General features: G+C 72.5%; 51 protein-coding genes (2 of these 51 running past the window's edge). 23 read left to right on the forward strand and 28 right to left on the reverse strand.

The window, feature by feature from the left end:
• The 4 genes from ACFYXC_RS21185 to ACFYXC_RS21200 all read right to left on the reverse strand — a co-directional run.
• Positions 1-57, reverse strand: partial view of an Rrf2 family transcriptional regulator gene (locus ACFYXC_RS21185; protein ID WP_389553619.1) — the 5' end (the start) only. The gene continues 438 nt to the left of window position 1, outside the view; the window shows 57 of its 495 coding nt (coding positions 1-57); its start codon is at positions 55-57; the stop codon falls past the left edge of the window.
• 113 nt (positions 58-170) lie between these two features.
• On the reverse strand, positions 171-1130 hold the full coding sequence (locus tag ACFYXC_RS21190) for an alpha/beta fold hydrolase (protein WP_388906312.1): 960 nt from the start codon (positions 1128-1130) through the stop codon (positions 171-173).
• Positions 1130-1363, reverse strand: coding sequence for an acyl carrier protein (locus ACFYXC_RS21195; RefSeq protein WP_388906310.1), 234 nt, complete (start codon positions 1361-1363; stop codon positions 1130-1132). The genes ACFYXC_RS21190 and ACFYXC_RS21195 overlap by 1 nt, the downstream gene beginning before the upstream one ends.
• Positions 1364-1400: 37 nt before the next feature.
• Positions 1401-2441 (reverse strand): beta-ketoacyl-ACP synthase III, encoded by a 1041-nt coding sequence (locus tag ACFYXC_RS21200; RefSeq protein ID WP_389553620.1) that lies wholly within the window; start codon positions 2439-2441, stop codon positions 1401-1403.
• Between the two features lie 183 nt (positions 2442-2624).
• Here ACFYXC_RS21200 and ACFYXC_RS21205 point away from each other — a divergent pair, with 183 nt between their 5' ends.
• Positions 2625-3788 (forward strand): hypothetical protein, encoded by a 1164-nt coding sequence (locus ACFYXC_RS21205; protein ID WP_389553621.1) that lies wholly within the window; start codon positions 2625-2627, stop codon positions 3786-3788.
• Between the two features lie 31 nt (positions 3789-3819).
• On the opposite strand, the gene ACFYXC_RS21210 is transcribed toward ACFYXC_RS21205, so the two are convergent.
• On the reverse strand, positions 3820-4602 hold the full coding sequence (locus ACFYXC_RS21210; RefSeq protein ID WP_389553622.1) for a TetR/AcrR family transcriptional regulator: 783 nt from the start codon (positions 4600-4602) through the stop codon (positions 3820-3822).
• Between the two features lie 238 nt (positions 4603-4840).
• Between ACFYXC_RS21210 and ACFYXC_RS21215 the strand changes: the two genes are divergently transcribed.
• The 5 genes from ACFYXC_RS21215 to ACFYXC_RS21235 all read left to right on the forward strand — a co-directional run bounded on the left by ACFYXC_RS21215 (position 4841) and on the right by ACFYXC_RS21235 (position 9831).
• Complete coding sequence (locus ACFYXC_RS21215) at positions 4841-7078, forward strand: MMPL family transporter (protein WP_389553623.1); 2238 nt, start codon at positions 4841-4843, stop codon at positions 7076-7078.
• A gap of 106 nt (positions 7079-7184) precedes the next feature.
• On the forward strand, positions 7185-7604 hold the full coding sequence (locus tag ACFYXC_RS21220; protein WP_388906300.1) for a MarR family winged helix-turn-helix transcriptional regulator: 420 nt from the start codon (positions 7185-7187) through the stop codon (positions 7602-7604).
• A 131-nt stretch (positions 7605-7735) separates the two neighbouring features.
• Entirely contained in the window at positions 7736-8068 is a 333-nt protein-coding gene (locus ACFYXC_RS21225; protein ID WP_388906296.1) for a rhodanese-like domain-containing protein, read from the forward strand.
• Positions 8069-8203: 135 nt separating this feature from the next.
• Positions 8204-8851 carry an HD domain-containing protein gene (locus tag ACFYXC_RS21230; protein WP_388906293.1) on the forward strand — a complete coding sequence of 216 codons (648 nt, stop codon included), beginning with the start codon at positions 8204-8206 and terminating at the stop codon, positions 8849-8851.
• A complete protein-coding gene (locus tag ACFYXC_RS21235) occupies positions 8839-9831 on the forward strand; it encodes a GlxA family transcriptional regulator (RefSeq protein ID WP_389553624.1) in 993 nt (330 codons plus the stop codon). The genes ACFYXC_RS21230 and ACFYXC_RS21235 overlap by 13 nt, the downstream gene beginning before the upstream one ends.
• Before the next feature lie 175 nt (positions 9832-10006).
• Here ACFYXC_RS21235 and ACFYXC_RS21240 read toward each other — a convergent pair whose 3' ends face one another.
• Both ACFYXC_RS21240 and ACFYXC_RS21245 read right to left on the reverse strand, forming a co-directional pair.
• A complete protein-coding gene (locus tag ACFYXC_RS21240; protein WP_389553625.1) occupies positions 10007-11278 on the reverse strand; it encodes an NAD(P)/FAD-dependent oxidoreductase in 1272 nt (423 codons plus the stop codon).
• Between the two features lie 155 nt (positions 11279-11433).
• Complete coding sequence (locus tag ACFYXC_RS21245) at positions 11434-12378, reverse strand: RNA polymerase sigma-70 factor (RefSeq protein ID WP_389553626.1); 945 nt, start codon at positions 12376-12378, stop codon at positions 11434-11436.
• Positions 12379-12497: 119 nt separating this feature from the next.
• On the opposite strand from ACFYXC_RS21245, the gene ACFYXC_RS21250 reads away from it, so the two are divergent.
• The 3 genes from ACFYXC_RS21250 to ACFYXC_RS21260 all read left to right on the forward strand — a co-directional run bounded on the left by ACFYXC_RS21250 (position 12498) and on the right by ACFYXC_RS21260 (position 14539).
• A complete protein-coding gene (locus ACFYXC_RS21250) occupies positions 12498-13091 on the forward strand; it encodes a TetR/AcrR family transcriptional regulator (RefSeq protein WP_388906282.1) in 594 nt (197 codons plus the stop codon).
• Between the two features lie 106 nt (positions 13092-13197).
• Positions 13198-13887, forward strand: a complete 690-nt coding sequence (locus tag ACFYXC_RS21255) for a type 1 glutamine amidotransferase domain-containing protein (protein WP_389553627.1) — start codon at positions 13198-13200, stop codon at positions 13885-13887.
• A 160-nt stretch (positions 13888-14047) separates the two neighbouring features.
• Positions 14048-14539, forward strand: a complete 492-nt coding sequence (locus ACFYXC_RS21260) for a nucleotidyltransferase domain-containing protein (protein ID WP_388906277.1) — start codon at positions 14048-14050, stop codon at positions 14537-14539.
• Between the two features lie 34 nt (positions 14540-14573).
• On the opposite strand, the gene ACFYXC_RS21265 is transcribed toward ACFYXC_RS21260, so the two are convergent.
• The 6 genes from ACFYXC_RS21265 to ACFYXC_RS21290 form a co-directional block, all read right to left on the reverse strand.
• Positions 14574-16190, reverse strand: a complete 1617-nt coding sequence (locus ACFYXC_RS21265; protein ID WP_389553628.1) for a glycoside hydrolase family 13 protein — start codon at positions 16188-16190, stop codon at positions 14574-14576.
• A gap of 181 nt (positions 16191-16371) precedes the next feature.
• Positions 16372-17247, reverse strand: coding sequence for a carbohydrate ABC transporter permease (locus ACFYXC_RS21270; protein WP_389553629.1), 876 nt, complete (start codon positions 17245-17247; stop codon positions 16372-16374).
• Positions 17248-17266: 19 nt separating this feature from the next.
• On the reverse strand, positions 17267-18229 hold the full coding sequence (locus ACFYXC_RS21275; protein WP_389553630.1) for a carbohydrate ABC transporter permease: 963 nt from the start codon (positions 18227-18229) through the stop codon (positions 17267-17269).
• A 74-nt stretch (positions 18230-18303) separates the two neighbouring features.
• On the reverse strand, positions 18304-19719 hold the full coding sequence (locus ACFYXC_RS21280) for an ABC transporter substrate-binding protein (RefSeq protein ID WP_389553631.1): 1416 nt from the start codon (positions 19717-19719) through the stop codon (positions 18304-18306).
• A gap of 233 nt (positions 19720-19952) precedes the next feature.
• Entirely contained in the window at positions 19953-20966 is a 1014-nt protein-coding gene (locus tag ACFYXC_RS21285; protein WP_389553632.1) for a LacI family DNA-binding transcriptional regulator, read from the reverse strand.
• 68 nt (positions 20967-21034) lie between these two features.
• Positions 21035-25339 (reverse strand): discoidin domain-containing protein, encoded by a 4305-nt coding sequence (locus ACFYXC_RS21290; protein WP_389553633.1) that lies wholly within the window; start codon positions 25337-25339, stop codon positions 21035-21037.
• Positions 25340-25847: 508 nt separating this feature from the next.
• On the opposite strand from ACFYXC_RS21290, the gene ACFYXC_RS21295 reads away from it, so the two are divergent.
• From ACFYXC_RS21295 to ACFYXC_RS21315, 5 genes are all read left to right on the forward strand, one after another.
• Positions 25848-29294 carry a CARDB domain-containing protein gene (locus ACFYXC_RS21295; RefSeq protein WP_389553634.1) on the forward strand — a complete coding sequence of 1149 codons (3447 nt, stop codon included), beginning with the start codon at positions 25848-25850 and terminating at the stop codon, positions 29292-29294.
• 155 nt (positions 29295-29449) lie between these two features.
• Positions 29450-31105, forward strand: a complete 1656-nt coding sequence (locus tag ACFYXC_RS21300) for a PP2C family protein-serine/threonine phosphatase (protein ID WP_389553635.1) — start codon at positions 29450-29452, stop codon at positions 31103-31105.
• A complete protein-coding gene (locus ACFYXC_RS21305; RefSeq protein WP_389553636.1) occupies positions 31102-32229 on the forward strand; it encodes a B12-binding domain-containing protein in 1128 nt (375 codons plus the stop codon). Before ACFYXC_RS21300 ends, ACFYXC_RS21305 begins: the two co-directional genes overlap by 4 nt.
• On the forward strand, positions 32226-32657 hold the full coding sequence (locus tag ACFYXC_RS21310) for an STAS domain-containing protein (protein WP_388906251.1): 432 nt from the start codon (positions 32226-32228) through the stop codon (positions 32655-32657). The genes ACFYXC_RS21305 and ACFYXC_RS21310 overlap by 4 nt, the downstream gene beginning before the upstream one ends.
• A 74-nt stretch (positions 32658-32731) precedes the next feature.
• On the forward strand, positions 32732-33244 hold the full coding sequence (locus ACFYXC_RS21315; protein ID WP_389553637.1) for a MarR family winged helix-turn-helix transcriptional regulator: 513 nt from the start codon (positions 32732-32734) through the stop codon (positions 33242-33244).
• Positions 33245-33274: 30 nt separating this feature from the next.
• Here the strand turns inward: ACFYXC_RS21315 and ACFYXC_RS21320 are convergent, their stop codons facing one another.
• Positions 33275-33682: an ATP-binding protein gene (locus ACFYXC_RS21320; protein WP_389553743.1), complete on the reverse strand. Its 408-nt coding sequence runs from the start codon at positions 33680-33682 to the stop codon at positions 33275-33277.
• 222 nt (positions 33683-33904) lie between these two features.
• On the opposite strand from ACFYXC_RS21320, the gene ACFYXC_RS21325 reads away from it, so the two are divergent.
• The 3 genes from ACFYXC_RS21325 (at position 33905) to ACFYXC_RS21335 (ending at position 37379) form a co-directional block, all read left to right on the forward strand.
• Positions 33905-34267, forward strand: a complete 363-nt coding sequence (locus tag ACFYXC_RS21325; RefSeq protein ID WP_388906247.1) for an STAS domain-containing protein — start codon at positions 33905-33907, stop codon at positions 34265-34267.
• A 1070-nt stretch (positions 34268-35337) separates the two neighbouring features.
• The gene (locus tag ACFYXC_RS21330; protein ID WP_389553638.1) at positions 35338-35772 is read left to right on the forward strand and encodes a DUF485 domain-containing protein; all 435 of its coding nucleotides are present in this window, start codon (positions 35338-35340) and stop codon (positions 35770-35772) included.
• On the forward strand, positions 35769-37379 hold the full coding sequence (locus ACFYXC_RS21335; RefSeq protein WP_389553639.1) for a cation acetate symporter: 1611 nt from the start codon (positions 35769-35771) through the stop codon (positions 37377-37379). The genes ACFYXC_RS21330 and ACFYXC_RS21335 overlap by 4 nt, the downstream gene beginning before the upstream one ends.
• 58 nt (positions 37380-37437) lie before the next feature.
• Here ACFYXC_RS21335 and ACFYXC_RS21340 read toward each other — a convergent pair whose 3' ends face one another.
• Complete coding sequence (locus ACFYXC_RS21340) at positions 37438-38838, reverse strand: amidohydrolase family protein (protein ID WP_389553640.1); 1401 nt, start codon at positions 38836-38838, stop codon at positions 37438-37440.
• A 109-nt stretch (positions 38839-38947) separates the two neighbouring features.
• On the opposite strand from ACFYXC_RS21340, the gene ACFYXC_RS21345 reads away from it, so the two are divergent.
• Positions 38948-39727: an IclR family transcriptional regulator gene (locus ACFYXC_RS21345; protein WP_389553641.1), complete on the forward strand. Its 780-nt coding sequence runs from the start codon at positions 38948-38950 to the stop codon at positions 39725-39727.
• A complete protein-coding gene (locus ACFYXC_RS21350) occupies positions 39724-40674 on the forward strand; it encodes an ornithine cyclodeaminase family protein (RefSeq protein WP_389553642.1) in 951 nt (316 codons plus the stop codon). Before ACFYXC_RS21345 ends, ACFYXC_RS21350 begins: the two co-directional genes overlap by 4 nt.
• A 55-nt stretch (positions 40675-40729) precedes the next feature.
• On the opposite strand, the gene ACFYXC_RS21355 is transcribed toward ACFYXC_RS21350, so the two are convergent.
• The gene (locus ACFYXC_RS21355; protein WP_389553643.1) at positions 40730-43624 is read right to left on the reverse strand and encodes a LuxR C-terminal-related transcriptional regulator; all 2895 of its coding nucleotides are present in this window, start codon (positions 43622-43624) and stop codon (positions 40730-40732) included.
• Between the two features lie 296 nt (positions 43625-43920).
• Entirely contained in the window at positions 43921-44883 is a 963-nt protein-coding gene (locus ACFYXC_RS21360; protein WP_389553644.1) for an alpha/beta hydrolase family protein, read from the reverse strand.
• A 279-nt stretch (positions 44884-45162) separates the two neighbouring features.
• On the opposite strand from ACFYXC_RS21360, the gene ACFYXC_RS21365 reads away from it, so the two are divergent.
• Positions 45163-45648 carry a hypothetical protein gene (locus ACFYXC_RS21365; protein ID WP_388906224.1) on the forward strand — a complete coding sequence of 162 codons (486 nt, stop codon included), beginning with the start codon at positions 45163-45165 and terminating at the stop codon, positions 45646-45648.
• Here the strand turns inward: ACFYXC_RS21365 and ACFYXC_RS21370 are convergent.
• The 8 genes from ACFYXC_RS21370 to ACFYXC_RS21405 form a co-directional block, all read right to left on the reverse strand.
• Complete coding sequence (locus tag ACFYXC_RS21370) at positions 45614-46258, reverse strand: dihydrofolate reductase family protein (RefSeq protein WP_388906222.1); 645 nt, start codon at positions 46256-46258, stop codon at positions 45614-45616. The genes ACFYXC_RS21365 and ACFYXC_RS21370 overlap by 35 nt on opposite strands.
• Positions 46255-46731 (reverse strand): SRPBCC domain-containing protein, encoded by a 477-nt coding sequence (locus tag ACFYXC_RS21375; RefSeq protein WP_388906220.1) that lies wholly within the window; start codon positions 46729-46731, stop codon positions 46255-46257. Before ACFYXC_RS21375 ends, ACFYXC_RS21370 begins: the two co-directional genes overlap by 4 nt.
• Positions 46728-47066: an ArsR/SmtB family transcription factor gene (locus tag ACFYXC_RS21380; RefSeq protein ID WP_388906217.1), complete on the reverse strand. Its 339-nt coding sequence runs from the start codon at positions 47064-47066 to the stop codon at positions 46728-46730. Before ACFYXC_RS21380 ends, ACFYXC_RS21375 begins: the two co-directional genes overlap by 4 nt.
• A 142-nt stretch (positions 47067-47208) precedes the next feature.
• Positions 47209-48189 (reverse strand): YihY/virulence factor BrkB family protein, encoded by a 981-nt coding sequence (locus tag ACFYXC_RS21385; protein ID WP_389553645.1) that lies wholly within the window; start codon positions 48187-48189, stop codon positions 47209-47211.
• Entirely contained in the window at positions 48179-48760 is a 582-nt protein-coding gene (locus tag ACFYXC_RS21390) for a hypothetical protein (protein WP_389553646.1), read from the reverse strand. The genes ACFYXC_RS21385 and ACFYXC_RS21390 overlap by 11 nt, the downstream gene beginning before the upstream one ends.
• Positions 48760-49797, reverse strand: a complete 1038-nt coding sequence (locus ACFYXC_RS21395) for a DUF6286 domain-containing Asp23/Gls24 family envelope stress response protein (RefSeq protein ID WP_389553647.1) — start codon at positions 49795-49797, stop codon at positions 48760-48762. The genes ACFYXC_RS21390 and ACFYXC_RS21395 overlap by 1 nt, the downstream gene beginning before the upstream one ends.
• A complete protein-coding gene (locus tag ACFYXC_RS21400; RefSeq protein ID WP_388906459.1) occupies positions 49794-49979 on the reverse strand; it encodes a hypothetical protein in 186 nt (61 codons plus the stop codon). Before ACFYXC_RS21400 ends, ACFYXC_RS21395 begins: the two co-directional genes overlap by 4 nt.
• 127 nt (positions 49980-50106) lie before the next feature.
• Entirely contained in the window at positions 50107-50610 is a 504-nt protein-coding gene (locus ACFYXC_RS21405; RefSeq protein ID WP_388906208.1) for an Asp23/Gls24 family envelope stress response protein, read from the reverse strand.
• Between the two features lie 283 nt (positions 50611-50893).
• On the opposite strand from ACFYXC_RS21405, the gene ACFYXC_RS21410 reads away from it, so the two are divergent.
• Genes ACFYXC_RS21410 through ACFYXC_RS21420 form a run of 3 tightly spaced genes read left to right on the forward strand, consistent with a single transcriptional unit; the run spans position 50894 to position 52544 of the window.
• Entirely contained in the window at positions 50894-51478 is a 585-nt protein-coding gene (locus ACFYXC_RS21410; protein ID WP_389553648.1) for an RNA polymerase sigma factor, read from the forward strand.
• Positions 51475-52188 carry an Asp23/Gls24 family envelope stress response protein gene (locus tag ACFYXC_RS21415; RefSeq protein ID WP_389553649.1) on the forward strand — a complete coding sequence of 238 codons (714 nt, stop codon included), beginning with the start codon at positions 51475-51477 and terminating at the stop codon, positions 52186-52188. The genes ACFYXC_RS21410 and ACFYXC_RS21415 overlap by 4 nt, the downstream gene beginning before the upstream one ends.
• Entirely contained in the window at positions 52185-52544 is a 360-nt protein-coding gene (locus ACFYXC_RS21420) for a hypothetical protein (protein ID WP_389553650.1), read from the forward strand. Before ACFYXC_RS21415 ends, ACFYXC_RS21420 begins: the two co-directional genes overlap by 4 nt.
• Positions 52545-52607: 63 nt before the next feature.
• Here the strand turns inward: ACFYXC_RS21420 and ACFYXC_RS21425 are convergent, their stop codons facing one another.
• From ACFYXC_RS21425 to ACFYXC_RS21435, 3 genes are all read right to left on the reverse strand, one after another.
• Positions 52608-53366: a VOC family protein gene (locus tag ACFYXC_RS21425; RefSeq protein WP_389553651.1), complete on the reverse strand. Its 759-nt coding sequence runs from the start codon at positions 53364-53366 to the stop codon at positions 52608-52610.
• Positions 53367-53522: 156 nt separating this feature from the next.
• Positions 53523-54470 (reverse strand): ABC transporter ATP-binding protein, encoded by a 948-nt coding sequence (locus ACFYXC_RS21430; RefSeq protein ID WP_389553652.1) that lies wholly within the window; start codon positions 54468-54470, stop codon positions 53523-53525.
• Positions 54463-55993, reverse strand: partial view of an FtsX-like permease family protein gene (locus ACFYXC_RS21435; RefSeq protein ID WP_389553653.1) — the 3' portion only. It continues 1382 nt past the right edge of the window; only the last 1531 of its 2913 coding nucleotides appear in the window; its start codon lies beyond the right edge, outside the window; the stop codon is at positions 54463-54465. The genes ACFYXC_RS21430 and ACFYXC_RS21435 overlap by 8 nt, the downstream gene beginning before the upstream one ends.

A 55993-nucleotide genomic window follows, 5' to 3' on the forward strand; every position in this document is an offset into this window, starting at 1 on the left:
GTACGCCAGCCAGGTCAGGATGTGCACGGCCAGACTCATACGGCTGTTGGCGCTCACGCCGCGCGCCCCCTTCCGGGCCCTCCCGCTGCGATGGCGGTGACGTCCCCCGCACCACCGAAGCTCGCAGTGTAACCAGTTCCACGCGGCACGGGCTCTGCCTTTCCGTGGCGTCAGAAGCGTTCCGGCGCGGTCGCGTAGGGGAGGTCGTCGAGCGGGAGGTCGGTGAGGAAACGCAGGACCAGATCGGCGTATTCGGCTTCCCGTTCGAGGTGCACCATGTGGTCGGCGTCCCGGATCAGCAGGAACACCGAACCGGCGACGGCGGCTGCCACGGCCCGGTTCTCGTCCGGCGTGCTGACGTCGTCGTGCTCGCCGGTGAACACCAGCGAGCGCACCGCGTCGATGCGCGCGGACGGGAGCGGATCCGCGGTGCGCAGACGCTGGTGGCAGATGGCGTGGCGGCGGGCCTCGGCCGGAGTGATGCGGGTGAACTGCCGGTGCAGCATCCTCGCCACGGCGGGCGACTGGGCGACCCGGTCCTGGCGGGTGGTGTTCAGCAGTGTGGCGACGGCGCGGTCCGCGATCTGGTACGAACCGGCCTCCGTCAGCGCTCCCCCGGCACCGTCCGCGAGTGCGGCGCGGGCCCTCCACACCTCCTCGCAGTCGGACACCAGGCGCGGGTTCATCCGGTGCGTGGCCCCGGCGAGCACGAGCCGCGCGATCCGCGCCGGGCGGCTCAGGGCCGCGTGGTAGGCGATCGGCGCCCCGTACGACGCCCCCAGCAGGTTGATCCGGTCGAACCCGAGCCGGTCGGCGACGAGCAGGGCGGCGTCGGCGAGGGCGTCGAAGCCCTGTTCGGCGGGCAGGTCGTCGGCCGTTCCGACACCGGGCAGGTCGACGAAGACCAGCGGCATGTGGCCGCTGAGCCTGCGCTCCAGGCGGGGCCAGGCGTACATGTCCTGCAACGCCCCGCCGAGCAGGAGCAGGGGTTCGGTGACCGGCGGCCGGTCCGAGGTGACGACGCGGCAGGTGTAGCGCAGGCCGCGCCACTCCAGGGCGACGAGTTCCTCCCTGCTCTGCTCGGGTGCGGTCCACTCGGGCGGGTCCCACTCGGTGGGGGCGGTCGGCATCACCGGTTCCCGGCGGCCCGGCTCGCGATGAGGTCGGCCAGGGCGTTGACGGTGGGGGCGCGCGAGAGTTCGTCCTCGGTGAGGAAGAGGTTCATGCGGTCCTCCAGTTGCATGGACAGCACGGTCACGGCCATGGAGTCGATGCCGGCGTCGGCCAGCGTGGCGTCGGCGGTGATGGGCTTGGGGGGCAGCCCCGCCTGTGTCGTGAGGATGCCTTTGAGTTCTTCCAGCACGTGCTTCGTTTCCTTACGTTCCTGGGCGGGTGGATCTCTACAGCTCCGCGGTGACGCCCGGCGGCCACACGAGGGTGGTGGCGGCCCAGGCGAGTCCGCTGCCGAAAGCGACAACGAGCACGCGGTGCCCGGGTTTCAGCCGGCCCTCGTCCGCGGCGTGCGCGAGGAGCAGCGGGACGGAGGCCGCCGCGGTGTTGCCGACCTGGGCGATGTTGGACGGCGTGCGCTCGGGCGGGATGCCGAGCGCGTCGGCGACGGAGGCACCGATACGTCCGTTGGCCTGGTGGACGATCAGACGGTCGACCTCGTCCAGCGTCCACCCGGCGGCCTCCACCGCGTCCCGGGCGGCCCGGCTCATGCGGCGGACGGCGTGGCGGAAGACCTCGTTCCCGCGCATGTGGACGAAGAAGTCGCCCGCGGGCGCGGTGTCCCGCCGCTCGCGGGCACGGGCGCCGCCGGCCGGGATGACGATGGCGTCGGCGAGCGAGCCGTCGCTGCCCCAGACGAAGGGTCCGAGGCAGCCGTCCTGTTCCCTGACGCCTGCCTCCAGGACCACGGCTCCCGCGCCGTCGCCGAAGAGGGGCGCTGTGGAGCGGTCGTCGGGGTCGATGATGGCCGACATCGTCTCCGCGCCCACGACCAGGACCTTCCGGGCGCTTCCCGCGCTGATGAGCCCGGCCGCGACGGCCGAGGCGTGCACGAACCCCGCGCATCCGGCGGTGACGTCGAAGGCGACCGCGTCGCGCAGTCCGAGCCGGTGGGCCACGGCGGGCGCGGTGGCCGGGCAGTGGTGGTCCGGGGTGGTCGTGGCCAGGACCAGGGCGTCGACGTCCGTCACGCCCGCGGACCGCATCGCCCGTCGCGCCGCCTCGAGGGCCAGATCGCCCGTGGAGACGTCCGCGGCGGCGCGCCGGCGTTCCTGGATGCCGATCCTCTCCCGGATCCAGGCGTCGCTGCTGTCCAGAGCGGAGCACAGCTCGTCGTTGGTCACGCGACGGGGAGGAAGATGGCACCCCACCCCCGTCACCACGGCGGCCGGCCCCGGCGGTTCACGGAGTGCCGCGCTCGTAACGTTCATTGACCAAGCGTACTTGAGTGACGTCGGAGAGTTATGTGTGTCTCCTGAGCGCTCGGGGGTGCGCGCATTCGCGCTGTCGTGCGGCAGTTCACCCCGCAAGGGCGCTCAAACCATGATGAACGGGTTCATATAGGCTGCGTACGCTGTCCTTTGCAGCCTTGTCCTTCTCCAGGAGAGTCTCCCGTGACCGTAGTGACCTCGCAGCCCGAACCGGCCGTCCCTCCCGTGGACCAGGTGCCCGGACAGGTGCCCGGCCAGGCGACCGCGGAAACCGGGGAGTTCTGGGTCGAGCCCGCGTCGGCCGTCGACAGTACCGCGTCGGTCGACGAGCACGACGAAGAGCGGGCGCCGCAGGAGACGCACGCCGAAGTCGCGCAGGACGCCCGCGACTTCGGGGCGTACGTGCGGGCCGGCGGGTGGGCGTTCGCGCTGAAGGTGGCGCGCAGCGTGCGGCCCGGGGGTGAACTCGCGGGAGAGACGTCGAAGGTCTCGGCGAAGGGCTTCGCCGAGCTGGCCGGGTGCTCGCCCGAGCGCGTCATGCGTTACTACAAGGCGTGGGACAGGGCGGCGGACGACGGTCTCGTCCCGTACTTCGAGGCGCTGGCCCCGGGCCAGGACGTGGAGCTGCCGGACTCCGACCTCTGGCACGCGTACTACGTCTCGCGTTCCAGCGCCACCTCCGACCGCGGCACGGCGATCACCGCGGCGGCCGAGGCCGAGGGCATCCGCCCGACGAAGGCCCTGGAGGTCGCCGAGAACCCGACCGCACTGCGGGCCGCTATCCTCGCCGACCCCGCCACGGCGCAGGCCGCCCGGACGGCGCTCCTCGACCGGCTCCAGGAGGACCCGGCGCTGCAGACGGACCTGGCCCGTGACATCGCCCGTACCGACGAACTGAAGAAGGCGGTCGCCTCCGAGACGCAGGCGGCCGGCCGGATCGGCTACGTCCGGCAGATCGTGGAGAACGGACAGGTCAAGACCCCTGCCGGACAGACCATCGACGCCCCCGCCGAACTGCGTGCCGAGGCCGAGCGTCACCTCTCCCTCATCGACGAGCTGGACGACGGCGAGGACACCAGCGAGTGGGCCTCCGAGGCGTACGAGTCCGTGAAGGACATCGTCGCCCAGACCGTCCAGGCCGACCCCGAACTCCGTCTGCAGGAGCGCCGGACGAAGTTCTACAGCAGTCTGCAGAAGGCGACGAAGGTCTTCGAGGAGCTGACCTTCGACGATGTCGAGGACCTCGACACCATCTACGAGGACGACATGCTGCAGCGCCTGGAGGAGCTGCAGGAAGCCGTCAGCACCTGCATCACCGCCCTGCGCAGGGCGGCCGCGGGCGAGTGAGCCCGGGCGCAGCCAACCGTACGGACCGCGCTCACTCGTCCGGGAAGGATCCCTCGTTCCCCTCCCCCGGTTCGGCGGCGGGGATGCGGCGGCGGAGGTCCTCCACCAGGTTCCGCATCGCCACGCGGAAGACCTCGGCCTGGTGCTCACCGAGGAACGAGGTGTGGCCGAACACCTCCAGGACGACCATGCCGTGCATGTGCCCCCACGCGCTCATGAAGAGTGCCGTCGCGGGAGGCGGCAGCCCGCGCCGGCCGGTGGGCGGCAACTGGTCCAGGTACGCCAGGAACGAGGGCGTGAGGTCGGGGGTCCGGGCCGCTGCGAGTTGCGCCTCGGTGAACTCGCCGAACAGATCGCGCTCGAAGACCGCGGCCATCCTGCGGGTGGCCCGGGTGGTGGGGCCCTCGGCGGGGGCCGCGTAGTACCGCAGGGGCGTTCCGTAAAGGAGCTGGAAGCGCTCGGGGTGGGCGATGGCCCAGCGGCGGTATCCCTCGGTGGCCGCCACCACGCGCTCCGGCGGCGTTCCGTCCGGGGCGGCGTCGGCGGCTGCCCGTACGGCTTCGGCCAGGTCGTCGAACGCCTTGGCGATGAGCGCCGTGACGAGCTCGTCCCGGCTCGGGAAGTAGTGGTAGAGCGCCTGCACGGTCATGCCCAGACTGCGGGCGACCGCGCGCAGGGACAGGGCCGCGGGACCGTCCTCGGCGATCTGGCGCTCGGCGGCGTCCAGGATCTCCCGGGTGGCGGCCGCCCTGCGCCGCCCGCGCAGGGAGAGCGGGGCGGCCGGCTGTTCGTCCGAGTGTTCTTCGACAGGCATACCGCGACCGTACGACGGCAACCCGGTCCGCGCAGCCAGATGTTGAACACTGTCAGGTAAATCTCACACTGCCAAATCTCTTGTTGTCTCACTACCGTCGGCGGGGCGACGACACGCGTGTCATCCCTCGCGTCGGCCCCTGCAGGGACGAAGAACCCGCGGGCCACGTGTGGCCACCCCCCTTTCCACACCGGCCGCCTGACGTCGTTTCCGTATCAGGATCCGAAGGAGATTGTCCGTGTTTGTACGCATAGCCGAACTGGCGATTCGTCGCTCCCGGCTCATACTCGTCGTCACCGTCGTGGCACTGGCTCTCATGGGTGTCGCGGGCGCCGGCGCGTTCGGGAAGTTGCTGGGGGGTGGCTATGACGACCCGGCTTCCCAGTCCAGCCGTGCCGGGAAGGTCATCGACGAGAAGTTCGGCGGGGCGACGAACCTGGTCCTGCTGGTCCGCGCCGCCGAGGGCCCCATCGACGCCCCGGCGGCCGAGCGGAGCGGCCGGGCCCTGGTGGCCGACCTCAAGAAGAACGACAGCCTCGACAACGTGATCTCGTACTGGGACACGGGCAGCCCCGACCTCCGTTCCGAGGACGGACGTCAGGCCATGGTGCTCGCCCACGTGAAGGGGGAGGACACCGAGCGCGACGAGAACGCCACGGACGTCATCGACACCTACGCCGGGACGTACCAGGACACGCTGACGGTCGAGGCCGGTGGCGGCGCCGCCGTGAACAGCGACATGGGGAAGCAGTCGGGCGAGGACCTCCTGCTGGCCGAGGCCATCGCCGTGCCGCTCACCCTGATCCTGCTGCTCGTCGTCTTCGGCAGCCTGGTCTCGGCCCTGCTGCCGCTGGTGATCGGCGTCATCGCCATCATGGGCACGTTCGCCGAGCTCTTCGTCCTGGGCAGTGTCACCGACGTCTCCGTCTTCGCCGTCAACCTGACCACGGCGCTGGGTCTCGGCCTCGGCATCGACTACGCCCTGCTGATGGTCAGCCGGTTCCGGGAGCAGCTCGCGGCCGGTGCGAGTGTGGACGACGCCGTCCGGCGGACGGTGAGCACGGCGGGACGGACGATCGCGTTCTCCGCCGCGACCGTGGCCGCCGCGCTCGGGGCGCTCATGGTGTTCCCGCAGTACTTCCTCCGCTCGTTCGGCTACGCCGGGGTCGGTGTCGTCGCCATCGCGGCCGTCAGCACCCTGTTCGTCATGCCGGCCCTGTTCGTCGTCCTCGGGCACCGCGTCAACAGCGGGCGGCTGCCGTGGGTGAAGGTCCGCCGCTCCGACACGCGCATGCCGCTGTGGGGACGCATCGCCCGCACCGTCATGCGGCGGCCGGCGCTCACCGCACTGCCCGTGCTCGCGGTACTGCTGCTGGCGGCGGGTCCGCTGCTGGGCATCACCTTCGGTACGCCGGACGAACGCGTGCTGCCCGAGGACGCCGGCAGTCGCCAGGTCTCCGCCGCGCTGCGGGACGGCTTCACGGGCAACGACGACGCGGCGCTGCACATCGTCATCGACAAGGCCGTCGAGGAGGAGCCACTGCAGTCGTACGCGGTCGCGCTGTCGGCGCTCGGAGGCGTCGCCCGCGTCGAGGCGAGCACGGGAACCTACGCCGACGGACGCTCCACCCCGCCGGGTCCCGCCAACGCCGCCCTCGGCCGTCCCGGGGCGCAGCAGATCAACGTGGTGCACTCCCTGCCGCCGAAGTCGGACGAGGCGCAGGGCCTGGTCGACGAGGTGCGCGCCCTCACCGCTCCCTCGGGGGCGCAGGCCCTGGTCGGCGGGACCGACGCCGTCCTGGTCGACTCGAAGGAATCCGTCGCCGACCGGCTTCCGCTCGCGGTGGCCCTGGTCGCCCTCACCACCTTCCTGCTGCTCTTCCTGTTCACCGGCAGCGTCGTGCAGCCGCTCCGTGCGCTGGTCCTCAACCTGCTCAGCCTGGGAGCGACCCTCGGCGTCATGACCTGGATCTTCCAGGACGGCAACCTGTCCTCCGTGCTCGGCTTCACCGCGCAGCCCATGGACGTGTCGATGACCGTGCTGATGTTCTGCATCGCCTTCGGTCTCTCGATGGACTACGAGGTCTTCGTCACCAGCCGCATCAAGGAACTCCACGACCAGGGCGAGGACAACGAGTCCGCCGTGACCAACGGTCTCGGGCACACCGGACGCATCGTCAGCGCGGCGGCCTGCCTGCTCGCGGTGAGCTTCTTCGCCTTCGGGACGGCCAAGCTCAGCTTCATGCAGATGTTCGGCCTCGGCAGCGGACTGGCCATCCTCCTCGACGCGGTCGCCGTCCGCGGAGTCCTCGTACCCGCGGCGATGCGCCTGCTCGGCCGCTCGGCCTGGTACGCGCCGCCCTTCCTGCGCAGGTTCCACGGACGCTACGGCCTCAGTGAAGGCGGGCCCGAGGCCGCGACCGCGGCCGGTCCCGCGCCCCGGCCGCTGCACGAGAGGAGCCACTCGGAGGTGTGACCCGGCCGCACGTGTATTCCTGACCCTCGCATTCGGATTGGGCCCCGGTCGACCATGTCGACCGGGGCCCAATCCCATAGGACGTTGTTCGCGTAACCTGCGGCTCATGCCGGAAGAACCCCCCTTCAGCCCCACCGTGACGCTGCTGACGGTCGCCCGGGTGTGGGAGGCGGCCTACGCCGAGGGCCTGAAGCCGCTCGGGCTCACCACCCGCAAGTACGGGCTCCTGGGACACATCCGCGGGACTCCGGGCATCTCGTTCAGCGAGCTCGCCCGGCGCTCCCGCATCACCGTGCAGAGCGCGCACACCGCGGTGGCGGCGTTCGTCGCGGCGGGACTCGTCGACGACGGGACCGCGCACGCCGGGTCCGCGTCGAGCCTGCGGGTCACCGCCGGAGGTGAGTCGCTGCTCGCCCGCGCCGCCGAGGTGGTGGCGCGTCTGGACCGGGAGTTCGCGGCGCAGCACCCCGAGCTCACCGAGGCGCTGCGCGCGCACATGACACGGGCGGCATCGGCGACCGACTGACCTTCAGCTAAACTGAAGGTTATGGACCTCCAGCCGCCGTCCACCGAGGACGACCACCTGCCGGAGCGCGGCATCCTCGTGATGCACCGCGCGCATGACGCTTACCACGTGCGACGGGAGGCGCGGAGCGCATGAGCTTCCGGCACTACCTGCGCCGGCCACCGGCCGTCAGCGCCGCCGAGGCGGTCCGCCTCGTCGCGGAGGGCGCGCTCGTCGTGGACGTCCGGCGGGCGTTCGAGTGGAATCGGGTGCATATCCCGGGCGCCGTGCACATACCGCTCGAAGAGCTGCCCGAACGCTGTGTGGAGCTCCCCGAGGACCGCCTCCTCATCGCCTTCTGCACGGGCGGCCTGAGGTCCGCCGGAGCGGCCAACCTGCTGGTGGAGAACGGTTTCGAGGCGGTCAACATGAGCCGCGGTCTCATCGACTGGCGCTCCGCCGGGGGGCCGCTCACCACCCCGTGAGCCGTCCCGCCCCGGACCGGCGCGTGTCGGTATCTGTGGGTCATACAGCCGGATCGCCATGGCGCGGTCGGGGCGGCCGGGCGGAGGCTTGGGGCACGGCCGCAGCCGCGGCCACCGGACCGGAGGGCGAGCACGATGACGCGAGCAGAGACAGCGACGGCGGGCGTACGCGTCCCGGACACGAAGCTGGCCCGCGAGGCGACGGAACTGGTGCGGGACAGCGCCGACGAGCTGATCTACCACCACTCCCGGCGGGTGTACTTCTTCGGCGTTCTGCGCGGACGGGAGCGCGACCTCGGCTTCGACCCCGAGCTGCTCTACATCGGCGCCATGTTCCACGACCTCGGACTCGGCGAGGCCCACCGGAACAGCGGACGCCGTTTCGAGGTGGACGGCGCCGAGGAGGCGAAGAGGTTCCTCCTGGCACACGACGTGCCGCAGGACAGCGTCCGGCGGGTGTGGACGGCGATCGCGCTGCACACCACGCCGGGTGTGCCGGAGTTCATGGAGCCGGAGGTGGCGCTGGTGACGGCGGGGGTCGAGTACGACGTCCTCGGCATCGGATACCACCAGGTGTCCGAGGAGGATCGTGCCGCGATCGTGGCACTGCATCCGCGGCCCGACTTCAAGCACGGCATCCTGCGTGCCTTCACCGAAGGCGTCCGGTCCAAGCCCGGCACGACGTTCGGCAATGTCAAGGCGGACGTCCTGGCGCACTGTGTGCCGGGATTCCAGCGAGGTGATTTCGTCCGGACGATCCTGGACTCCCCGTGGACCGAGTGACCCGGCGTCCCCGCCATGTCGTGGGGATCGTCGCCTTCGACGGGGTGCAGTTGCTCGACGTGACCGGCCCGGCCGAAGTCTTCGGCACGGCCAACGCCTTCGGCGCGGACTACGACGTCCGCGTCGTCTCCCCCGACGGACAGGACGTCCGTACCTCCGCGGGCGTGCGGATCGGTGTCGACGGCACCCCCGCCGGTCTGCCCCGTCGGCTGGCGACGCTGGTCGTGCCCGGCAGACGCGACTGGCACGAGGCCGTCACGGACGCCGCCCTCACCACGCTGATCGCGGAGCTGGCCGCCCGGTCGGCGCGGGTGACGTCGGTGTGCGCCGGCGCCTTCCTCCTGGCCGAGACGGGTGTCCTCGACGGACGACGGGCCGCGACGCACTGGGAACTCGCGTCGGAGCTGGCCGTCCGGTATCCCGCCGTGCGGGTGGAGCGGGATCCGGTGTTCGTGCGGGACGGCGCCGTCCTCACGTCGGCGGGGGTCACGGCCGGCATCGACCTGGCCCTCGCCATGGTCGAGGACGACAACGGGTCCGACGTCGCCCGGGACGTCGCCCGGCAGCTGGTCGTCTTCATGGCCAGGCCGGGCGGGCAGTCCCAGTTCAGCGCCCGGCTCACTCCCCGCCATGCCCGGCACCCCGTCGTCCGCCGGGTGATGGACCAGGTGCTGGCGGATCCGACGGTCCCCTACAGCCTGGACGCGCTGGCTCGGCAGGCGGGGGTCAGTGCCCGGCACCTCGGGCGGCTGTTCCGCCACGAGGTCGGCCTGACGCCCGGTCAGTACCTGGAGGCGGTACGGCTGGAGGCCGCGCAGGCACTGCTGGAGGGCGGCACCGACACCATGGAGGAGGTCGCCAGGAACGCCGGGTTCGGCTCGTCGGAGTCGCTGCGGCGCATCTTCCGCCAGAGTGTGGGTGTCTCGCCGACGGTCTACCGTGCCAGGTTCCGGAGCACCGGCCGGACCGTCACGCGGTGACCGGCCACGACCTGCCCCGAGGAGCCGTTGGGCGGCGTGGCGCGGTGTGCCGCCGCCCCGCCCGCCCGGACAGCCGACCCCGGGCCGCAGCCGCGGCCTCGGTCCGGAAGGCCGGCCGACCGATCGCGGCACGGACTCGACCGTCGCCGGCCGGACCGCAGGACGCGGACCGCCGTCAGGTCGACGCCTCGGCGGCCGTCCGCGTCGTCCGGGCCGGCTCCCCCACGACCCGGCGGCGACGGACCGGCCGTCCGAGGGTCGGGTGGGCGACGCCCCAGGCCGCGCCCTTGCAGACCAACTCCTTGTAGACGGCGGCGAGTCGGCCGGTCAGGGCCGCGTCGACGGCCCGGTCGTCGGCGGTGACGTACTGGATCAGGCCCTCCTTGCGGCCCAGCGAGACGCACTGGTTGACGTAGCGGATCGGCGCGTCCGGGGCTGTGCCACCCGTCAGGCGTGCCGCGACGGCGTCGGCGGTCCGCCAGGCGGCGGGCGTGCCCGAGGCGCACGACATCCGCAGCGGCTTGTCGCCGTGCCCCAGCGCCATGGCCGCGTCGCCGACGACGTACACGTCCGGGTGCGAGACCGAGCGCATGGTCCTGTCGACCACGACCCGGCCCGTGCCGGTGGTCTCCAGGGCGGTGGCCCGCGCGAGCGGATGGACGGCGAAACCGGTCGTCCAGACGGTGACCGCGGCGGGCACGGCCGGTCCGTCGGCGGTGAGGACGCGGTCGGCCTCGACGCCGGTGACGGCGGTGTGCTCGTGCACGATGATGCCGAGCCTGCCGAAGACCTTCCGCAGGTGGCTCCGGCCCCTGTCCGAGAGCCAGTCGCCGAGCCCGCCGCGGGCGACGAGCGTCACCATGAGGTCCGGGCGGGCCTCGGCGAGTTCCGTCGCGGCCTCCACGCCGGTGAGACCGCCACCGACGACGACCACGGGCCGGCCGGCGTCCAGCCGGGCCAGCCGCTCGCGCAGCCGGAGCGCGCCGGGGCGGCTCGCGATCTCGTGGGCGTGCTCGACGACGCCGGGCACACCCTGATCGTCCCAGCCGCTGCCGAGGGCGTACACGAGGGTGTCGTACGGGAGTTGCTCCGCGGCAGGGCGCGCTTCGGCACCGCCGGTCGCCTTCGCGCCACCGGTTGCCTTGATGCCACCGGCTGCCTTCACGTCACCCTTCACCTCGACGGTGACCGTCCTGCGGTCGACGTCGACGCCGGTGACCGTGGCGAGCCTCAGCTCGACGCCGGTGCCCGCGAACATCTCGTCGAGGGGCCTGGGCCTCAGGTCCTGGCCGACCGCGAGCTGGTGCATCCGGACCCGCTCCACGAAGTCGGGCTCGGCGTTGACCAGGGTGATGGCGACGTCGTCACGGTGCAGCCGCCTGGCGAGGCGGCCGGCCGTGATGGCTCCGGTGTATCCGGCGCCGAGAACGATGATGCGATGCTGCATTTTTCTGGCTCCTGTCTGCGCGGGTCCACCGTGTCGAGCGCGGTGTCGCCCCATGAACCGGGCAGCACGCCGTTTCCTGACAGGAACAGCATGTGAAGCAGCTCACAACGGCCTCGAAGCCATAAAGGGGAGCAGTCAGGGCACCGGCTCCGCGGTCAGAGAGCGCGGAACAGCGGTTCTCCGTGCTCGGTGGCGGCCCACCGCTCGGTCGCGCGCCGGAGCTTGTCGGGGTTCGCCTGACTGCGGAACGCGGCGATGCCTTCCGCCGTGATCTCCAGGCACATGATCCCCACGACCCGGCCCTCGACGACCGCCACGACAGCGGGGTCGCCGTTGGCGGTCGTCACGTGGATCTCGGGCGAGCCGCCGACCAGCGCGCGCTTGGACGGGGCCGGCTTGAACAGGCCCCGCAGGAACTTCGCGACCGCGAGGGCGCCCTCGAACGGCTTGGTGCGGGCCGGGACCTTGCCACCCCCGTCGCCGACCGAGACGGCGTCGGCGGTGAGCAGCCGCACGAGCGGCTCGGTCCTCCCCGTGGTGGCCGCCGACAGGAACTCTTGCACGACCTGCCGGGCGGCGGCCGCGTCGACCGCGGTGCGGGCCCTGCCCTCCGCGAGGTGCTTCTTGGCGCGGTGGAAGATCTGCTGGCTGGCGGCCTCGGTGATGCCGAGGAACCCGGCGACCTCCCGGTGCGGGTAGTCGAAGGCTTCCCGCAGTACGTACACGGCCCGCTCGTGGGGAGACAGCCGCTCCATGAGGGTCAGGACCGCGTACGAGAGCGACTCGCGCTGCTCGGCGGTGCCCGCCGGGCCGAGCATCGAGTCCCCTTCGAGCAGCGGTTCGGGAAGCCACTGGCCCACGTACCTCTCCCGCCGGGCCCGTGCGGAGGTGAGCACGTTGAGACAGAGGTTGGTGAGCACCCTCGTGAGCCAGGCTTCCAGGACCTCGATCCGCTCGGTGTCGGCGGCCTGCCACCGCAGGAAGGTCTCCTGCACGACGTCCTCGGCCTCGCCGGCGGAGCCGAGGAGGCGGTACGCGATGGCCTCCAGCCGGGGCCTGAGGGTCTCGAACCGGTCCACGTCCTGCATGGTCAGCGGCATGGCGGGATCCTAGCGGGGCGGCGCCGGCGGCCTCGGTACGGGGTCGGACGCGACCCGGAGCCGCAGCTGCCCGCGCCGCGACTAGACGACCGGTCTAATCATGCGCTACGGTTACCGACATGCCAGCCACCGCACGCACCGCCGACACCCGTCGGAACATCCTCGACGCCGCCCAGCGGATCATGGCCCACAAGGGCTACTCCGCGGTCGGCATCAACGAGGTGCTCGCGGAGGCAGGCGTCCCGAAGGGCTCCTTCTACCACTACTTCAGCTCGAAGGACGCCTTCGGAGAAGCGCTGCTTCGGCGCTACTTCGACGAGTACGTCGCCGACATGGACCGCGTCTTCGCGCGGCCCGGCCGGTCGGCCGCCGAGCGGCTGACGGCCTACTGGCAGCAGTGGCGGGAGACCCAGAGCCTCGACGACTGCCAGGGCAAGTGCCTGGCCGTCAAGCTCGGCGCCGAGGTCTCGGACCTGTCGGAGCCGATGCGACTGGTCCTCAAGGAGGGCACGGACGCGATCGTCAGCCGTCTGGAGCGGACGATCGCCGACGGCCTCACGGACGGATCGGTCGCACTCGACACCGACCCCCGCAGCACGGCGCAGGTCCTCTACGACATGTGGCTCGGCGCCAGCGTCATGGCGAAGATCCACCGCAGCCCCGCACCGCTCGACACCACCACGGCGATGACCCGCCGCATACTCCACCTGTGAGCACCGGCCCGCGTCACGATGCGCGGCCGGAGGTGCCGGCTTTTCTTCACCCACCCCTAGACGACCGGTCTAATCATCGGTCCACACGGTTCAGGAGCAAGCAGACATGAAGGTTCTTGTCGTTCTCACCTCGCACGACGAACTCGGCGACACCGGCCGCAAGACCGGTTTCTGGCTGGAGGAGCTGGCCGCGCCCTACTACCGCTTCCAGGAGGCGGGCTGGGAGATCACACTCGCCTCCCCCGAGGGCGGCCGCCCGCCGCTGGACCCGAAGAGCAACGAGCCCGATTTCCAGACCGACCTGACCCGCCGGTTCGAGTCCGACGCGGAGGCGACCGCGGCCCTGGCGGACACCGTGCGCCTGGACTCCGTCTCGGCCGACGACTTCGACACGGTCTTCTACCCCGGCGGCCACGGCCCGCTGTGGGACCTGGCCGAGGACCCGCACTCCGCGCGGCTGATCGAGACGACCCTGCGCTCGGGCAAGCCGCTCGCGGTGGTCTGCCACGCCCCCGGCGTCCTGCGCCACGCGGTCAACGAGGACGGCACGCCGCTGGTGCGGGGCAAGAAGGTCACCGGATTCACCAACTCCGAGGAGGAGGGGGTCGCGCTCACCGAGGTCGTCCCCTTCCTCGTCGAGGACGAGCTCAAGCGGCTCGGCGGCATCTACTCCAAGGGCGACGACTGGGCTCCCTACGTCGTCCAGGACGGCCTGCTGATCACCGGTCAGAACCCGGCCTCCTCGGGCCCGGCCGCCGACGCCCTGGTCGAGCTCGTGGGCAAGGCCGGCGCGTAGGCGGGTGCGGGCCGGCGGCGTACGCGGGACCTGGCGGAGGAGCGCATGGTGACGGCCGGCCGCCGGCCCCGCGAGTCGGCCGGCGCCGAGGCGCCTCTCAGGCCACCGCGCACAAATCCGCTCGTCGGGCCCGCTGCCGGGCCGCTACGGTGCTCGCGTGATGAGCGCTGACGACGTACTGGGCGTCCTCGCCGTGCTGCGTGCCGCGGACGCCGACGTCTGGGTGGGCGGCGGCTGGGGCATCGACGCCCTGGTCGGGGAGCAGACGCGCCGCCACCGTGACCTGGACCTGATGCACCGGGCGGACCAGGAGCGGACCGTGGTGGCGGCCCTCTCGGCGGCCGGCTTCACCGAGACCCTCGACGGGCGTCCCGTGCGGTTCGTGGTCACGGACCCGCACGGTCGCGAGATCGATCTGCACCCGCTGGTCTTCGCGGCCGACGGGTCCGCGGTGCAGGCGTCCCCCGACCCGCACCGCCCGTTCGTCTACCCCGCCCCGTGCTTCGTCAGCGGCACGGTCCGCGGCGCGAGCGTCCCGTGTCTGTCGGCGGAGCAGCAGGTGTACTTCCACCAGGGGTACGCGCCGACCGACCGCGACCGGCATGACATGGCCGAGCTCCGACGGGTCTTCGGCGTGGCCACCCACTTCTGAGCCCGGCGCCGCTCCCCGGACCCGGCCCGGGCCCTCATCCCCGCAGCCACACCGCCGTGTCGCGGGGCAGCCCGCCGTCGGTGTCCAGCGGGCCGCTGGCAAGGAGGATCTCCGTGTGGTCCGGCAGGGCGGCCGGGGTGTCGGCCAGGTTCACCACGCAGATCAGCTCCGGGGAGCGGCGGAAGGCGAGGACGCCGTCGTCGGAGGGCAGCCAGTCCAGGGTGCCGTCACCAAGGGCCGGGTCGGCGCGGCGCATCCCCAGCGCGGCGCGGTAGAGGTTCAGCATGGACCGCGGGTCGGCGGCCTGGCGGTCGGCCGCGTACCCCGGCCAGTCCTCGGGCTGCGGCAGCCAGGGTTCGGTGCGTGAGCCGAAACCGGCGTACGGGGCGTCGGCCACCCACGGCAGCGGGACCCGGCAGCCGTCGCGGCCGGGGTCGGTGCCGCCGGAGCGGAAGTGCATCGGGTCCTGGATGCGGTCCGGGGGGATCTCGGCCTCGGGCAGGCCCAGTTCCTCGCCCTGGTAGAGGTAGACGGAGCCGGGCAGGGCCAGGGTGAGCAGGGCGGCGGCGCGGGCCCGGCGGGTACCGAGCCGCAGGTCGGTCGGGGTGCCGAAGGTCTTGGTGGCGAAGTCGAAGCCGGTGTCGCGGCGCCCGTAGCGGGTGACCGTGCGGGTGACGTCGTGGTTGCACAGCACCCAGGTGGCCGGGGCGCCGACCGGGGCGTGTTCGGCGAGGGTGTCGTCGATGGCGGCGCGCAGTCGGTCCGCGTCCCAGGGGCACGACAGGAAGGTGAAGTTGAACGCGGTGTGCAGTTCGTCGGGGCGCAGGTAGCGGGCGAAGCGCTCGGAGTCCGGCAGCCACACCTCGCCGACGAAGACGCCGCCGTACTCGTCGGCGATCCGCCGCCAGGAGCGGTAGATCTCGTGCAGGTCGTCCCGGTCGATGTACGGGTGGGGGTCGCGGCCCTCCACGAAGTCGGGCAGGTCGGGGTCCTTGGCGGGCAGGGCGGCGGAGTCGATGCGTACGCCCGCCACTCCGCGTTCGAACCAGAACCGCAGCACCTCCTCGTGTTCCTCCCGTACGGCGGGGTGGGCCCAGTTGAGGTCCGGCTGCTGCGGGGTGAACAGGTGGAGGTACCACTCGCCGTCCTCGACCCGGGTCCAGGTGCGGCCGGAGAACTGCGACGGCCAGTCGTTGGGCGGGAGTTCGCCGTGTTCGCCGCGGCCGGGACGGAAGTGGAAGAGCTTGCGCTCGGGGCTGCCCGGGCCGGCGGCGAGTGCGGCCCGGAACCAGGGGTGCTGGTCGGAGACGTGGTTGGGCACGATGTCCACGATGGTGCGGATGCCGAGCCCGCGGGCCTCGGCGATCAGCCGCTCGGCCTCGTCGAGGTCACCGAAGGCGGGGTCGATGCTGCGGTAGTCGGCCACGTCGTAGCCGCCGTCGGCCAGCGGGGACAGGTACCAGGGGGTGAACCAGATCGCGTCGACGCCCAGTTCGGCGAGGTGGGGCAATCTCGACCGTACGCCCGCGAGATCCCCGGTGCCGTCGCCGTCGCCGTCGGCGAAACTGCGCGGGTACACCTGGTAGATGGCGGCACCGCGCCACCAGTCGTCGGTGTGGCCGGGGGTCGTACCGGGCTGGGGGACTGCCACGTGTGGGTCCTTTCGGGGCAGGGGTGGTTCTCCGCCGCCGCCCCGGACAGCGAGGCGTCGGGAACGGGGTGGCGGCGGAGGATCGGTGGGGGCACCGCGGGGTGTTCGCCGCGGGTGGGCGGGGACGCGGGTGGGTGCGGTGGTGGTGCCCGGACGGCGCACGGCCCGTGCGGGTGCTCGGTCAGCCCTTGAGGCCGCCGGCCGTCAGTCCGCTCATGATGTTGCGCTGGAAGACGAGGAAGAGGACGAGCGTGGGCAGGGACGCGATGGTCAGCGAGGCGATCAGCACGTTCTCGGGCACGCTGGTGGCGAGCGAGTAGACACCGACGGCGAGGGTCTGCTTCGACGGGTCGGGCAGGACCAGCATCGGCCAGAGGAAGTCCTTCCAGACGCCGACGACGGCGAAGATGGACACCACGCCGAGGATGGGCCGGGAGACCGGCAGCACGATGGACCACAGGACCCGCAGTGGGCCGGCGCCGTCCATCGACGCCGCGTCGAGCAGTTCTTTGGGGATCGAGTCGAAGAACCGCTTGAGCAGGAAGATGTTGAAGGCGTTGGTGACCGACGGGAGCCAGATCGCCCAGGGCGAGTTGAGCAGATTGCGTTCGACGATCGGCACGTCCAGCGCGGTCAGGTACTGCGGTACGACGAGGACGGTCGCCGGGATCATCAGGGTGGCGAGCATCAGTCCGAGGATCGCCTTGCCGAGGACGGGTCGCAGCTTGGACAGCGAGTAGGCGGCGGCCACGTCGAGCACCAGTTGGAAGGCGAGCGCGCCGAAGGCGTAGTACAGGGTGTTGAACAGGAGTCGGGCGAGGTCCATCACCTCCCAGGCGCGTTCGTAGTTCTCCGGGTGGACGGAGCCCGGCACCCAGGTGGGCGGGGTCTGGACGGCTTCCTGGGTGGTCTTGAGCCCGCTGGTCACCATCCAGTACAGCGGGCCGAGGAAGGCCAGCGTGAACAGGGCGACGACGACCGCGAAGCACACCCAGTACAGGACCTTGCCGCGGGGGCGGGCCAGTTGGGCGGGTGAGATGAGCGTGCGAGTGGACATGTGCTTGTCTCCCCCGGTCCTAGTCCTGGTCGGCGCGGCTGAGCTTGGTGTAGACGGCCGAGAAGCCGGCCAGGAGTACGAGCAGGAGCAGGCCGAGCGCCGCGGCGGCGCCGTAGTTGTTGAAGTTGAAGGCGTACTGGTAGATCAGGTACACGACGGTGGTGGTGGAACCCTCGGGTCCGGCGCCGCCGGTGAGCAGGAACGGCTCGATGAAGACCTGCATGGTGGCGATGATCTGCATGAGGAGCATCAGCAGCAGGATGAGCCGGGTCTGCGGGACAGTGACGTGCCACACCTTGCGGAAGAGCCCCGCGCCGTCGAGTTCGGCGGCCTCGTACAGCTCACCCGGCACACCCTGGAGTGCGGCGAGGTAGATGAGGGTCGCGCCGCCCATGTTCATCCAGGTCGAGGCGACGACCACGGAGAGCATCGCGGTGTCCGGGTCCTGGAGCCACTGCTGGGCGGGGACGCCGAGGACGCCGAGTATCTCGTTGAACATGCCGTACCCGGGGTCGTACAGGTACTTGAAGAGCAGGACCGACGCGGTGGGCGGGAGCATCACCGGCAGATAGACCAGGAGCCGCAGATAGCCCTGGCCGTGCCGGAACTCGTTGATGACCAGGGCGGTGAGGAAGGGGACGACGAAGCCGAGGAGCAGGGCCAGGACGGTGAACCACAGGGTGTTGCGCCATGCCTGGCCGAAGGCCGGATCGTTCCAGACGGTGACGAAGTTGTCCCAGCCCACCCAGCTGACGCGGCCGTCCTCGGTCTTCTGGAAGGCGAGGAGGAACTCCCGGACGATCGGATACCAGGAGAAGAAGGCGAAGCACAGCACCGCGCCGATGAGGAAGCCGTGGGCGGTGAGGTTGCGGCGCAGGACCTTGCCGAACCCGCCGCCCCGGAGGCGCGGGGTGCCGGTGCGGGGCCTGCGGGGGCGGCGGTCCCGGACCGCCGGATCCTTGGTGAGGGTGGGGGCCGACATGGTCGCTCCTTGACGTGCTGCGGCGGCGCGCGGGCGGGCCGGGCGGTGGTGGCACCGCCCGGCCCGCCACCCGGTCACTGGGTGGCGAGGACCTGGTTGACCTGGGACTCGGCGGTGGACAGGAGCTTGTCGATGTCGGCGTCCTTGTTGGTGAGGACGCCGGACATGACGTTGTCGAGGACCTTGTAGATCTCCTGGGCCTTCGGCGGTTCGGCCTTGCCGGGGACCGGGTTGTCGGTGAACGCCTTGAAGTTCTCCACCGGCATGGTGGCGAACTCCTTGCGGGCGGCGGCGTCCTTGGCCCTGGAGCCGTTCAGCCACAGGTCGGGCTGCGGGAGCCCCACGGGCAGGCCGTCCGCCTTGTGGCGCTTCCAGTCGTAGTGGCCCTTGCCGACCGTGGTGAACTTGAAGTTCAGCCAGGCGACGGCGGCCTTGACCTTGTCGGCCGAGATGCCCTGCTTGATCATGTAGTTGTTGCCGCCCGCGAGGGTGTTCTCGCCGCCGGGGATGGGGCCCATGCCGAAGTTCTCGTACTTGGCGCCGAGTTGCTGGACCATGTACGTGACGTCGTCGGGCGCGGCGAGGAACATGCCCAGTTTGTCGGTGGCGATCTGCTTCTGGAGGTCGCCCCACTTCAGCAGCTGGGTCTTGCCCATCGACTCGTCCTCCCAGCGCATGGCGTGCAGGTTCTTCACGACCTGCTTGCCGATGTCGCTGTTGAAGGCGGCCTTCTTGCCGCTCGCGTCGACGATGTCGCCGCCGAGGCTGTACATCTGCGCGGTGAAGTGCCAGCCGCCGGTGTTGGCCGCGCTGTACTCGCCGAAGCCGGCGACGCCGCCGCCGAGGCCCGCGATCTTCTTGGCGGCGCGGCGGACCTCGTCCCAGGTCTTCGGCGGGGCGTCCGGGTCGAGGCCGGCCTCCGTGAAGAGCTTGCGGTTGACGAGCAGGCCCATGCGGTAGTTGCTGGTGGGCAGGCCGTAGAGCTTGCCGTCCTGCTTCAGCGAGCCGAGGACCTCCGGGTCGATGTCCTTCAGCAGCGGGACCGTCCTGTCGTTGACGTAGGCCGTGATGTCCTGGGCGCCGTCGTTGTCGAGGACCTGCGGCAGGTCGGTGAAGTAGGTGTAGAACACGTCGGGCTGGGACTTGGCCTTGAGCATGGCGGTGAACCGCGGCGGTTCCAGACACTGGCCCGGTGTGGAGCGCCCTTCGACGCGCACGTTCGGGTACTTCTTGTTGAACTCCCTGACGTCCTCGTTCCACTGCTTGAGCTCGGCCGCCTTCGCCGCGGGGGGCATGCAGTCGATGGTGATGGACACCTTGGTCTTCGGGTCCAGCGGTGCGGCGGGGTCGGCTTTCGCGTTGCTCGAGCCGTTGTCGCCGTCGTCGCCGCTGCTGCTCGTGCCGCAGGCGGCGAGTGCCGTCAGCGTGAGCGCGGAGGCGAGGGTGACCGCGCCGGCGCGGCGGGTGCGGCGGAACCGAGCTCTACTCATGGGTGGTCCCCTTCGGGCATGAACGTGGAAGGCGCCCTCACCGCCGATGCGATGTGGGGCGCCGCACACTCAACCACCGCGAACAGATGACCGCAATATCTCGCGCAGCTTTCGTAAATGTTTGACAGTAGGACGCATACGGGTGATCTCAATGGGATGCCCGCACGCAAGCGAGAGCGCGGTGCGGCCGGGTCGGCCACACCGCGCTCGGGTCGTACGCACCGCTCCCCGGGCTACTCCCGGGGTGCCTGCGTCGTCGAGCCGCGGACCACCAGTTCCGGCTCGAACAGGAGCTCGCCGGGCTGCACCTCGGCGCCCTGGATCTGGGCGCACAGGAGGTCCACGGCGGCCCGCCCCATGGCCTCGACGGGCTGGCGCACGGTGGTCAGCGGGGGTTCCGTGCAGTTCATGAAGGCGGAGTCGTCGAAACCGACGACGGAGACCTGCTCGGGGACGGCGAGGCCACGCCTGCGGGCGGCGCGGATGGCGCCGAGCGCGAGCGGGTCGCTGGCGCAGACGACGCCGGTGACACCGCGTTCCAGCAGGCGGTTCGTCGCCGCCTGGCCGCCCTCCAGGGAGAACATCGACCGTTCCACGTACGCGTCGGGCAGCGAGCCGCCGGCCGCCTCGGCGGCCGCCCGGGCGGCGGCCAGCTTGCGCCGGGAGGGAATGTGGTCGCTGGGGCCGAGGACCACGCCGATGCGCTCGTGCCCCAGCAGCGTGAGGTGGCGCCACGCCTGCTCGACCGCGACGGCGTCGTCGCAGGAGACACAGGGGAAGTCGAGCCCCTCGATGGGGGCGTTGACCAGCACGACCGGGATGCGCCGTTCGGCGAGCTGCCGGTAGTGGTCGTGCGGCGCGTCGGCCTGGGCGAACAGACCGCCGCCGGCGAACACCACGCCGGACACGTGCTGCTGGAGCAGCAGCTCGACGTAGTCCGCCTCGGAGACACCGCCCTTGGTCTGGGTGCACAGCACCGGGGTGAGTCCCTGCTGGGCCAGCGCACCGCCGATGACCTCGGCGAACAGCGGGAAGATCGGGTTCTGCAGCTCGGGCAGGACCAGGCCGACCAGCCGTGCCCGCTCGCCGCGCAGCTGGGTGGGACGCTCGTAGCCGAGGACGTCCAGCGCGGTGAGCACGGACTGCCGGGTGGCGTCCGAGACTCCGGGCTTGCCGTTGAGGACCCGGCTGACCGTGGCCTCGCTGACCCCAACCTTCTTGGCTACCTGAGCAAGTCGTCGCGTCATGAGCGCAAGGCTAGCGCAAGCCATGCAAACGGCTTGCGCCAGCCTTTTCCGCCTCCGTCCGTGGTCCGTCAGGGGTTGATGTCGATCCTGAAGGTGGAGGTGGTGTTGCGTACGTCCACGGCGTTGCCGCCGAACCTCAGGCCGTTGAAGGTGACCTCGCCGACCGCCGGACCCTGGCCCTGTTCCGGCAGCTCGTTGGCCCACAGCCCGAAGCCCGACTTCGCGTCGTAGGCGTCCCCGCTCTTACGGGCGCCCGTGACGGAGATGTCGGTGAAGACGGTGTCCTTGATCGGGTTGACCGGCCGCCCGCCCGCGTCGTACTGGGTCTGGAACATGATCCCGCTGTACGTCGGGTCCACGATGTCCACGTCGGTGACGCGGATGCCCTGGAAGACCTTCGAGGCGGAGAACAGCCAGATGCCGGGGAAGGTCTGGTTGCCCCAGAAGTGGCCGCCGGAGCGGACCACCGAGACGTTCTCGACGGTCGTGGGAGAGGTGCCGAACCCGTTCATCGGATAACCGAAGTCCAGCGAGCTGATGGTGATGCCCGAGTAGACCAGGGTGTCGGCGATGTGGATGTTGCGGAAGGTGTTGTCGTAGCCGCCGTAGACGGCGACGCCCGCGGCCCGCCAGGTGAGGATCGAGGTCAGGTTCTCGTAGAGGTTGTCCTTCATGTCGGCGCCACCCGCGTCGATCGCGGAGAACAGCGCGAAACTGTCGTCGCCGGAGGCCCGGGACTCGTTGTTGACCACGTGGTTGTCCGTCGAGCCGTTGGTCATGTTGATCGCGTCGGCGAACGTGTTGCGGATGCGCGAGTCGCTGATCGTCACGCGGTCGGTGTTGGCGCCCCAGTAGAGGCAGACCATGTGCTCGGTCCAGGTGTTGTCGATGACGATGTCCGACACGTTCGCGAAGTCGAAGACCTTGCCGGGACCGTCGATGCGGGAGGTGTAGTTGCCGAAGTAGGCGAAGTTCCGGAACGAGGACCCCTTCGCGGAGTTCTCGGCGCGGAAGCCGACGTCGGTGTTGTCCTGGTTGGACGGCGCGTGGAACTGCGTGTACCAGGGTCCGGCGCCGACCACCTGCACGGCCTTGCCGTAGACCTGGAACTTGCTCGACGTCTGGTAGTCGCCGGGCGGCAGGTAGACGCCGGTGAGCTTGCCGGTGGTGTCCATGCGGACCCGGTCCAGGGCGTTCTGCACGTCCTGGTGACCGAAGCCGGCCGGGACCGCGTACGCCGCCGGGTCCGGGTTGGCAACCGGTGCGACCTGCTCCAGGCCGACGAAGTCGATCGCGTACCGGGAGGTGTTGGCCGCGTCCTTCTGCAGCCGGATCCTCGCCCCCTCCGGGACGGTCTCGCCGAGCATCAGGTGCGCCTCGTCGTAGATGTGCCGCGGGGCACCGGCCGACGGGGAGTTGCCCGGGCCCGCCTCCGCGCCGTACAGCCAGGCGTACTTCGAGGTGAGCGGCAGCGCCTTGCGGAAGGTGCCGTCGACGTAGACGTTGAGGGTGGCGTCGATGCCTCCGCCGCCCGCGGAGTCCGGGATGGAGAAGCGGGTGACCAGGGTGTTGGTGGCCGCCTTGGTGGTGAACTCCACATACTCGCCCGTGCTGTTGAGGGTGACGGCCTTGCGGCCGGACGCCTCGCCCGCGAGGTCGCCGACGGTCCGGTCGGGCCCGACGGTCGCCGCGCCGCCGCCGGTGGCGGCGTCCTCGGCCTCGTACAGGTCGTCGGGCATGTCTGCGCCGCGTCCGACGAACAGGGACTGGGTGGCGGTGTTGTTCTCCCGCTTGACGGGGAGTTCGTTGGCGTCGGCGGCGACGGTGGTGCGTACCGTGTACGAGCCGTTGGCGGCGGTCCAGGTGCCCAGCGTGACGGCACCGCTGGTGGCCCCCGCGGCGATCGTGCCGTCGTACGAGCCGGTCAGGGTCCGTACGGTGGTGCCCTTGGCGTCGACCAGCGTGACGGTGACACCGTGCGCGCCGCCCGCCGAGGCGGTGGTGCCCTGGTTGCGTACGGCGGCCTTGAAGGTGACGGTGTCGCCGTCCGCCGGGCCGGACGGGGTGGTGGTCAGGACCGGTACGAGGTCGGAGCTGCTGACCGGACGCACGACCAGTGACGTGGGGCTGGTGTAGGTGTTGTTGGTCTCGTTCTGCTCGATGACGGCGCCCGCGTCGTCGGCGACGGCGCTGAGCTGGTAGGTGCCGGCGTCCCGCGCACCGATGGAGGCGCTGACGGTGCGGGTCGCTCCGGCCGCGAGGGTGCCGACGGCCGCCGTGGCGACCTCGGTGCCGCCCAGCCGTAGTGCGAGGGCGCTGGCCGGGGCGGCGGCCTCGCCGCTGTTGCGGACGGTGGCGGTGAGGGTGATGGCGTCCGACTCCACCGGTGAGGCGGGCGTCGCGGTCAGCGCGGTGACCTCCAGGTCCGGGTTGGGCGCGGCGGTGCCGATCACCTGGAACTCGGCGAGCTGTCCGGCCGGAGCGCCCGTGTTGGACGTGAAGCGCAGTTGTACGTCGGCCACGCGCGCGGTGACGGGCACGGTGACGCTGTTGCCGCTCGACGGGCTGAAGGCGTAGTCCTTCGCGGCGACCAGGCTCGTGTGGCCCGAGGCGTCCTGTTCACGGCCCAGGACCTGGATGTTCTGGGTGCGGGCGCCCCAGGCGCTGTCCGGGTCGAGTTTGAGGACGAGCGAGGAGACGTCGGCGTTGGCGCCGAGCTTCACGGTGAGGGTGGCGGGGTGCCCGGAGCCCTCCCAGTAGGTGGCGGTGCTGTTGTCGTTGGCGTTCTCGGCGGCGAAGGTGTGCACGGTCGAGGAGGCCGTGATCGGCTTGCCGACCGCGAGGTTGGAGCCGGGGCCCGACGTGCCGTTGCGGGTCACGGTGTTGCTGTTGCCCGAGACGTTCCCGGCCGCGTCCTTGGCCCGCACGAAATAGGAGACCGTGGCACTCGCGGAGCGGGAGTCGGTGTAGGTGGTGACCGTGCCGCCGACCGTGGTGAGCAGGCTGTTGTTGGCGTACACCTCGTAGCCGGTGACGCCGGTGTTGTCGCTGGAGGCGTTCCACGCGAGGCGGATCTGTCCGGCGGCCGGTTCGGTGAGGGCCAGGTTCGCGGGCGCCGTGGGTGCCTGGGTGTCACCGCTCTGACCGCGGCGGGTGACGGTGTTGCTGTTGCCCGAGACGTTCCCGGCGGCGTCCTTGGCCCGGACGAAGTAGGAGACCGTGGCGCTCGCGGGACGGGTGTCGGTGTACGTGGTGACCGTGCCGCCGACCGTGGTGAGCAGTTCGTTGTCGGCGTACACGTCGTAGCCGCTGACGCCGGTGTTGTCGGTGGACGCCTTCCAGGTGAGCCGGATCTGGCCGGTGGCGGGCTCGGTGTAGGCGAGGTCCGCGGGCGCGCTCGGCGCCACGGTGTCGCCGGTCGCCGGCCCGTAGACCTCCAGCTCGGACAACTGGGCGGCGTTCTGGACGGTGTTGGCGGTGACCAGGACCCGCACGTACCGGGTGGTCGTCGCGTCGAAGGAGATCGTCACCGAGTTGCCGTCGTCCGGCGCGAACGCGTAGGCCCTGGAGGCGGTCAGGTCGGAGAAGTCGGTGCCGTTGGCTCCGCCCTGGATCTTCAGGGTCTGGCTGCGCGCCCCCCAGCCGTCGGGCAGGCGCAGCACCACACGGTCGACCCGCACGGAGGAGCCGAGGTCGGCCTGGATCCACTGCGGCAGGTCGTTGTTGCGGCTCTCCCAGTAGCTGGCCTTGCTGCCGTCGTTGGCGTTGGCCGGCACATAGGTCTCGTGGTGACTGGCGGCGGTCAGGGTGCGGCCGCGGGCCAGGTTCGCCGAGGAGTCACCGGCCTCGCGGACCTCCAGCTCGGAGAGCTGGGCGGCCTGCCAGCCGGTGTTGGCGCTGATCTCGATCCGCACGTGCCGGGTCCGGGTGGCGGGGAAGGTCACCGTCACGGTGTTGGCGCTGCCGGGGCTGAAGGTGTAGGACGCGGAGGACTTCAGGGTGGTGAAGCTCGTGCCGTCCGCGCTGCCCTGGACGGACAGGGTCTGGCTCCGGCTCTCCCAGCCGGCCGGCAGTCTCAGCACCACCTCGTCCACGCGGGCGGTGACGCCGAGGTCCGTCCGGACCCACTGGGGCAGGGTGCTGCCGGCGCTCTGCCAGTACGTTCCCTGGTCGCCGTCGGTGATGTTGCGGGCGGCGTACTCGGCGTGCGAACTGCCGGCGGTGGCGGGCCGCCCGGCGGCGAGGTTGGGGCCGGCGGCGAGGCCGGGTCCGGCCGCCGCCGCGGCGGCGGCCAGCGAGGGCAGACCCAGCAGGAGCAGGGCGGTGGCGAGGACGGCGGCCATCGCGTGCCGTCCCCGGCGTAGCTGTCTCATGTGTCCCCGATCTCCGTCCCGGTCCGGATGCGGACGGCGCCGGGGCGACTGTGTGAGTGGGTGTGCGGCACGCGCGAATGTGCGACAGGGAGGCCATCTTTTGCAGCGATCGATCAGAGAGTTGCAGACAGTCCGGCGTACGTCTATGGCGTGAACACGCCTAAAACCCGGATACCCCGGCTTCTCACGGCAGGCACGTTCCCGTATCTGCCGCTTGCGTGCGAGTTGCCGCGATAACGCAAGTGGGACCGCAAGTGACGCAAGCCGCTTCCACCTCAACCACCGTCGCTACCGGGACCGTTGACAAAGCGGAGACGGGCTAGAAACCTGTGGGCGTAGTTTCCGCAAAGAATCGACTGTGAAGCTCAATTGGCGTGCAACGCCGGTGTGTTCCGCGACGGACACTCCCTCCCCTCTCCGCACTCCCGGGTGCCTGCCCCGGCGTGCCCGGCCGCCCGCCGTGCTCCCGTCCCACGCACTCCCGCTCCCCCACGGAACAGAGGACCCCATGAGATGGAGACCCCTCGGCCGCCGGTCACTGACCGGTGCCGTCATAGCCGCGCTCATGACGACCGGGTTGGTACCGCTCGCCCTCACGTCGAGCGCCCGGGCCGCGACCGCCCCGGCCGACACCGGGCGGGCGAAAGCGGCGGCCGACGTCAACCTCGCGCTCGGACGTCCGGCCACGGCAGGCGGCGCGAACGGCGCGTACACCGCCGGGAACGTCACCGACGGCGCTCAGGCGTCCTACTGGGAGGGGCCCGCCGGTTCCTTCCCGCAGTGGGTCCAGGTCGACCTCGGCGCGACCCGCACCGTCGACCGGGTGGTGCTCAAGCTGCCCGCCGCCTGGGAGAGCCGCAGCCAGACGCTCTCCGTCCAGGGCAGCACCGACGGCAACAGCTTCCGCACGGTCGCCGCCGCCACCGGCCGGGCCTTCGACCCCGCAAGGGCCAACACCGTCCCGGTCGACCTCGCCTCCCCCGCCGAGGCGCGCTACGTCCGGGTGCACATCACCGGGAACACCGGCTGGAACGCCGCCCAGCTCTCCGAGCTGGAGGTGATCGGCGACGACGACGGCACCACGCCGCCCACCGGCACCAACCTGGCCCGCAACAAGCCGGTCGAGGCCACCTCTTCGGTGCACAATTTCGTCGCCGCCAACGCCACCGACGACTCCACCTCCACCTACTGGGAGGCGGCCGGCCACCCTGCCGACCTCACCGTCAAGCTCGGCGCCGACGCGGACATCTCCGCCGTGGTGGTCAAACTCAACCCGGACCAGGTGTGGGGAGCCCGCACCCAGGCCGTCCAGGTGCTCGGCCGGGCGAACTCGGCGAGCGGCTTCACCTCGCTGCGTGACCGCGCCGACTACGCCTTCAGCCCCGCCAAGGACAACAACTCGGTGACCATCCCGGTCACCGGCCGCGTGTCCGACGTACGGCTGAGGTTCTTCTCCAACACCGGGGCACCCGGCGGCCAGGTCGCCGAGTTCCAGGTCGTCGGGACCGCCGCACCCGCGCCCGACCTGACCGTCACCGGGCTGGACTGGACGCCCGCCGCCCCCTCGGAGCGGGACGCGGTGACCGTGAACGCCACCGTCCGCAACGCGGGCACGGCACGCTCGGCCGCCACGACCGTCGAGGCCGGGCTTGAGGGCACGACCGCCGGCAGCGGGAACGTACCCGCGCTCGACCCGGGCGCGTCCGCCACCGTGGCGGTCGCCGCCGGCACCCGGCCGGCCGGCACCTACACCGTCTCCGCCGTGGTGGACCCGCGCGGCACGGTCGCCGAACTCGACGACACCAACAACAGCCGCACCGCCGCGAACCGACTGGTCGTCGGCCAGGCTCCCGGCCCCGACCTGGAGATCCGCGGTATCACCACCAGCCCGGCCAACCCGGCCGTCGGCTCGTCCGTGTCCTTCACCGTCGCCGTGCACAACCGCGGCACCACCGCGGCCGCGGCCGGCTCCGTGACCAGACTGCAGGCCGGCTCCACCACGCTGAACGGCACGACCGGCCAGGTGGCGCCGGGCGCCACGGTGAACGTGGCGATCAGCGGGACGTGGACCGCGACCAGCGGCGGTGTCACCCTGACCGCGAGCGCCGACGCCACCGGAGTGGTCGACGAGACCAACGAGAACAACAACGTGCTCGCCAAGTCCCTCGTCGTGGGCCGCGGCGCCGCCGTCCCGTACACCGAACTGGAGGCGGAGGACGGCCGCTACCAGGGCACCCTGCTCACCGCCGACGCCAAGCGGACCTTCGGGCACACCAACTTCGCCACCGAGTCCTCGGGCCGCAAGTCCGTGCGGCTGAACTCCACGGGTCAGTTCGTGGAGTTCACCTCGACCACGCCCTCCAACTCCATCGTGGTGCGCAACTCGATCCCGGACGCCGCCGGCGGCGGCGGAGCGTCGGCCACGATCAGCCTGTACGCCGGTGACACCTTCGTGCAGAAGCTGAACCTGTCGTCGAAGCACAGCTGGCTGTACGGGACCACCGACGACCCCGAGGGGCTCACCAACACCCCCGGCAGCGACGCCCGGCGCCTCTTCGACGAGTCGCACGCCCTGCTGACGCAGACCTACCCGGCGGGCACCAGGTTCCGGCTGCAGCGGGACGCGGGTGACACGGCCGCGTTCTACGTCATCGACCTGATCGACCTGGAGCAGGTCGCGCCCGCCGCCGCCAAGCCGGCGAACTGCACGTCCATCACCGAGTACGGGGCCGTCCCGAACGACGGGCTCGACGACACCGACGCCCTCCAGCGGGCGGTGACCGCCGACCAGAACGGCCAGATCTCCTGCGTGTGGATCCCGTCCGGGCAGTGGCGCCAGGAGCAGAAGATCCTCACCGACGACCCGCTGAACCGGGGACAGTTCAACCAGGTCGGCATCCGGGACGTCACCATCCGGGGCGCCGGCATGTGGCACTCCCAGCTCTACACGCTCACCCCGCCCCACCAGGCCGGCGGCATCAACCACCCGCACGAGGGCAACTTCGGCTTCGACATCGACCACAACACCCAGATCTCCGACATCGCCATCTTCGGCTCGGGCACCATCCGCGGCGGTGACGGCAACCACGAGGGAGGCGTCGGCCTGAACGGCCGCTTCGGCAAGGGCACGAAGATCACCAACGTGTGGATCGAGCACGCCAACGTCGGTGTGTGGGCCGGCCGCGACTACTCCAACATCCCCGAACTGTGGGGGCCCGGCGACGGGCTGGAGTTCTCCGGTGTACGCGTCCGCAACACCTACGCGGACGGCGTCAACTTCGCCAACGGCACCCGCAACTCCACCGTCTACAACTCGTCCTTCCGCAACACCGGTGACGACGCCCTCGCGGTGTGGGCCAGCAAGTACGTGAAGGACACCTCGGTGGACGTCGGCCACGACAACCACTTCCGCAACAACACGATCCAGCTGCCGTGGCGGGCCAACGGCATCGCCGTGTACGGCGGCTACGGCAACACCATCGAGAACAACGTCGTCGCCGACACGATGAACTACCCCGGCATCATGCTGGCGACCGACCACGACCCGCTGCCGTTCTCCGGGCAGACCCTCATCGCGGGCAACGCCCTGCACCGCACGGGCGGCGCGTTCTGGAACGAGGACCAGGAGTTCGGTGCCATCACGCTCTTCGCACAGGGCCAGGACATCCCGGGCGTGACCATCCGTGACACCGAGATCCTCGACTCGACGTACGACGGCATCCAGTTCAAGACGGGTGGCGGCGCGATGCCGGGCGTGAGGATCACCGACGTCCGGATCGACGGGTCCAGGAACGGCTCCGGCATCCTCGCCATGAGCGGGGCCCGGGGCAGCGCCACCCTCACGAACGTGACGATCACGAACTCGGCCGAAGGGAGCGTACTGATCGAGCCGGGATCGCAGTTCACCATCACCGGCGCACCCGTCGGGGCGTCGGCCGCCCGGCTGAACCGCTGAGTCAGGGGTCTCCGGCTCCTGCTGTCAGGGGCCGGAGACCCGCACCGGCCGGGAGGCGTGGTTGCCAGAAGTGCCCGCCGTGGGAGATTGTTGCCTCACGGCAATGTTTCTTCGAATGGATGAGGTGAGGGATTCGCGCAGCGGGTCCTCAATTCTTGGTCTCCACCCAAGCGCAAACCGGCGCCGGCACGGAGTACGGCTCTCTCTGGAGCGACGCCCCCTATCCCGTCCTGGTCGCTGACGCGCAGGGTTCGGTGGTGCTGCGCAACAACGCCGCCGGTACTCTCCTGCCCGCGGCCCGGCCCGGTACACGTCTCGGGGACGTGGTCCCGGCCTGGCTGTCCACGGCGCACGACGCGGCGCTGGCCGCGGGCCCGCGGACCGGCCGGGACACGGACGCGCCGCTGACGGGCCCGATCGGTGAGCGCAGCTTCGAGGCGCACGCCGGCGTGCGGCCCGACGGCACGGTGGCGTGGTGGCTGGTCGACGACACCGATCACGCGCTGGCACGCGAGGCCCTCCACCTGGAGCGCAATCGGACGGCCTTTCTGTCCGAGGCGTCCAGCACACTGCTCTCCTCCCTCAACCTGGGGCGCTGTATGGATGTGACCGCGCAACTGGCCGCGGAGCATCTCGCCGACGCGGCGCTGGTCATCGCACCCACCCATGGGCGGCGGCTGCCGGTGGTGACCTGCCTGCGGGGCGGCAGCCCCACCCTGTCCCACGAGTCGGTGGACCCGAACGAGGTGCCCGGTCTCGGTGAGGCCCTGCGCGGATTCCCGCCGGTGCCCTCCCGGTGGATCGACCCGTCCGCCGCGCCGGACTGGATGGTGCCCGAGGGCTTCGGCCCGGTCGGATCGATAGTGATCACTCCCCTCCCCGGTCACGGCGTCCCCGCCGGCGCCCTCGTTTTGCTGCGGCGTTCGGGCGGCGCCGCGTTCACCGACAGCGAGGAGGTCTTCGCCCGTCTGTTCGCGGCGCGCGCCGGGGCGGCGATGTCGGCCGCCCGGCTGTACGCGGAGCAGACCTCGATCACCGACGTGCTGATGCGGGAACTGCTGCCCCCGTCGCTGCACCAGATCTCGGGGGTCGACTACGCCGGCGGCTACCGCCCGTCCGCCGACCACGAGCGCATCGGCGGCGACTTCTACGACGTGCACCCCGCCGCCGTCGAGGGCGAGGCGTCCCTGGTCACCCTCGGCGACGTGTGCGGCAAGGGCCTGGAAGCCGCCGTGCTGACCGGGAAGATCCGCAACACCCTGCACGCCCTGCTGCCGCTGGCCGACGACCACCAGCGGATGATCAGCCTGCTCAACACGGCCCTGCTCAATTCCCATCACACCCGGTTCGTCACCCTGGTCCTGGCCTCCGCCGTGCGCGAGGGCAGCGGGGTGAGCCTGCGGCTGACCAGCGCCGGTCATCCGCCGCCGCTGATCGTCCGCGCGAGCGGCGTGGTGGAGGAGGCCGAGACGCGCGGCACCCTGGTGGGAGCCATGCCGAAGGCCCCGGCCCGCACGACCGTCCTCACCCTCGCGCCCGGGGAGTCCTGTGTGCTCTACACCGACGGGATCACGGAGGCCGAGGGCGGGCCGATGGGCGGCGTCCAGTTCGGCGAGGCACGGCTCAGGCGCGTCCTCGCGGAATGCGCGGGCATGCCGTCCGAGAGCATCGTGGAACGTGTCCAGATGCTCGCCTCCCAGTGGATCGGAACGGGACGCCACGACGACATGGCCGTCGTCGTGATCTCCGCGCCCCGCACCCACCACCTCAGCGCGGTCGACGGCCACACCCGGGGCAGGTTCACGGCATGAGCGTCGGCACTCCCCGCCCTCTCCCCGCCGGCGGGACGGTCCGGCGACTGGCCGGCGAGCTGTGGAGCGCCGTCTTCGCGGCCGACGAGTACGCGGCCACGGAGACGGTCCTCGCGGCGCTGGACAGCGGCGTCGCCCCGGAGACCGTGCTGCTGGACGTGATCGCCCCGGTCCAGGGCAGGGTGGGCGAGGAGTGGGCCGCGAACCGCCTCAGCGTGGCGCAGGAACACGCCGCGACCGCCATCAACGAACGGGCCGTCGCCGCACTGGCCCGGCATCCCGCCGCCCGCACCGTCCCCACCCGCGGCAGGATCACGGTGGCCTGCGTCGACGGCGAATGGCACGCGCTGCCGGCCCGCCTGCTCGCCGAGGTGCTCACCCTGCGCGGCTGGCACGTCGACTACCTCGGCGCGCAGGTGCCCGCCCCGCACCTCATCGCCCATCTGCACCGCACCGACTCCGACGCGGTCGCCCTCTCCAGCTCGATCGCGACCCGGCTGCCGGCCGCCCACGCCGCGATCACCGCCTGCCAGGCCGTCGGCGTCCCCGTCCTCGTCGGCGGCGCCGCCTTCGGCTCCGACGGCCGCTACGCCTTCCTGCTCGACGCCGACGCCTGGGCGCCCGACGCCCGCTCCGCGGCCGACCGTCTCGCCCTGGGCCCGCTGCCCCGGCCGCGGCCCGACCACCAGCAGCTGGACGACCTGCCCCACCTGGTCGATCAGGAGTACACCCTGGTCACCCGCAACAGCACCTCGCTCGTCCGTACCGTCTTCGCCGCCCTGGAGGACGCGTTCCCCGCCCTGCGCACGTACAGCGAACCTCAGCGTGAGCGCACGGCCGAGGACCTCGCCCACATCGTGGAGTTCCTCGCCACCGCCCTGTACCTGGGCGACGAGGACCTGTTCGCCGGGTTCCTGACCTGGACCGCCGGGATCCTCACCGCGCGCGGTGTGCCCGCGCACAGCCTGACCCCGGCCCTGTCCCTCCTGACCCGTGAGCTCAAGGACTTCCCGCGGGCCGTCCGTGTCCTCGAACACGGGGCGGCCGCGCTCGTGCCGTCCCTCGGGCAGGACACCCCCGCACCGGTCCCCGCCGACCTCAGCACCGCCGAGAGCCCCTCATGACGACGACGCCCCCCGCCCACCTGCGCCTGACCACGGTCGACACCGAGGACACGGTCCGCATCGAGCTTCAGGGCGACCTCGACCACGAGACCGCCGACAGCCTCCTGACCGCTGTCACCACGGTGCTGTCGAGGCATCCGCGGCCGGCCGACCTGCGGCTGCACTGTGCCGGGCTCGGCACGGTCGACTCCCTGGGACTGTCCGTGCTGCTGATGGTCCGCCGCCGGACCGGTCAGGCGGATGTCCGTCTCCACCTGGACGACCGTCCGGCAGCCCTGGACCGGCTCCTGACCATCACGGGCAGCCTGGAGTATCTGACGGCGTCCTCCACCGGGGACGCGACCTCCTCCCCCGGTACGGACGAACCTTCCCGCACGAGCGGCGAAGCCATGACCGCCCGGCCGACCGGACCGGACGGCACCACGTGACACCGCGCCGCCCGATGCCACGCCACCTGCCGACCGGCCACGGGGCGGAAGCCGCCACACCGACGGGGGAGCCCATGCCACCACCAGACCCGGCCTCGCACGACTTCTCCCACGAGGCCGCCCGGACCGCCGGCGGTATCACCGAACTCCTCGACGTGATGTGGGAGAGGGCCCGACAGGCCACCGCCACGGCGACCTCGCCCGCCTCGCTCTCGCAACTGCGTCTGATGTATCTCGTCGACCGCGCCGACCGTGCGGAGGGGCTCCGGATGCGGACGGTGTGCGAACAGCTCGGCGCCGCGCCCCCTTCCGTGAGCCGTCTCTGCGATCGCCTGCAGGCCATCGGTTTCCTGGAACGCCTGCCGTGTCCCGACAGCGGCCGGGAGGTCGTCCTGCGGCTGACCACCGCGGGGAGAACCCATCTGCAACGCATCCGTGAGCAGCGCGAGACGATGCTTCACCACGCCATCGACGCGATGCCCCTCACCGAACGGCGCGCGCTCGCCAAGGGACTCGCGGGACTCCATGCCCAGCTCACCACGTCCACCGGTGCGCACCGCGACGCGGGCAGCAGCTCCGCGGCCTGAGGTGTCGGCCGTCGGCCGCGGCTCGCGTGCTCAGCCGTCGGCGTCGTCGCCGAGCAGGGCGATGCGGGCCGTTATGCGCTTGCCCACGGGTTCCTGCTGGATGGTGAGCTCCTCGGTGACCGCCTTGACGATCTCCAGTCCGTGCTGGCCGATCCTGCCGGGGTCGGCGGTCCGGGCCGTGGGGACCGTGGGGTCGCTGTCCCACACCGTGACGTCGACGCTGTCTGCGGTGACGCGCAGTTCCATCAGGACGGGGCCGGGGGCGTACTTGCGGGCGTTGGTGACCAGCTCGCTCACCACCAGCTGGGTCAGGTCCATCGCCCGCGCCGACACGGGCAGACGGTGCTCGGTGCGGGCCCGGCCGAGGAAGTCGACCGCGTGGTGGCGGGCCTCTGCGATGCAGCCGTGGTCGCCGCCCAGGGCGTACCCCGCGCGCATCAGGTACCCGTCCGAGGCTATCGAGCCGTCGTCGTCGGCATGGGATCCCACTGGCCTCGCCCTCATTCCCCGTTCACGTGCGCGCCACTACCCGGCATGCGCGTCCCCATGCCACAGGGGGTGTTCTTCGGCACAACCGCCTGCATGCATCCGGCCACGGCGGTGGGGCAGAATCGTCCTGCACGCTCCGACCCGGGGTAAGCCTAATCAGTCGAGGAGACGGTGACCGACATCCAGAAGGCGGGCCGGCCGGACCGGCTCTCCATCGAGCACACAGACACCGGCGGCGTCCACGTCGTCACGGTGCGGGGCGAGATCGATCACGCCGTCAGCGGCATGCTCGGCGAATCCCTGCTGATCGCGGACCGCGAACCGCCGCGCATCGTGGTGGACCTCAGCGGTGTGACGTTCATGGACTCCAGCGGCATCAACGCCTTCATCGGCGCCTACCAGGCGGCGAGCGGCGCGCAGGGGTGGCTGCGCATAGCCGCCGCCCAGGAACCCGTCCTGCGTGTCCTGAAGCTGGTCGGCATCGACGCCGTGATCCCCTGCCGTCCCACGCTCGAACAGGCGCTGAACGGCTGAGCGGGGCCGAGAGGACTCGCCGGTCCGCCGGCCGAGCGCCGGCGGGAGAGGCACGCCCGTCCCGGTGCGCGGCCGTGTCGCGCCCGTGGTGGTACGCCGGTGAGCTCCGGCCGCCGCCCGGCCGCCGCGGCGACCCGGGGCGCGAGGCGTCGCGGCTCCCCTCGACCGGTCCCGGCGCCGGGTCCCGGCCGGCCTCGTGGCGCGTGACACCCGGCGGCCCCGGGACTCACGTGGGAGTCCCGGGGCCGCCGCGTCCTCGAAGGGTTCCGGAGGGCGTCAGGCTTCGACCGCCGGCTGCCGGGGCGCGTCGAGCCGGCCGGTCGTGGCGCCGTCGGCCCCGGCGGCACGGGCGGCCGGGATGAGGGCCGCGACGACGGCCGCGACCAGGGCGACGCCGGCACCGATGATCAGGGCGGTACGGAAGCCGTCCTCCGAGGTGATGCTGTAGCCGCCCTCGACGAGGAGCGCGAGCGGACGGTCGGTTCGCTGGACCGGATCATGGCCGACTGGTCCGACGACGACATCGCCCAGTTCGCCTTCTACCTGCGGCGGTTCAACACCGGCATCGAGCGGCTCGGCAAGCGGCCCTGGCCCCGTCCCTGACGCCGGCCGAAGGACACGGCACCCGGACCCCGCAGGCCAACTCCCGCCACACGCAGTGCCGTAGGGGCGACGACGGATTCACGAGGGCCGCGGAAGGGTAATCATGAGCCCTGTGCGGGAGACGGGAAGACGCCGGGCGCGGGGCCCTGCGGCGCACCGAGCGCACAGAAGACCCGGCCCTCCCGCATCGCGCACACCCCCGGGGCCGAAAGCCCTTGCCCCCGGACCGCCGAAGGACTCCCCCGAGGCCGCACCCGTCCCTCAAGGCACCTCCCTCACCGGTTGAAGGACCCACCACCCCAGGTCGACGCCCCGGACACGCGCAAACGAGCCAGATCGCTCGAAAGACCCCACTTCGCAGATCTCGCCGAATAGCGTGCGAGAAATCGAACACATCTCCCCACCCCCTCCCCACCTCCCTGCGGTCCGCGCATCTGCCGGACCCCTGCCGCGCTAGGAGAACCGGGATGTCCGACGACCCCACGGATGCGTACGCTCCCCCGCCGCAGCACGCCGAACACCCCGCCACCCGGCCCGCCTGGGCCACCTCCGCGGAGCCCTTACCCGAGCGCACGGCGCTTCCCTCCGGACCCGCGCCCGGGCACCACCGAGATCTGCGCGTCCTGCGCCGCGCCTACCGCCGGCAGCGCCGGGTCGCCACCTTCACGGCCCTCGGCTACTTCACGGTCTTCCTGATCCTCTCCGCCCAGGCACCGTCGTTCATGACGCGGCCCGTCCGCGGCGGCCTGTCCACCGGCATGGTGCTCGGGCTGATCCAGCTCCCCGTCACCTGGCTGGCGATCGTGCTCTTCGAGTTCACGGCCGGCCGGTACGTCGACCCGCTCGCGCGCCGGATGCGGCAACGCACGACCCTGCTCGCCGAGCGGGAGCCGGGGCGATGACGGATGTCGGCGGCACCGCGCAGACGTGGTCCCTGGTCGCCTTCTGCACCGTCGTCACCGTGACGCTCCTGCTGTGCGTCATCGCGGGCCCGGACCGTGACGACCTCGACGAGTTCTACACCGGGTACCGCTCGCTGTCCCCGATGCGCAACGGCCTCGCCATCGCGGGCGACTACATCTCGGCGGCCACCGTCCTCACCATCGGCGGCGTCATCGCGCTGACCGGCTACGACGGCGTCGTCCTCGCCCTCAGCACCCTCCTGTCGCTGCTGCTCCTGATGTTCCTGCTGGCCGAACCCCTGCGGAACACCGGCCGTTTCACCCCCGGGGACGCCATCGCCCGGCGTATGCCGGGGCGCGCCGTACGCATCACCACCTGTGTCGTGACCATCGCCTCGCTGATGCCGATGATGCTGGTGCAGCTCGCCAGCACCGGGCAGCTGCTCGCCTTCATCCTCGGCTTCAGCAGCACCACCATGAAGACCGGCTGCGTGATCGGGGTCGGCGGGCTGATGATCACCTACGCGGCCATCGGCGGTATGAAGGGCACCGCCCTCATCCAGATCCTCAAGATGGTCATGCTCCTCGGCTCGGGGGCCGTGATCGCCGTCCTGATGCTCCGCACGTTCGCGTGGGACCCGGGAGAGCTGTTCCGCAGGGCCGCCGAACGCAGCGGCGCGGGCACCGCGTTCCTCCGTTCCGGTCTGCAGTTCTCCGGCGGCCCGCACCCCGGCCTCGACATGGTCAGCACGCAGTTCGCCATCGTGCTCGGCGGCGCCTGCCTGCCCCATGTCACCATGCGCATGTTCACCGCGGACAGCGCACGGCAGGTACGCCGCTCGATGTCGTGGGCGGTGTCGTCGGTCGCCCTGTTCATGCTGATCATCACCATCGTCGCGATCGGAGCCACCGCGCTCGTCGGCAGGGCGGGGATCACCGCGGCCGACCCACGCGGCAACACGGCCTATCTCCTCGGCTCGCGGGCGGTCTTCGGTCCGCACGTCTCCCGGGTCGAGACCTTCCTGTTCACCACGGTCACCGCCGCGATCTTCCTCACCCTGCTCGCCTCGGTCGCCAGCATGATCCTGGCCTGCGCCAACTCCCTGGCCCACGACGTCTACGCCGGCCGCGCCGGCACCCGTTCACCGGTACGGGAGATGACCGTCGCCCGCGTCTGCGCACTCGCCGTCGGTATCCCGACGATCGTGCTCGCCGGTCTCATCCAGCACCGCAGCCTCCAGCCCCTGGCGACGCTGTCGTTCTGCCTCGCCGCCTCCGCCATCGCCCCGGCGCTGATCTTCAGCCTCTTCTGGCGCCGCTACACCCGTACCGGTCTGCTGAGCACGCTCATCGGCGGCTCGCTCGCGGTCCTCGTCCTGATGCCGGGCACCCGGCTGGTCTCGGGGACACCCACGGCCGCCTTCCCCGACGCGGACTTCAACTGGTTCCCGTTCCACACGACCGGCCTGGTGTCCATCCCGCTGGGCTTCGCGTTCGGCTGGCTCGGCACGCTGTTCTCGAGCCGCCGGGAGACGCGGCAGCGGCAGAAGGACTACGAGCGGATCGAGGCGAGAATCCTCGCGGGCCCCGAGCCCCGGCCGAGATGACCGGCGGCACGCGACGCGACCGTCGGCCTCCGGTTGTCCGACGCCGGCCTCGTGGCGGTCATCGGCCGTCCTCGGCCGCGGCGCGGCCGGACTCGGCGGTGCGGGCGTCCGTGGTCGGCTTCTCTGCGGTGGGTGTCCCCGCGGTGCGCGGGTGTGCCGCGTCGTATGTGGCGCGCTCGAAGCGCCGGCCTCGCTTGACGGTCAGGGTGACGCTGCGCAGACGGTCGATGTCGTGCAGCGGATCGTCCTCCAGGACGACGAAGTTGGCGAGCTTGCCCGCTTCGACGCTGCCCATGAGATCCTCCGCCCCGGCGCTGCGGGCCCCGAGCAGGGTGGCCGAGCGCAGGACCTCCTCGGGCGGGATGCCGCAGCGGCGCACGAGGAACGCCAGCTCGTCGAAGAGCGCGGGGAAGGGCTCCTCCGGCGGGGTCTCGTGGTCGGTGCCGGTCGCGAGGTCCACGCCGGCGCGGTACGCCTGAGCCGTGAGGTGGGCGGCCAGCTTCGCGTTGGCCCGCGCGCGAGCGGCGCCCTCGGGCCCGTCCCCCGCCAGTTCGGCGCTCTCCCACATGCCGGCGGTCGCGTCGAGGACGGTCCCGTTGCGGCACATCAGGACGAACAGCTCGTCGAGGCAGGGGTCGTCCTCGGCCGCGAACCTGTCGTGGTCGACCGGCGGTTTGTCCTTGTACGTCGTCAACGGCCCGTCGGCGCCCTCGAAGGCGAGCAGCGTGACGTGCGAGACGCTGTCCACCCCGGCCTCGACGACCTGCCGGGGCGTGGCGGGGAAGACGGCGGCGTGGGCCCAGACGGGGATGCCCTGGCGGTGCGCCTCGGCGGTGATGCGGGCGACCGTGCGGTGGTCGAGGTCGGCGTAGACCTTGATGGCGGCGGCGTGCGTGCCGCGCGCGAGGGCGACGGCGACGCGCAGGTCCGTGTCGGGTGTGACGGCCTGCATCCACGGGACGGCGCCCGGGGTCTCGCCCCGGGACACCTGGTGGGTGCGCGGGTCGTCGAAGAAGCCGGGGCCCGCCATCAGGGCGGCGTAGCGGATGTCGGGGCCGGGGATCTCCCCGACGAGGGTGGCCCGGGCGAGGTCGCCGACCTGGCGCAGGTCGTCGGCCATGTCGCGGATCGCCGTGACGCCGCTGTGCACGAGACGGTCCAGCACCGCCTCCGCCGCGGGGCGGTCGGGCGGCGTAGCGATGTGCTGGTGGGAGTCGATCAGGCCCGGCAGGACGAAGCGCCCGTCGAGGTCGAAGACGCGCGCGCCGGCGGGCACGGTGCCGGCGATCTCGGTGTCGTCACCGACCGCGCGGATCGTCTGGCCGTCGACGACGATCGACGTCGACGGCCGGGCCGGTCGCCCGGTGCCGTCGAACAGGGTGGCTCCCCGGTACACGGCGACCATGCCGGGCGGCGGCGGGGCGTGCGGGGTCGGCGCTCCCGTGGCCTCGTGCGTCATCTTCGGCTCTCCATCAGGATTGTTACGCTGTACGTAACACATGTATCGTCAGCAGAAACACGCGTCACCGTACGCCGCCGCACCCCGACGCCACAAGGAGTGGTCGGACGTGACCGAAGCGCCCCGCACCGCGGTGGACAAGGCCCTGGACCTGGTCGAGGCCGTGGCCCGGTCACCGCATCCGCCGCGCCTCACCGACCTGGCCGAGGAGGTCGGGCTGCACCGGGCCACCGCGTACCGCGTCCTCCTCGATCTCGTACGCCGCGGGTGGGTGCTGCGCGCCGGTGACCGCTATCTGCCGGGCACGGCGGTGCTCCGGCTCTCGTCGGCCGCGGCCGGCAGGTCGCTGGCGGCCGTCGCGCGGCCGGTCCTCACGGAGCTGTCCGCGCGCACCGGCATGATGGTCAACCTCCAGGTCCTGGAGGACGACCGGTCCCGGGTGATCGACGCCGTACGGCCCGAACGGCTGGCGATGATCACGGACCTGGTGGGTGAGGGACTGCCGGTGCACCGGTTCGCGGGGCCCCTCGCCCTCGTCGCGGCGCTCGCCCCCGCCGCCCGCGCCCCTTATCTCCGGCCCGCCGAGGCGGCCGGTCATCCGCTGGAGGGTCCCGACGGGCTGCTGGCCGGCATCGAGCGCGCCGAGCGGACGGGATTCGCCGTCGAGAACGGCCGCAGCGATCAGCCCGTCGCCTCGATCGGCCGTGCCGTCGTGCCGGCAGCGGGCACGCCCGTCTGCGCCGTGACGCTCGTCGGCCTGGACGCCGAGTTCACCCCCGCCCGGCTTCCCGAACTGCGCGGGCAGCTGCGCGAGGCCACCGACACACTGCACCGGCTGCTCACCTCCCCCGGCGCACCCGCCGCCCGGCGGACGGACCGGCCGGCGTGAGTGACGTCCTCGTTCTCGACCGCGCCAAGACCCGCGCGGCGCTCGACCCGCACCGGGTCATGGACGCCGTGGCGCACGCGCTGATCGCCGTCAGCCGCGGCGAGACCTCCGCGCCGCCGCGCGTCGCCGCCCGCGCCCCGGGCGGGCTGCTCGGCGTCATGCCCGGTTACGTCCCCGGACTCGGACTCGCGGCCAAACTGGTCTCGGTGTTCGCGGACCCGGTCCACGCCGGGCGCGGCACCCACCGCGGCATCGTCGCCCTCTTCGACCCCGAGGACGGGCGCCCGCTGGCTCTCCTCGACGCCGAGTCCCTCACGGCGGTCCGTACCGCGGCGGCGGCCACGCACAGTGCCCGCGCCCTGGCCGTGCCCCGCCCCGGCCGCGTCGCCGTCCTCGGCTCCGGGGCCCAGGCGCGGGCCCAGCTCACGCTGCTCGCACTCCTGGATCCGACGACACCGGTCGCCGTGGCGGGACGCGACGCACGACGCGTCGGCGAGGCCGCCGCCCTGCACCCGGCCGCCGTGTCCGCGCCGAGTGCGGAGGCGGCCGTACGCGGAGCAGACGTGGTGTTCTGCTGCACCGGTGCCGTCCGCCCGGTGATCAGCCGGAGCTGGCTCGCCCCCGGCGCCCACGTCAGCTCGGTGGGCGGCTCCCACGGCCCCGAGGTGGACACCGGCACCGTCCGGGACGCCGCCCTCTTCGCGGAGTGGCCCGGCGCCCGGGCCGCCGAACCACCCGCCGGCGCACACGAGTTGCAGGACCTGCCCGGGGAACGGACCGTCACCCTCCTCGGTTCCGTCCTCTCCGGCGACCACCCCGGCCGCCGCGACGGGACCGGCCTGACCCTGTTCAAGTCCACCGGCCACGCCGCCCTGGACGTGGCGGCGGCGCACGTCGCCCACGCGGTCGCCGTGAGCGCCGGATGGGGCACGGTCGTCGACCTGTGAAAGGACTTCCGGTCAAGGCCGCAGGCCGCAGGCCGCAGCGAATGGTGCCGGAGCATCAGTGGGGCCGGCCGGACCGGCTTCCGTGCGTACCGCTGTTCTCCGTCTGCTCCACCATGCGTGACAGCTCCACCCGCGAGCGCACCCCCAGCACGGCGAAGATCCTGCGCAGGTGGTAGTCGACCGTGCGGGTGCTGACGGCCAGGCGCAGGGCCACCTCCCGGTTCGTGGCGCCCTCGGCCACACACCGGGCGATCCGCAGCTGCTGTGGGGTGAGGCCGTCCAGCGCTCCGGCCCTCGCCTCGGCCGGAGCCGCCCCGTTCGCCCGCAGTTCGGCGTGCGCCTGTCCCGCCCAGATTCCGGCGCCGCAGCGCTCGAAGGCGACCAGCGCGTCCCGCAGGCAGGCGCGGGCCTCGCGCAGTCTGCGCCGCCTGCGCAGCCACTTCCCGTACAGCAGCCGGGTACGCGCCTGCTCGAAGTCGCCGCCCGCCCGCGCGTGCAGGGAGAGCGCGTCCTCGTACAGTTCGTCGGCCCGGTCCGCGTCGGCCACCAGAGCCCGGCAGCGGGCGAGTTGCGCGGGCGCCTGCGTGTCGGCGCCGAAGTGCGCCCACTGGGCGAACTCCTCGACGACGGCCCGTGCGTCGTCCCGCTGCCCGGCCAGCGCCGCGGCCTCCACATAGCAGGGCATGGCCAGCATCCGTACGGCGAAGTGCCCGCCGTCCGGGCCCGGGCGGACCAGCGGACCGAGCCGGGCGGCCGCCTCGAAGGGACGGCCGCGGCCCAGTTCGGCGCGGCCCGACGCCCACTCGGCGAGTGTCGCGGCCTGCAGCAGTCCGTGGCGCCGCGCGGTCGCCAGTGCGGCGGCCGCGTGGTGCGTGACCCGCGCCGGCTCGTCCGCTATCGACGCCGCCAGGGCCAGCACGGCGTGATGGTGGGCCGCCACGTTGCTCTGCCCGTACAGGTGCGCGGTACGCAGTCCCTCTTCTGCATGCGTCCGGGCCCTCCCGTGCTGCCCCGTCCGCAGCTCCGCGTACGCCAGCAGCTCCAGCGCCCGCGGCACGGACGCCTCGGGTCCCCGGGACCGGGCTGCGGCGAGCGTCCGGGCGCCGATCCGGCAGGCGGCGGGCACGTCCCCCAGGAGGAGGGCCGCCGCGCCCGACCACAGCAGCCGCTCCGGGCCGTCCTCCTCCCAGGCGTGCTCGACCACGCGGCGCAGCCACGGGATCGCCCTGCCGAAGTCCCGTTCCAGCATCGCCCGCATGCCGTACAGGTAGTCGCGCGGCGGGCCCGGCTCCTTGCCGGGCGCCTCCGTCGGCGGGACACCCTGACGCGTGACGGGGGCGCGGGCGGCGGCGAGGACGGGCGCCCGCTCCGCGACCGGCCGGACGAACACGGCCGTACGGTCCGCCGCGGTCAGAGCCCGCAGACAGGCGACGACATCGCCGGTGGCCCAGGCGGCCTCCGCGGCGGCGAGACCGGCGAGCAGGGCGCGTTCCGGATCGTCGGCGGCGAGCAGGGACCGGGCCAGCAGCAGCGCCTCACCGGCGTCGGCGGCGGGCCCGTCGCGCAGCGCCAGGATTCCCCGCACCCACGCGGCGCGGCCCCGGACTGCGGCGGGAAGGGCGCCGTCGCCGGCCCGGTCGAGCAGTCGGCGGGCCGCCCGCGCGCGGCCCGCGAGCAGCGACTGCTCGGCCGCCGCGGTCAGCCGCTCCGCCCGTTCGCACCCGTCCGCCGTCAGCTCCGCGGCCCGCGCGTACGCCGCTGCACGCTGTCTTCGGGAGGCCGCGACGTACGGGTCGCCCGCGGTGGCGGACAGCCGGTCCGCCGTCGGCGGGTCGTGCCCGGCGATCGACCACGCCCGGTGGAGCAGCGCGGGCAGCCCGTACCCCTGGCTCTCCAGGACGGCGCCGAGCGCGCGGTGGGCGGCACGCCGCCGGTCGGGGCGGGCGCAGACACGCGCGGCCCTGCGGACCAGGGAACTGGTGAAGCGGAAGCGGCCGTCGGCCAGTACGAGCACGCCCGGAATCCGGTCCGGGGCGAGCACGGTGGGGGCGCGTCCGAGGCGCCCGGCCGCTGCGCGGACCAGTTCGGCGTCGGCGCCCGCGCCCTCGGGGTCGTGTTCGTGGGCGGCCGCGACCAGCAGGAGGAGGTCGCCCGCGTCGGCGGGGAACTCCGCCAGCAGCGGGCCGGCCACCTCCCGCAGTGTCTCGGCGTCGGCCGGCGGGCGGGGCAGCCGGCGCTCCCCGGACAGTTCGGCGGGCGACAGCCGGGCCACCATCGCGCGCAGCAGGGCCGGGTTGCCCCGGGACTCCTCCAGCAGTTCCCTGCGTACGGCCGGGTCGACGGGCACGCGCGCCGTGGCGTCGAGGAGCGCGTCCTCGGCCGAGGCGGACAGCGGTGCGAGCGCGAGGACGGGCAGCGCGGCGAAGTCGGGGTCGGCCGCGTGGTGCCCGGCGACCGTGAGGAGCAGTCGCACCGGTCCTGTCGCGTGCAGCCGCCGGGCGGCGAAGCCCAGCGCGGCCCGCGACGGGGCGTCCCACAGGTGTGCGTCGTCGACGCACACCAGCAGGGGTTCGCCCGCGGCGGTGGCGGTCAGCAGGTGGAGCAGCCCTTCGGGTGTCGTCCCGGTGTCCGCGGCGCCGGGGGGCCGTCCTCCCGGCAGGCCCGCCGCGGCGCACCGCAGGGCGTGCACCCCGCTGAACGGCACGGCGGACTCCGCGCGGCTGCCCCGCACCCGCAGCACGGGTCCGACGGTGTAGGAGCGGGCCGCCCATTCGGTCAGCGCGGTACGGCCCAGACCCGGGTCCCCGGTCAGCACGAGCACCGGGGCGCCTGCACCGGCCCTGTCCGACAGGGCGGTCAGCGCCGCGAGTTCCGTGCTGCGACCGTGCAGTGCGAGGTGCGGTGGGGGAACCGGTTCGAGAGACTGGCGCTCGTTCGTCCGTCCGGTCATCCCTGTGACGTTACTGGCGGGTGTCGGGGAACGGAAGCAGTGCGTCCGTCGCCGCCCGCCGGCCGCTCCACCGCTCCCACCTGCACCGCGACCGCCCCGGCGGGGTGCATCCGTGTGTGCCTGCCCAGCGGTGCCACCGCAGTTCTGTGCGCACGCACAGCGCCGGTGGGTGGCCGCGTTCCCCACGCGACCACCCACCGGCTGCTCCGGGTCGTACCGACTGTCATGCCGACGTGTCGTACCGCTGTGTCAAACCGGCAGGTGTCCCGTCGTGGGTGCCGTCAGATGTGCCGGCGTCACGAACGGTGGGGGCAGTTGCCCCGGTACTCCTCGATGGTCAGGCTCGGCCGCGGCAGCGGGCAGAGGAACTGCTCGTAGCGGGTGTCGTTGTCCACGAACCGCTTGAGCCAGGAGATGCTGTACTTCGCGATCGTCGTGTCGGACGAGTTCGGCGTGAAGTGCGACGCGTTGTTGAGCTCCAGGTATGCCTTGTCGGTGGACGACGGAAGGCTTCCGTAGAACGGCTCCGAGTGCGAGGAGACCGGCGCGATCGTGTCGCCGTCCGCCCCGAAGATCAGCGTGGGGGTGCTGACCTCGGGCCAGGACTTGTCGGTGTTCCAGGGCGTCAGCGGGATCGCCGCCTGGAGCGACGGACGGGACTTGGCGGCCTCCAGGCTGCCGCCGCCGCCCATCGAGTGCCCGGCCACCGCGAGGCGGCTGCTGTCGATCCGGCTGCGTACACTGCTGCGCTCGGTGAGGTAGTCCAGCGCGGCGAGCAGCTGCCGGCCGCGCGAGTCGGGCTGGTCCAGGGTCGTGTTCGTGTCGATGGTGAAGACGACGAATCCCTGGGAGGCCAGCCGCGCGCCCAGCCACGAGATCGAGGACTGGGTGCCGGTGTATCCCGGCGAGATCGCCACGGCGCCGAACGTCCCGTCGGCGGTGCTCGTCGGGTAGTAGACGGTGCCGCCGCCGAAACCGGTGACCGACAGCGACGAGACGGTCGTCTGGGACACGCTGTACGAGCCGCGCACCGCCTCGATGCTCGACGTGGTGGGGGCGGGGCCGCGCTCGTAGGGGTTCTCCGCGGCATGCGCCCCGGGGGTCGCCAGGGAGCTGAGGCCCACGACGGCGGCGAGCGCCGCGACGGCGCCGGTGATCCGCTTCGCGGCCCACCCGCCACTGCGGTGCGACCGGCCGTCGGTGAGGGCGGGCGGGACCGCACCGGGGGCGAACGGGCTGTTCTGCGAGTGCTGCTGCACGACGAAGTCGTCCTCTCGGTCGTGACGAACCGTCGGGCCGGGCGCGGCACACACGGTGTGCTCGGTGTGCGGGGGGGATCCGCGTGGCACGTCCGGAAGCTCTGCCGACGGCGCCGACCGGTGGCCGGCTGTGCCACTGTCCGGGCGCGGAGGGGGTGCGGCCATCGGCAGAATCACCAGTCTTCGACGAACGCCGCCCGGGCCGCCCCGTGCGCCATCCGGGCTCCGGGTCCGCCGAACCGGCATATATCTGCGCCCGTCGCGGGCACCTGCCAGAGCATGAACCAACTGAACGACGGCCCCGACCGTTCCCACCAGCGCCCCCGTGGCGTCGACGACGTGACCGTGGAGGCGCTCGGCGCCCTGTCCAAGGCGCTGGAGACCACCGAACGGGCCAGGGGGCACCTGTACTCGTTCCACCAGCTGACCGGAACGGCCGACCTGGAACTGGACCGCGCGGTGGAGCTCCTGCGGAAGGCGGGCCACACCGCGTACGCCGACCGGGTCGAGAGGGAGATCCTGGGCCGCAACGTGATCCCCGGCCACTGGACGTTCCAGATCGTCGAGGCATACAACGAGACCTATTACCAGCCGTTCCGGGACCTGGAACGGAGCGCTCTGCACGGCCTGGTGGACGGACACGACCACCTCTACGAGGCGGAGATGAAGGAGGACCGCCGCACGAAGGGCCATCCCGACCACAGCGCCCGGCCCGACAGCCCGGGGCCCTCTACCGGCCCTGCTCCGTTCCGACGAAGTCGCTGACGCCCTGGTACGTGCCCACGGGCGCGCCGCCCGTCGTCTCGTACTCCAGGAGCAGCAGGCCGTTCGGCGTCGCCTCGTGGTGGAGCAGCCGGAGGCCGGACGGGGCGCCGGTGCCGGCCCAGAGGCGGCGGCCGCTGCCGAGCACCGTGGGCGCGACGACCAGGCGGACCGTGTCCAGCAGGCCCGCCCGCAGGAGGGCCTCGCCGAGACGGGCGCTGCCGTGGATCTGCAGTTCCCGTCCCGGCCGCTCCTTGAGCTCGGCGACGGTCCGGGCCGGGTCGCCCTTGAGCACGGTCGTGGGGTTCCAGTCCCCCTCGGTGAGGGTGTTCGACACGACGTACTTCGGGAGCGCGTTCATCCGTACGGTGAAGGGATCGGCCGGGTCGGTGATCCTCGGCCAGTCGCGTGCGAACGCCTGGTAGGTGCGCCGGCCGAGCAGCAGTCCGTCGGCGAGGTCGAGCCAGTCGGAGGCGCGCCGGACGAACGTCCCGTCGATGTGCGGGACGAGCCAGCCGCCGAGGGTGAACCCGTCGGTGGTGTCCTCGTCCGGTGAGCCGGGGCCCTGGCTCACCCCGTCGAGCGTGACGAACTGGGTGAGGCTGACCCTCATCGCGGGGCCGTGCTCTCGGCGAAGGCGGCCAGCTGGCCGGCGACCGTGCCCCAGCCGTCGGCGAAGCCGAGCTTGTCGTGGTGCGCGCGGGCTTCCGGGTCGCCGTGCCGCACGACCATGCGGTAGTCCGTGCCGTCCGGGTGATCGAGCAGCGTGATCGTCGCGGTCATCGCCACCGGGGCGGGCCGCGCGGGCCGCCAGGTGCTGTCGACCGCGTTGGTGAACACGATCCGTTCGAGTTCGTCGACGGCCAGGAAACAGGCGTCCATGTGGGGGACGAACACGGTTCCGTCGTCGCTGAGCCGCGTCACGAACGCCCCGCCGGGCCGCAGGTCCAGGTGGTCCACCCGGCAGTGCGTCGGAGCCGGGACCCACCACTTCGCGAGCCGGGACGGGTCGGTCCAGGCGCTCCACACGGTCGCGCGCGGGGCGCGGATGATCCGCTCCAGGCCGAGGTCGAGGTCGGGATTCACTGCTGGTTCTCCTCAGGGTCGGTGACGAACCGCTCCAGGCGGTCGGTGCGGTCCTCCCAGATCCGGCGCTGCTCGGCGAGCCAGTCCTCGACGAGGCCGAGGCGCTCGCGGTTGAGCACGCAGGTGCGCACCCGGCCGGACTTGACCGTGCGGATGAGCCCGTTCGTCTCGAGCGTGCGCACGTGCTTCATGAACGAGGGGAGGGTCATCGGGAACGCGCGGGCGAGCTCGCCGACGCTCGTGGGGCCGTGGCCGAGACGCCGGACCACGGCGCGCCGGGTCGGGTCGGCGAGCGCGACGAACACGCCGTCCAGTTGCGCCGAATACTGTGCCATGCGGCTAAGTATCAGGGTCCGCGATGGCTGACGCAAGCGCTGCGTGGCGCGCGGACAGGCCCGGACCGACGCGGACCGACGCGGACCGACGCGAAGCAAAGCGGCCCGACTCGAACCCGCGCGGACCGGCTCCGTCGTCTGCTTATGCCTCGACCTCGGCCTCCGCCTCCGCCTCCGCTTCGGCGCAGTCGTCCGGTCGCGGCTCGGCGGACTCGCCCTTCTTCTGGCCCAGTTCGTTCAGTTCGGCGGTGAACTGGGCTCCGGCGAGCAGCGCGAGGTTCGACAGCCACAGCCAGATGAGGAAGACCACCGCGCCCGCGAGGGACCCGTACAGCTTGCTGTAGGTGCCGAGCAGGGAGGCGTACAGGGCGAAGCCCGCGGAGACGGTGAGCCACAGGCCGGCCGCCAGGAGTCCGCCGGGCAGGCTGTGCTTGCGGCGGCGGGCCGACACGGGCCCGGTGTGGAAGACGATGACGACCAGCAGTGCCACCAGGGAGAGCAGGAGCGGCCAGCGCAGCAGGTTCCAGGTCCAGGCCGCCATGGCGTCCACGCCGAGGAGGTGACCGAAGGTCTCCGCGAGCGGTCCGGTCAGCAGCAGGACGAGGGCACTGACGAGGAGCAGTCCGAGGAGGGCGAACGCGGTGAGCAGGATGCGGGGCGCCGTGTGCCACGGGGAACGGCAGTCGGGCACATGGTGCATGCGGTGCAGGGCGCGGCGGAAGACGGCGAGGTAGCTGGAGGCGGACCACAGGGCGCTCACGGTGCCGCCGCACAGCAGGGTCCAGGCGGCCGAGCCGTCGCGCAGCATCCGTGACAGCACGTCGCGCAGCTGGGTGCCGGACTGGTCGGGAGCGTAGGCGGTGACGTGGGCGATGAAGTCCTCGGCCGTGCCCGGGCTGATCAGGCTGAAGGCGATGACGGTCACGAGCAGGGAGGGCAGGACCGCCAGGATGGAGTAGTAGGTGAGGGCGGCCGCGTAGTCGGAGACGTCGTCCCGCCACATCGACACCGGCGTACGGCGCAGGGCGTTCGCCCAGGCCGCGGGGGCCCGGCGGGCCCGCCGGGCCGGGGGCAGCGCGTGCGGGCCGGGGCCCGGGAAGGCGGGGCTCGGTTCAGCGGACATGGGACCCACGGTGCGTGCGTGCGGAGAACCGGACGCGCGTGCGCACGTCGTACGGGCTGAGCGCGGTCTCTGTCCGGCCGGCCAGGTCGGCGAGGGCGGGGAGTACCGCGGCGGGGGTGGCGTCGGGCCGGAGCCAGACGTGCAGCGTCACGTTCAGGTGCCGATGCCGTGGGAGTACACGGGTGCGGCAGCGGACGACGCCGTCGATCGCGACGGCCTGCCGGGTCGCGGCGTCCTCCAGGGCCCGGGTCCGCAGGGTGCTTCCGGGCACCGGCAGCGGAATGGACGGACGTGCCCCGCCGCGCAGTTGGCGGACGCAGCACAGGGCGAACAGGGTGGTCGCGGCGATCGATCCCGCCACGACCGACGGCGTCCACCAGCGCGTCGTACGCAGCTCCGCGAGCCCGTCCCGGTCGACCAGCGCGGTGTGCGGTCCGGGGTCGGGCCACCAGGTGGGAAGGCCCGTGGCCCAGGACGCCGGCGTGACGGCCAGCCAGGTGCCGCCTGCCAGCAGGACGAGGCCCACCAGGCCGAGGGCGGCGCGGTGGGAGACCGTACGGGAGGGCTGCATCAGTCTCTCGCTTCCTTCAGGACCGCGTCGGGGGCCTCGGCCGGGTGCGGACGCAGCGCGTGCCCGCTCTCCACGTGTCCGCTCTCCGCGGCCGTCGCCCTGCCGGGGTCCGGGTCCCAGGCGGCCTCGGGCCGGACCCTGACCCGCAGCCGCGGTGCGCGGCGCAGCCCGCAGTCCTCCAGTGCCCGGCGGGCGGCGTGCCGCACCTCCTCGACCGCGACGGCGTGGTCACCGATGGCCAGGCCGGCCCGGACGGTGACACGGCGGCGGCGTGCCCGCACCCTCACCGGGCCGATGCCCCGCCCGGCGGCCACCGCGTCCCTGACGAGGGCGGCGACCGCCGCGCGGTCCAGGGCGGCCCGCAGGTGGGGGACGGGGGCGGTGACGGTGAGGAGTCCGCGGTGTCCCGGCGCGAGGGCGAGGGCGACCATCAGCAGACCGAGGACGGCGACCGCGGCCGCGCAGGCCGTGACCGCCGGATCGCCGGGTCCGTGCCGCGTCAGCCAGTCCAGCGTCCCGGTCCGCCAGGCGGCCGGCGGGCGGTCGGCGAGGTGCACCAGGATCAGATCGGCCGCCAGGGCGCCGCAGGCCACCGTGGCCGCGAGGACGAGCAGCAGTGTCGGTACCCGCCGCTGCGACCACCACCGCCGCGGTGTCCGCCGGTGGCCGGGCGTCCGGGGGTGCCCGTCCGGGCCGCCGTCCGCGCGGGAGTCGTCCGGCGGCGCGCTCTGCGCCGCGGCCGGGGCCGGGACCAGCGCGGTCACGTCGACGCGTGCCGAGGTGACGTCGAGGCCGGTCAGCCGGCCCGTGCGGGTGATGACGTGCCGCTGGACCCGGCGTACCGCCTCCGGCAGGGGCGCCGGGTAGGGCAGGGTCACGTCGACACTCACCTCCGCGCGGCGGCCGTGCACGCCCGCCGCGCCCTTCGTGGTTCCGGTGCCCGGACCCGGCACGGCCTCGGCGGCCGCCCGTTCGGCGATCCTGCGGACCGCCCGGTCCGAGACGGTCGTCGTGCCGCGCAGACCCGGTGCCGTCATCGACGGCTCCGCTCGTAGCCGTCGCGCAGATCCTGGACCCGGCCCCCGTTGTCGGACCAGTGGCCGACGGCCCACCCCAGGCCGCCCAGTGCGGCGACGAGCAGGAACGCCCCGAAGCCGCCGAAGAAACCGGCGAAGGCCAGCGCCATCCCTGCGATCATCCCGACGAAAGCTCTGGTCACGTCCACTTCCTGTCCTCTTGCACCGGCCGGCCGGTGGCCGGGCGTGGTCCCCGTGCGACGGGCCGCTCGCTCGTACGCGCCCCTGTGCCCTCTTGCTCCCGGGCGCGCGCTGCTCCCGGGCGCTCTCTCACTCCACGCGGGAGTCCGTCGTCGTTCCCCCGTCGTCCTCCTCGGGCAGATGCACGTCGTTGACCGTGACGTTCACCTCCACCACGTCCAGTCCGGTGATGCGCTCCACCGCCGCGATCACGTTCTCCCGCACGTCGCGGGCCACGTCCGTGATGGGGACGCCGTACTCCACGACCAGGTCGAGATCGATGGCCGTCTGCCGCTCGCCGACCTCGACCTTCACCCCGCGTCCGACGTTGGGCCGGCCGCCGCCCGGTACCCGGTCGCGTACGGCGCCGATGGTGCGCGACAGGCCGCCGCCCATGTCGTACACACCCGGGATCTCCCGGGCCGCGATGCCCGCCACCTTCACCACGACGACGTCGGCGATCGATGTCCGGCCGCGGTCCGGCGCCGGCTGGTCGGCTCCGGTGGCACCGCCGGACAACGCCGTCGTCTGCCCGGCGCTGTTGCTCTGCGCGACCGATACGTCCGTGCCGGTCGGTGCGGTCTGCGTGGTCATGGCATGTCCTTCTTCCTGTAACCGACGAGTCGCTCTCACTGCGACAGACCCGCCGCGGCCACGTCTGTGACGCGGATACCCGGAAAATCTCCGCTCACCTGCCGACGGCGCACCCGCCGACAGCCGTACGCCGCAGAGGTCGCGCACACCCCTGACGAAGAGGGCGGGCCCGTTCGGCATCCGCATCGGGCCCGGCTCCCGAAGTCCCGCGTAACAGAAGGCGGTACCGACGTGTCCAACCTCCGGGGCCGGACGATCGGAACCGGACGAGAGGAGCCACCCAGTGGCGGGGGCCCGCAGACAGAGCGCACCACCGGACGCCCGGGCCGGGACCGACGACGCCCTGCTGACGGTGCGGGCCGCGGAAGGGGACGAGGACGCCTTCGCGGTGCTCGTCCAGCGTCACGCCCCCTCGCTGATCCGGCTGGCCACGCGCCTGCTCGGCAGCAGGACGGAGGCGGAGGACGCCGTGCAGGACGCGTTCATCAGTGCCTGGCGGCGGCTCCCGGAGTTCCACAACCGGTCGTCCTTCGGCACCTGGATGTACCGGATCAGCACCAACCGCTGTCTCAACGTGCTGCGCTCCCGCAGGCCGGTGGCGCCCCTGGAGGCCGCGGGCGACGTACCGGCGCCCGAGTACGCGGCCTCCCCGGCCCGGATAGCCGAGGCGCGCGGCGCGGTGCGGGCGTTGCGGGAGGCGCTCGACCTGCTGTCCGCCGAACAGCGCGCCTGCTGGGTGCTCAGAGAGTTGGACGGTCAGTCCTACGAGTTCATCGCGGACGCGGTCGGCATCAGCCAGGAGGCTGTGCGCGCCCGCGTCTTCCGCGCACGACGCTGCCTGACACAAGCACTGGGGGCCTGGCGATGACCGCTCACACCGACCCGCCCGCCGCGGGCGCCCGCGGCGTCGCCGACGACCTCGACGAGCGGCTGCCGTGCGGCAGGCTGCTGTCCCGGGTCTGGGACGACTGGGAGCAGCAGACCTCCGCCGGTGCGGACAGTGCCACCGGTGCCGGCAGTGCCGCCGGTGCCGATCCGCACCTGCGGACCTGCCCGTACTGCCGGGAGTCCGTGCGCGGGCTCGACGGGCTGGAGTCCGCGGTGCGCGACCTGCGGGACGAGACGACGGACACCTCCGCCTACGACGCGACGTCGGTGACGGAGCGCGTCATGGACGTCGTACGCCTCGAACTGCGTCCCGGCCGTCCCCTGCCGCTGGGGGAACCCGCCGAGGACCTGTGGATCATGGAAGCGGTCGCCGCGCGCGCCCTGCGGGCCGCGGCCGAGACCGTGTCCGGCGTACGGGCCGGTTCCTGCCGCGTGCTTCCGCTGCGCACCTCCGACGCGGCCTATCCCACCGGCGGGCCGGTCGAGGTCCGCCTCGCCCTGCACGCCCCGGCCGGCGTCCCGTTGCCGGACCTCGCCGATCAGGTGCGCAGCCGGGTCCGGGAGGCCGCGGACCGCCTGCTGGGCATGGAACTGGCGGCGGTGGACATCCGCATCACCGACCTGACCGACGGCGGGATCGACAGCGCGAGCGACAGCACGACCGACAGCCAGGAAGGCCCGAGCCGATGATGCCCGACACCGCGCACTGGGCACTGACGGAGGAGATCGCCCGGACCGTGGAGAGCGTGCCGGGCGTGGCCTTCCTCAAGCCCGGACTCGCCGGCCGGCTGCGCTCCGCCCTCGGCCGACCGGTACCGCCGTCGCAGGAAAGCCGGGACCGGGTGCCGACAGCCGGGGTACGGCTGAGCCGGCCGGACGGTGCCGGGGGCCGGCACGTCGAGATCCACCTCGTCGCGCTGCGGCAGGCGCGGGCGGTGGACGTCGCCCGCGCCACCCGCCGCAGCGTCGAGGCGTACCTGGTCTCGCACTTCCCGGCGGAGACCGCACCGGTGCACGTCACCGTGACCGTCACCGGACAGGTCTGACGTCCTGCGCGACGGACCGGGGCAAGGACGTCGCGTCCGAGGGCGGGGCGGGCCCCGGCCCCGCTACCGGGATGTCAGTACGGAGAACTCGTTGCCGTCGGGGTCGGCCATCGCCGTCCGGCCGGGTTCGCGGCGGCCGACGCCGATGCCCGTCGCGTCCCTCCGCGTCGCGCCGAGGGAGAGCAACCGGTCGACCTCCGCCCGCGTCTCACTGTCGCCGGCGGGCGCGGAACCGTGGCCGGAGGGCGCCAGGTCGAAGCGGAGCCGGTCCCTGCCCGTCCTCGGCGCCAGCGGTGGACCGCCCCAGGTGATCTTCGGGCCGCCGTGCGGGGAGCGGATCGCGGTCTCCTGGTCCTGGTCCCAGACCAGCGGAAATCCCAGGGCCTTGCTCCAGAAGTACCCGACGTCCTGCGAACCGTCGCAGGCGAGCGCGCCGATGAACCCGCAGTCGGCGAGGAAGTTGTTGCCCGGCTCGATGACGCAGAACTCGTTGCCCTCGGGGTCGGCGAGCACCACATGGCCCTCTTCCGGGAGCTGGCCGACGTCGATGTGCCGGGCGCCCAGTTCCAGCGCCCTGGCCACCGTCCGCCGCTGGTTCTCCAGCGAGGTGCTCGTCAGGTCGAAGTGCATCCGGTTCTGGCCGGTCTTGCGCTCCTCGGTGGGGAGGAACCGAAGACGGAAGCCGGTGTCGTCACCGGGCAGGAGCGTGAGGCCGTCGCGTGGATCGTCGGTCAGCTCCCATCCCAGGAAGTCGGACCAGAACCGCGCCAGATCCAGCGGCCGGTTCGCGTCGAAACAGAGCGCGAACAGTTGACACCCCATGATTCCGCCCCTCCCCGAACCACCGGCCGACGGTTCTCGGCGGGACACCGGCGTCAGCCCTTCCGGCGGAGCCTAGGGGTGCACCGGCGCCACCCGCATCCGAGTTTCCCGGCGGCGGCAGGACAGGGCAGTCCTCGGACAGGTCGCCGCCGGCGGTCAGCGGCCGTCGTCGGTCCCGGCCGGCCGTGCGGTTCCGTCGGGCCACACCCCCACGTGGTCCGGCTCCGCCGTCAGGCGGACACGGCCGCGCAGACCGTAACGCTCCACGTGGTCACGCGGCAGCTGGAGGCGGCCCGCGCGGTCCAGGACGGTGTACTCCTCGGCGCCCGCGCCGCCGGGCCCGCGCAGTGTCTCCGTCGACGTACGGCCGTCGCGGATACGGACCGTGCGGCGGACCTGCCCGGAGACGAGGGGGTCGTGGGTGACGACCAGGACGGTGGCGCCGAGTTCCTCGTTGGCGCGGCGCAGCGCGGCGAAGACCTCCTCGCCGCTCGCGGTGTCCAGTTCGCCCGTGGGTTCGTCGGCGAGCAGGAGGCGTGGCGCGTTGGCCGTGGCGACCGCGACGGCGACGCGCTGCTGTTCGCCGCCGGAGAGCTCGGCGGGCCGCCGGTCGCGGCAGCCCGCCACACCGAGCACGTCGAGCAGTTCGGCGGCGCGTGCGGCGCGCTCGCGGCGCGGCACACGCACGTACTTCATCGGCAGTGCCACGTTCTCCAGGGCCGTCAGATGCGGCAGCAGGTTGCGGCCCGTCTGCTGCCACACGAAACCGACGGTGTGCCGGCGGTAGCCGAGCCGTTCGCGCCGTTTCATTGCGAGCAGGTCGTGCCCGGCGACGCGGGCGCGGCCCGCCGTGGGCAGGTCGAGCCCGGAGAGGATGGACAGCAGGGTCGACTTGCCCGAGCCGGAGGCGCCGACGAGCGCCATGCACTCCCCCTCCTCGACGACCAGGTCGAGACCTTGGAGCGCCTGCACCTCGACCTCGTCGGTGCGGTAGACGCGGACCAGGTTGTCGCAGACGACGAGCCCTTCGTCGGCGAGCGGTCGCCGGGCCTCGCGGGCCCGCTCCTCCAGCCGCCGCAGTTCGCTCCCGTGCGGGTCAGTCACCGTTCCTCCCCAGTCGCAGGACGGCGCCGAGCCCGCGGCGCCGTCCGATCCAGGTCTCGACGCCCACGGCCGCGACGACCAGCAGTCCCAGGCCGATGCCCAGGGCGGCGGTCAGCAGCAGGTCGGGGTGGGGCGTGGGGGCGGCGGGTCCGCCCGTGAACTCCCGCAGGTCCAGGGCGGGTCCGAGCAGCGCGGGCAGTGTCAGTCCGAGGGCGGTGCCGCCCGCCACGGCCGCCAGCACCATCGGCAGCAGCTGGAGCAGGTGCAGCCCCGACGTGGCCCGGTCGCCCAGGCCGAGCGTGCGCAGATAGGCGGTGGTGCGGCCGCGTGCCGGGGCGGACAGCAGCAGTTCGAGGACCAGCGTCAGCAGGGCGAGGAGCACGGCGAGCGCCGTGCAGGTGGTGTGCGCGGCGCGCAGGACGTCGATCATGCCGTCGGCCTCGGCGTCGGCCTGTTCCTCGGCGCGGATCCGCAGTTCTCCTACGCCGGTGTCGCCGGTGGCGCGCGGCACCAGGGACCGCAGCGTCCGCACGTCCAGGTGCGGGCCGTACAGCAGCAGGGAGGTGCCCTCGAAGTCGTTCGCCGCGATGGTGGTGAGGTGGCGGTTGTCGGTGAGCAGCAGGCGTTCCCGGGGTGGTGTCGTGCCGCGGACGGGGCCGAGCGCCGCATCGTGGATGACGTTCTCGGGGAGCCCGCCGACGACACGCAGGCGTAGTTTCCTGCCGTGCGAGGTGATGGTGAACACCTCGCCGGCGCGGGCCCCGGTGGCCAGGACCCGGATGTCCGTGCCGGGCCGTGCGGTGGAGTCGCCGATGCCGGCCGTGTCGAGGGCGCGCGCCGCCGGTGAGTCGGGCGCCGCCGTCCGCAGGCGCGCGCTGTCGACGCCGACGAGGCTCGCGATGCCGTACCGGCTGCCGGTGGTCGCGCTCGTCGGGTCGACGCGCAGCTGCCGGACGCCGACGGTCTCGCGCACGCCGCGTACCCGGCTCAGCCGCTCGGCGATGTCGGGACTGCGGGCCGCGCCCAGGTAGGAGGCGTCCGCGCCGACCTGCCAGGCGGCGGCCTCCCGGCGGCCCTCCGCCAGCGTCCCGGCCACCAGGCCGCCGAACACCGCTCCGGCCAGCGTCACCACGAGGACCAGCAGCGCGAGGGCGCGGGAGGGTGCCTCCTTCGCGGCCCGGGAGAGCGCGACGAGGGCCACGACGCCGCGCCGCCGCGCCGACCGGCGCGCCAGGACGCGTACGGGCAGGGGGTAGCAGCGGACCAGTACGGCGACGGCGGCCAGCCCCAGCAGCGCGGGCACCGCGGCGAGCAGCGGGTCGGGTCCCGCGTCGGCGGCCGTGCCCCGGCTCCGCAGCGCGAACACACCGGCCGCGGCGAGCAGCAGGACCGCCGCTTCGGCGACGAGGCGGCGGCCTCCGGCGTACGGGGCCGGGCCGTCGGGTCCGGTGCGGACCGCGCGTTCGCGCAGGGCGTGCCAGGTGAGGGCGGGGGTCAGCAGCCAGAGGAGGGCGGCGACCAGC

Source organism: Streptomyces sp. NPDC002701 (assembly GCF_042889045.1).
Lineage (GTDB): Bacteria > Actinomycetota > Actinomycetes > Streptomycetales > Streptomycetaceae > Streptomyces.

Coding starts and splice junctions, on each gene's coding strand:
- ACFYXC_RS21225 (WP_388906296.1), top strand. CDS start 7,736: ATGAGCTTCCGGCACTACCTGCGCCGGCCACCGGCCGTCAGCGCCGCC.
- ACFYXC_RS21365 (WP_388906224.1), top strand. CDS start 45,163: ATGAACCAACTGAACGACGGCCCCGACCGTTCCCACCAGCGCCCCCGT.
- ACFYXC_RS21260 (WP_388906277.1), top strand. CDS start 14,048: ATGAGCGCTGACGACGTACTGGGCGTCCTCGCCGTGCTGCGTGCCGCG.
- ACFYXC_RS21270 (WP_389553629.1), bottom strand. CDS start 17,247: ATGTCCACTCGCACGCTCATCTCACCCGCCCAACTGGCCCGCCCCCGC.
- ACFYXC_RS21250 (WP_388906282.1), top strand. CDS start 12,498: ATGCCAGCCACCGCACGCACCGCCGACACCCGTCGGAACATCCTCGAC.
- ACFYXC_RS21415 (WP_389553649.1), top strand. CDS start 51,475: ATGACCGCTCACACCGACCCGCCCGCCGCGGGCGCCCGCGGCGTCGCC.
- ACFYXC_RS21310 (WP_388906251.1), top strand. CDS start 32,226: ATGACGACGACGCCCCCCGCCCACCTGCGCCTGACCACGGTCGACACC.
- ACFYXC_RS21395 (WP_389553647.1), bottom strand. CDS start 49,797: ATGACGGCACCGGGTCTGCGCGGCACGACGACCGTCTCGGACCGGGCG.
- ACFYXC_RS21255 (WP_389553627.1), top strand. CDS start 13,198: ATGAAGGTTCTTGTCGTTCTCACCTCGCACGACGAACTCGGCGACACC.
- ACFYXC_RS21405 (WP_388906208.1), bottom strand. CDS start 50,610: ATGACCACGCAGACCGCACCGACCGGCACGGACGTATCGGTCGCGCAG.
- ACFYXC_RS21220 (WP_388906300.1), top strand. CDS start 7,185: ATGCCGGAAGAACCCCCCTTCAGCCCCACCGTGACGCTGCTGACGGTC.
- ACFYXC_RS21320 (WP_389553743.1), bottom strand. CDS start 33,682: ATGCGCGCGGGGTACGCCCTGGGCGGCGACCACGGCTGCATCGCAGAG.
- ACFYXC_RS21420 (WP_389553650.1), top strand. CDS start 52,185: ATGATGCCCGACACCGCGCACTGGGCACTGACGGAGGAGATCGCCCGG.
- ACFYXC_RS21240 (WP_389553625.1), bottom strand. CDS start 11,278: ATGCAGCATCGCATCATCGTTCTCGGCGCCGGATACACCGGAGCCATC.
- ACFYXC_RS21340 (WP_389553640.1), bottom strand. CDS start 38,838: ATGACGCACGAGGCCACGGGAGCGCCGACCCCGCACGCCCCGCCGCCG.
- ACFYXC_RS21425 (WP_389553651.1), bottom strand. CDS start 53,366: ATGGGGTGTCAACTGTTCGCGCTCTGTTTCGACGCGAACCGGCCGCTG.
- ACFYXC_RS21380 (WP_388906217.1), bottom strand. CDS start 47,066: ATGGCACAGTATTCGGCGCAACTGGACGGCGTGTTCGTCGCGCTCGCC.
- ACFYXC_RS21370 (WP_388906222.1), bottom strand. CDS start 46,258: ATGAGGGTCAGCCTCACCCAGTTCGTCACGCTCGACGGGGTGAGCCAG.
- ACFYXC_RS21305 (WP_389553636.1), top strand. CDS start 31,102: ATGAGCGTCGGCACTCCCCGCCCTCTCCCCGCCGGCGGGACGGTCCGG.
- ACFYXC_RS21355 (WP_389553643.1), bottom strand. CDS start 43,624: ATGACCGGACGGACGAACGAGCGCCAGTCTCTCGAACCGGTTCCCCCA.
- ACFYXC_RS21275 (WP_389553630.1), bottom strand. CDS start 18,229: ATGTCGGCCCCCACCCTCACCAAGGATCCGGCGGTCCGGGACCGCCGC.
- ACFYXC_RS21290 (WP_389553633.1), bottom strand. CDS start 25,339: ATGAGACAGCTACGCCGGGGACGGCACGCGATGGCCGCCGTCCTCGCC.
- ACFYXC_RS21315 (WP_389553637.1), top strand. CDS start 32,732: ATGCCACCACCAGACCCGGCCTCGCACGACTTCTCCCACGAGGCCGCC.
- ACFYXC_RS21230 (WP_388906293.1), top strand. CDS start 8,204: ATGACGCGAGCAGAGACAGCGACGGCGGGCGTACGCGTCCCGGACACG.
- ACFYXC_RS21385 (WP_389553645.1), bottom strand. CDS start 48,189: ATGTCCGCTGAACCGAGCCCCGCCTTCCCGGGCCCCGGCCCGCACGCG.
- ACFYXC_RS21285 (WP_389553632.1), bottom strand. CDS start 20,966: ATGACGCGACGACTTGCTCAGGTAGCCAAGAAGGTTGGGGTCAGCGAG.
- ACFYXC_RS21390 (WP_389553646.1), bottom strand. CDS start 48,760: ATGCAGCCCTCCCGTACGGTCTCCCACCGCGCCGCCCTCGGCCTGGTG.
- ACFYXC_RS21190 (WP_388906312.1), bottom strand. CDS start 1,130: ATGCCGACCGCCCCCACCGAGTGGGACCCGCCCGAGTGGACCGCACCC.
- ACFYXC_RS21245 (WP_389553626.1), bottom strand. CDS start 12,378: ATGCCGCTGACCATGCAGGACGTGGACCGGTTCGAGACCCTCAGGCCC.
- ACFYXC_RS21335 (WP_389553639.1), top strand. CDS start 35,769: ATGACGGATGTCGGCGGCACCGCGCAGACGTGGTCCCTGGTCGCCTTC.
- ACFYXC_RS21210 (WP_389553622.1), bottom strand. CDS start 4,602: ATGCCTGTCGAAGAACACTCGGACGAACAGCCGGCCGCCCCGCTCTCC.
- ACFYXC_RS21200 (WP_389553620.1), bottom strand. CDS start 2,441: ATGAACGTTACGAGCGCGGCACTCCGTGAACCGCCGGGGCCGGCCGCC.
- ACFYXC_RS21330 (WP_389553638.1), top strand. CDS start 35,338: ATGTCCGACGACCCCACGGATGCGTACGCTCCCCCGCCGCAGCACGCC.
- ACFYXC_RS21295 (WP_389553634.1), top strand. CDS start 25,848: ATGAGATGGAGACCCCTCGGCCGCCGGTCACTGACCGGTGCCGTCATA.
- ACFYXC_RS21280 (WP_389553631.1), bottom strand. CDS start 19,719: ATGAGTAGAGCTCGGTTCCGCCGCACCCGCCGCGCCGGCGCGGTCACC.